This is a genomic window from Altererythrobacter sp. Z27, from assembly GCF_052683155.1.
In genome coordinates, this window is sequence record NZ_JBQYMC010000001.1 from 2507908 (window position 1) to 2565156 (window position 57249).

General features: G+C 63.5%; 49 protein-coding genes and 1 tRNA gene (2 of these 50 cut by a window edge). 29 read left to right on the forward strand and 21 right to left on the reverse strand.

The window, feature by feature from the left end:
- Positions 1-254, forward strand: partial view of a serine hydrolase domain-containing protein gene (locus ACUJ47_RS12190; RefSeq protein WP_445538658.1) — the final stretch only. It extends 991 nt beyond the left edge of the window; 254 of the gene's 1245 nt are visible here — the last part of the coding sequence; its start codon lies beyond the left edge, outside the window; it ends in the stop codon at positions 252-254.
- 16 nt (positions 255-270) lie between these two features.
- On the opposite strand, the gene ACUJ47_RS12195 is transcribed toward ACUJ47_RS12190, so the two are convergent.
- Complete coding sequence (locus tag ACUJ47_RS12195; RefSeq protein ID WP_445538659.1) at positions 271-1626, reverse strand: APC family permease; 1356 nt, start codon at positions 1624-1626, stop codon at positions 271-273.
- Positions 1627-1909: 283 nt separating this feature from the next.
- On the reverse strand, positions 1910-3994 hold the full coding sequence (locus tag ACUJ47_RS12200; protein WP_445538660.1) for a hypothetical protein: 2085 nt from the start codon (positions 3992-3994) through the stop codon (positions 1910-1912).
- A 294-nt stretch (positions 3995-4288) separates the two neighbouring features.
- Between ACUJ47_RS12200 and ACUJ47_RS12205 the strand changes: the two genes are divergently transcribed.
- The 4 genes from ACUJ47_RS12205 (at position 4289) to ACUJ47_RS12220 (ending at position 14856) form a co-directional block, all read left to right on the forward strand.
- A complete protein-coding gene (locus ACUJ47_RS12205; protein ID WP_445538661.1) occupies positions 4289-10711 on the forward strand; it encodes a putative Ig domain-containing protein in 6423 nt (2140 codons plus the stop codon).
- A 166-nt stretch (positions 10712-10877) separates the two neighbouring features.
- The gene (locus ACUJ47_RS12210) at positions 10878-12362 is read left to right on the forward strand and encodes a thymidine phosphorylase family protein (protein WP_445538662.1); all 1485 of its coding nucleotides are present in this window, start codon (positions 10878-10880) and stop codon (positions 12360-12362) included.
- On the forward strand, positions 12362-13255 hold the full coding sequence (locus ACUJ47_RS12215; protein ID WP_445538663.1) for a ribose-phosphate diphosphokinase: 894 nt from the start codon (positions 12362-12364) through the stop codon (positions 13253-13255). The genes ACUJ47_RS12210 and ACUJ47_RS12215 overlap by 1 nt, the downstream gene beginning before the upstream one ends.
- Positions 13237-14856 (forward strand): MBL fold metallo-hydrolase, encoded by a 1620-nt coding sequence (locus tag ACUJ47_RS12220; protein ID WP_445538664.1) that lies wholly within the window; start codon positions 13237-13239, stop codon positions 14854-14856. The genes ACUJ47_RS12215 and ACUJ47_RS12220 overlap by 19 nt, the downstream gene beginning before the upstream one ends.
- 7 nt (positions 14857-14863) lie before the next feature.
- Here the strand turns inward: ACUJ47_RS12220 and ACUJ47_RS12225 are convergent, their stop codons facing one another.
- The 4 genes from ACUJ47_RS12225 to ACUJ47_RS12240 form a co-directional block, all read right to left on the reverse strand.
- The gene (locus ACUJ47_RS12225) at positions 14864-15538 is read right to left on the reverse strand and encodes a phosphoribosyltransferase (protein ID WP_445538665.1); all 675 of its coding nucleotides are present in this window, start codon (positions 15536-15538) and stop codon (positions 14864-14866) included.
- On the reverse strand, positions 15535-16197 hold the full coding sequence (locus tag ACUJ47_RS12230; protein WP_445538666.1) for a dienelactone hydrolase family protein: 663 nt from the start codon (positions 16195-16197) through the stop codon (positions 15535-15537). Before ACUJ47_RS12230 ends, ACUJ47_RS12225 begins: the two co-directional genes overlap by 4 nt.
- The gene (locus tag ACUJ47_RS12235) at positions 16194-17519 is read right to left on the reverse strand and encodes an erythromycin esterase family protein (protein WP_445538667.1); all 1326 of its coding nucleotides are present in this window, start codon (positions 17517-17519) and stop codon (positions 16194-16196) included. Before ACUJ47_RS12235 ends, ACUJ47_RS12230 begins: the two co-directional genes overlap by 4 nt.
- A gap of 127 nt (positions 17520-17646) precedes the next feature.
- Entirely contained in the window at positions 17647-18285 is a 639-nt protein-coding gene (locus ACUJ47_RS12240) for a murein L,D-transpeptidase catalytic domain family protein (RefSeq protein ID WP_445538668.1), read from the reverse strand.
- Positions 18286-18363: 78 nt separating this feature from the next.
- On the opposite strand from ACUJ47_RS12240, the gene ACUJ47_RS12245 reads away from it, so the two are divergent.
- A complete protein-coding gene (locus ACUJ47_RS12245) occupies positions 18364-19491 on the forward strand; it encodes a L,D-transpeptidase family protein (protein WP_445538669.1) in 1128 nt (375 codons plus the stop codon).
- Between the two features lie 3 nt (positions 19492-19494).
- On the opposite strand, the gene ACUJ47_RS12250 is transcribed toward ACUJ47_RS12245, so the two are convergent.
- The gene (locus tag ACUJ47_RS12250) at positions 19495-20112 is read right to left on the reverse strand and encodes a response regulator transcription factor (protein WP_445538670.1); all 618 of its coding nucleotides are present in this window, start codon (positions 20110-20112) and stop codon (positions 19495-19497) included.
- Complete coding sequence (locus tag ACUJ47_RS12255; RefSeq protein WP_445538671.1) at positions 20102-21229, reverse strand: PAS domain-containing sensor histidine kinase; 1128 nt, start codon at positions 21227-21229, stop codon at positions 20102-20104. Before ACUJ47_RS12255 ends, ACUJ47_RS12250 begins: the two co-directional genes overlap by 11 nt.
- A 378-nt stretch (positions 21230-21607) precedes the next feature.
- Here ACUJ47_RS12255 and ACUJ47_RS12260 point away from each other — a divergent pair, with 378 nt between their 5' ends.
- Genes ACUJ47_RS12260 through ACUJ47_RS12275 form a run of 4 tightly spaced genes read left to right on the forward strand, consistent with a single transcriptional unit; the run spans position 21608 to position 23837 of the window.
- Positions 21608-21988, forward strand: a complete 381-nt coding sequence (locus tag ACUJ47_RS12260) for an ArsR/SmtB family transcription factor (RefSeq protein WP_445538672.1) — start codon at positions 21608-21610, stop codon at positions 21986-21988.
- A 22-nt stretch (positions 21989-22010) separates the two neighbouring features.
- Complete coding sequence (locus ACUJ47_RS12265) at positions 22011-22940, forward strand: MBL fold metallo-hydrolase (protein WP_445538673.1); 930 nt, start codon at positions 22011-22013, stop codon at positions 22938-22940.
- Positions 22941-22957: 17 nt separating this feature from the next.
- Complete coding sequence (locus ACUJ47_RS12270) at positions 22958-23395, forward strand: YeeE/YedE family protein (RefSeq protein WP_445538674.1); 438 nt, start codon at positions 22958-22960, stop codon at positions 23393-23395.
- Between the two features lie 4 nt (positions 23396-23399).
- Positions 23400-23837, forward strand: coding sequence for a DUF6691 family protein (locus tag ACUJ47_RS12275; RefSeq protein WP_445538675.1), 438 nt, complete (start codon positions 23400-23402; stop codon positions 23835-23837).
- A 6-nt stretch (positions 23838-23843) separates the two neighbouring features.
- On the opposite strand, the gene ACUJ47_RS12280 is transcribed toward ACUJ47_RS12275, so the two are convergent.
- The 3 genes from ACUJ47_RS12280 to ACUJ47_RS12290 are packed head-to-tail and all read right to left on the reverse strand — an operon-like array spanning position 23844 to position 28101.
- Entirely contained in the window at positions 23844-25001 is a 1158-nt protein-coding gene (locus tag ACUJ47_RS12280; protein ID WP_445538676.1) for an efflux RND transporter periplasmic adaptor subunit, read from the reverse strand.
- Complete coding sequence (locus tag ACUJ47_RS12285) at positions 25001-27364, reverse strand: ABC transporter permease (RefSeq protein ID WP_445538677.1); 2364 nt, start codon at positions 27362-27364, stop codon at positions 25001-25003. Before ACUJ47_RS12285 ends, ACUJ47_RS12280 begins: the two co-directional genes overlap by 1 nt.
- Complete coding sequence (locus ACUJ47_RS12290; RefSeq protein ID WP_445538678.1) at positions 27361-28101, reverse strand: ABC transporter ATP-binding protein; 741 nt, start codon at positions 28099-28101, stop codon at positions 27361-27363. Before ACUJ47_RS12290 ends, ACUJ47_RS12285 begins: the two co-directional genes overlap by 4 nt.
- Before the next feature lie 183 nt (positions 28102-28284).
- Between ACUJ47_RS12290 and ppsA the strand changes: the two genes are divergently transcribed.
- From ppsA to ACUJ47_RS12315, 5 genes are all read left to right on the forward strand, one after another.
- Positions 28285-30717 (forward strand): phosphoenolpyruvate synthase, encoded by a 2433-nt coding sequence (ppsA, locus tag ACUJ47_RS12295; protein ID WP_445538679.1) that lies wholly within the window; start codon positions 28285-28287, stop codon positions 30715-30717.
- Positions 30718-30830: 113 nt separating this feature from the next.
- Positions 30831-31760, forward strand: a complete 930-nt coding sequence (locus ACUJ47_RS12300) for a 1-phosphofructokinase family hexose kinase (protein WP_445538680.1) — start codon at positions 30831-30833, stop codon at positions 31758-31760.
- A gap of 97 nt (positions 31761-31857) precedes the next feature.
- The gene (locus ACUJ47_RS12305) at positions 31858-32271 is read left to right on the forward strand and encodes a TIGR01244 family sulfur transferase (RefSeq protein WP_445538681.1); all 414 of its coding nucleotides are present in this window, start codon (positions 31858-31860) and stop codon (positions 32269-32271) included.
- Positions 32272-32295: 24 nt separating this feature from the next.
- Positions 32296-33525 (forward strand): NAD(P)/FAD-dependent oxidoreductase, encoded by a 1230-nt coding sequence (locus ACUJ47_RS12310; RefSeq protein ID WP_445538682.1) that lies wholly within the window; start codon positions 32296-32298, stop codon positions 33523-33525.
- Positions 33526-33550: 25 nt separating this feature from the next.
- Entirely contained in the window at positions 33551-35308 is a 1758-nt protein-coding gene (locus ACUJ47_RS12315; RefSeq protein ID WP_445538683.1) for a SulP family inorganic anion transporter, read from the forward strand.
- A 15-nt stretch (positions 35309-35323) separates the two neighbouring features.
- Here ACUJ47_RS12315 and ACUJ47_RS12320 read toward each other — a convergent pair.
- Positions 35324-35414: transfer RNA gene (locus tag ACUJ47_RS12320), tRNA-Ser, on the reverse strand.
- Positions 35415-35622: 208 nt separating this feature from the next.
- On the opposite strand from ACUJ47_RS12320, the gene ACUJ47_RS12325 reads away from it, so the two are divergent.
- The 4 genes from ACUJ47_RS12325 to ACUJ47_RS12340 all read left to right on the forward strand — a co-directional run bounded on the left by ACUJ47_RS12325 (position 35623) and on the right by ACUJ47_RS12340 (position 41637).
- A complete protein-coding gene (locus ACUJ47_RS12325; protein ID WP_445538684.1) occupies positions 35623-36423 on the forward strand; it encodes a DUF1134 domain-containing protein in 801 nt (266 codons plus the stop codon).
- An 83-nt stretch (positions 36424-36506) separates the two neighbouring features.
- Entirely contained in the window at positions 36507-37682 is a 1176-nt protein-coding gene (locus ACUJ47_RS12330; protein WP_445538685.1) for an amino acid aminotransferase, read from the forward strand.
- 1 nt (position 37683) lies between these two features.
- Positions 37684-38223: a GNAT family N-acetyltransferase gene (locus ACUJ47_RS12335; protein ID WP_445538900.1), complete on the forward strand. Its 540-nt coding sequence runs from the start codon at positions 37684-37686 to the stop codon at positions 38221-38223.
- An 87-nt stretch (positions 38224-38310) separates the two neighbouring features.
- On the forward strand, positions 38311-41637 hold the full coding sequence (locus ACUJ47_RS12340) for a S41 family peptidase (protein WP_445538686.1): 3327 nt from the start codon (positions 38311-38313) through the stop codon (positions 41635-41637).
- A 15-nt stretch (positions 41638-41652) separates the two neighbouring features.
- Here ACUJ47_RS12340 and ACUJ47_RS12345 read toward each other — a convergent pair whose 3' ends face one another.
- The 6 genes from ACUJ47_RS12345 to ACUJ47_RS12370 all read right to left on the reverse strand — a co-directional run bounded on the left by ACUJ47_RS12345 (position 41653) and on the right by ACUJ47_RS12370 (position 45555).
- Positions 41653-42270 (reverse strand): riboflavin synthase, encoded by a 618-nt coding sequence (locus tag ACUJ47_RS12345; protein ID WP_445538687.1) that lies wholly within the window; start codon positions 42268-42270, stop codon positions 41653-41655.
- Between the two features lie 17 nt (positions 42271-42287).
- The gene (gene ribD / locus ACUJ47_RS12350) at positions 42288-43253 is read right to left on the reverse strand and encodes a bifunctional diaminohydroxyphosphoribosylaminopyrimidine deaminase/5-amino-6-(5-phosphoribosylamino)uracil reductase RibD (protein WP_445538688.1); all 966 of its coding nucleotides are present in this window, start codon (positions 43251-43253) and stop codon (positions 42288-42290) included.
- A 6-nt stretch (positions 43254-43259) separates the two neighbouring features.
- Positions 43260-43733 (reverse strand): hypothetical protein, encoded by a 474-nt coding sequence (locus ACUJ47_RS12355; protein ID WP_445538689.1) that lies wholly within the window; start codon positions 43731-43733, stop codon positions 43260-43262.
- Between the two features lie 66 nt (positions 43734-43799).
- Positions 43800-44522, reverse strand: a complete 723-nt coding sequence (locus ACUJ47_RS12360; protein ID WP_445538690.1) for a M48 family metallopeptidase — start codon at positions 44520-44522, stop codon at positions 43800-43802.
- Positions 44519-44962, reverse strand: coding sequence for a YcgN family cysteine cluster protein (locus ACUJ47_RS12365; RefSeq protein ID WP_445538691.1), 444 nt, complete (start codon positions 44960-44962; stop codon positions 44519-44521). Before ACUJ47_RS12365 ends, ACUJ47_RS12360 begins: the two co-directional genes overlap by 4 nt.
- Complete coding sequence (locus ACUJ47_RS12370; RefSeq protein ID WP_445538692.1) at positions 44950-45555, reverse strand: SCO family protein; 606 nt, start codon at positions 45553-45555, stop codon at positions 44950-44952. Before ACUJ47_RS12370 ends, ACUJ47_RS12365 begins: the two co-directional genes overlap by 13 nt.
- Before the next feature lie 85 nt (positions 45556-45640).
- Between ACUJ47_RS12370 and ACUJ47_RS12375 the strand changes: the two genes are divergently transcribed.
- Genes ACUJ47_RS12375 through ssb form a run of 5 tightly spaced genes read left to right on the forward strand, consistent with a single transcriptional unit; the run spans position 45641 to position 49626 of the window.
- Complete coding sequence (locus ACUJ47_RS12375; protein WP_445538693.1) at positions 45641-46261, forward strand: ankyrin repeat domain-containing protein; 621 nt, start codon at positions 45641-45643, stop codon at positions 46259-46261.
- Position 46262: 1 nt separating this feature from the next.
- The gene (locus ACUJ47_RS12380) at positions 46263-46940 is read left to right on the forward strand and encodes a COQ9 family protein (protein WP_445538694.1); all 678 of its coding nucleotides are present in this window, start codon (positions 46263-46265) and stop codon (positions 46938-46940) included.
- Between the two features lie 51 nt (positions 46941-46991).
- On the forward strand, positions 46992-47231 hold the full coding sequence (locus ACUJ47_RS12385) for a FeoA family protein (protein ID WP_445538695.1): 240 nt from the start codon (positions 46992-46994) through the stop codon (positions 47229-47231).
- An 8-nt stretch (positions 47232-47239) separates the two neighbouring features.
- A complete protein-coding gene (feoB, locus tag ACUJ47_RS12390; RefSeq protein WP_445538696.1) occupies positions 47240-49096 on the forward strand; it encodes a ferrous iron transporter B in 1857 nt (618 codons plus the stop codon).
- Positions 49097-49110: 14 nt separating this feature from the next.
- Entirely contained in the window at positions 49111-49626 is a 516-nt protein-coding gene (ssb, locus tag ACUJ47_RS12395; RefSeq protein ID WP_445538697.1) for a single-stranded DNA-binding protein, read from the forward strand.
- A 259-nt stretch (positions 49627-49885) separates the two neighbouring features.
- On the opposite strand, the gene ACUJ47_RS12400 is transcribed toward ssb, so the two are convergent.
- Together ACUJ47_RS12400 and ACUJ47_RS12405 are read right to left on the reverse strand one after the other, a co-directional pair.
- Positions 49886-50419 (reverse strand): YceD family protein, encoded by a 534-nt coding sequence (locus ACUJ47_RS12400; RefSeq protein ID WP_445538698.1) that lies wholly within the window; start codon positions 50417-50419, stop codon positions 49886-49888.
- Positions 50416-50946, reverse strand: coding sequence for a ubiquinol-cytochrome C chaperone family protein (locus ACUJ47_RS12405; protein WP_445538699.1), 531 nt, complete (start codon positions 50944-50946; stop codon positions 50416-50418). The genes ACUJ47_RS12400 and ACUJ47_RS12405 overlap by 4 nt, the downstream gene beginning before the upstream one ends.
- Positions 50947-51123: 177 nt before the next feature.
- Here ACUJ47_RS12405 and ACUJ47_RS12410 point away from each other — a divergent pair, with 177 nt between their 5' ends.
- The 5 genes from ACUJ47_RS12410 (at position 51124) to ACUJ47_RS12430 (ending at position 56927) form a co-directional block, all read left to right on the forward strand.
- Entirely contained in the window at positions 51124-51582 is a 459-nt protein-coding gene (locus ACUJ47_RS12410) for an outer membrane protein assembly factor BamE (protein WP_445538700.1), read from the forward strand.
- A 57-nt stretch (positions 51583-51639) separates the two neighbouring features.
- On the forward strand, positions 51640-52200 hold the full coding sequence (hslV, locus tag ACUJ47_RS12415; RefSeq protein ID WP_445538701.1) for an ATP-dependent protease subunit HslV: 561 nt from the start codon (positions 51640-51642) through the stop codon (positions 52198-52200).
- A 14-nt stretch (positions 52201-52214) separates the two neighbouring features.
- A complete protein-coding gene (gene hslU / locus ACUJ47_RS12420; RefSeq protein ID WP_445538702.1) occupies positions 52215-53516 on the forward strand; it encodes an ATP-dependent protease ATPase subunit HslU in 1302 nt (433 codons plus the stop codon).
- A complete protein-coding gene (locus ACUJ47_RS12425) occupies positions 53516-53923 on the forward strand; it encodes an ACT domain-containing protein (RefSeq protein WP_445538703.1) in 408 nt (135 codons plus the stop codon). The genes hslU and ACUJ47_RS12425 overlap by 1 nt, the downstream gene beginning before the upstream one ends.
- Before the next feature lie 154 nt (positions 53924-54077).
- Complete coding sequence (locus ACUJ47_RS12430; RefSeq protein ID WP_445538704.1) at positions 54078-56927, forward strand: M16 family metallopeptidase; 2850 nt, start codon at positions 54078-54080, stop codon at positions 56925-56927.
- Between the two features lie 12 nt (positions 56928-56939).
- On the opposite strand, the gene ACUJ47_RS12435 is transcribed toward ACUJ47_RS12430, so the two are convergent.
- On the reverse strand, positions 56940-57249 hold the 3' end of the coding sequence (locus tag ACUJ47_RS12435) for an ABCB family ABC transporter ATP-binding protein/permease (protein WP_445538705.1). 1508 nt of this gene lie beyond the right edge of the window; 310 of the gene's 1818 nt are visible here — the last part of the coding sequence; the start codon falls outside the window, past its right edge — the gene reads right to left on this strand; its stop codon occupies positions 56940-56942.

Below are 57249 nucleotides of genomic sequence, written 5' to 3' on the forward strand. Positions count from 1 at the left end.
TCTCCGAAAGCAACAATGCCGGGACCGGCTTCGGCCTGGGTTTCGCCATGGTGATCGATCCCGCCAAGACGCTTATGCCCTCGAGCCTCGGCGAATTTTATTGGGGCGGCGCCTATTCGACCGCTTTCTTCGTCGATCCGCTCGAAGGCATCACCTGCGTGTTCATGACGCAGGTCTACCCCTCCAGCACCTATCCGATCCGGCGCCAGCTCAAGACGCTGATCTATTCGGCGCTTGCCGACAGCCGGATATAGGCGAGAATTCCTGGCTTCAGGCGGTTCCGGTCGCCTTCGCGACGCGCCGCTTGTGCCCAAGATGCAGCCCCACGGGGATGCAGATCGCCATCAAGCCGCCGACCCACAATCCACTCTCCGGGTCTGCGACGATAACCGCCACCAGCAGGGCGAAGGTGATTGCGAGTATCATTCCGGGAAGTACCGGATGGCCCCAGGCGCGGAACGGGCGCGGCAGGTCGGGCCTGTTCCGTCGTAGCGTGAAATAGGCCGCATTATAGAGAACGGACGCAAGGATCGCTGCGGCGACCTGTATCTTGAACACGAACACATAGGCTCCGGTCAGGATCATCGGGATCGCTATTGCAGTGCCGACCAACATGGCCACCCAAGGGGTGCCGCCGCGGTTGACGTAGGTGGCGTGGTGAAGGAACAGCCCGTCGCGGGCCAGGCCGAACAAAATGCGCGGGTGCGTCATCACGAGGGCGTTCAGTGTGAACAGCGCCATGATCGCGGCGGCGAGGCCGGTCATTGTGTGTCCCGCAGGACCAAGCAGGCCTTCGACTACCATGGCGACCGGCAATTCCGATGACCGCAAAAGCTCAAGGTCGAGCACCGCGAATACGCACAGATTGATCACGAGGTAGACGACCATGATGATCGCAGCCGATCGAAAGAAAGCGCGAGGGATATTGTGCGCGGGATCCTTGTCTTCCTCGGCGAAGAATGCAGGCCCCTGCCATCCGTCATAAGCCCCCAGCACGATCTGGAACGCCGTGATAAGCGCGACCCATCCGAAAACGCTTCCCTGTCCGGTTAAGTCAGGCGCAGCATCACTGGCAGTAGGGCTTGCGGGACCGGCTATCATGGCCGCCACTACGACACAGGCCAGCAGGCTCAGTTTGATCGCGAGGCCTAGGATGTTCGATACGCACCCCTCTTCGACGCCGGGCAGGTTGAGCAAGGTCACCGCGAGCATCGCGATGATCGCCACGGTCGGCTTGTTGGCCGCGACCAGCGGCACGGACGTGCCGAGGAAGTCGGCAAAAGCCAGCGCTAGCGCCGCACCTCCGGCGGCATAGCCCGCCCATACAGCCCATCCCGCCAACAGGCCCATGCTGTCGCCAAAGGCTTCGCGGACCGGCACATAGATGCCTCCTGCCTTGGGAAGGGCCACGGTTAGTTCCGCTGCGACGTTGACCGAGAGAAACACATAGACGCCGCCTAGCACCCACAGCAGCATGGCGACCCAAAGCATCGGAACCTCGTTCGCGACCACGCCGGGAGTCCGCAGGATACCGGCCCCGATCACGGAACCGGCCATGATGGCGATGGCAAATGGCAGGCCGAGGCGTTTCTGTAGCTGGGATCTGCCGACTGCCGGTTCACTCATGCAGGTCGTTCCTGTGTAACGCGGATCCAGCAAGCTATCTCAAGTTCGGACCGGAGAAAATCCGGCGGATGACCGGGTCGCAGAAGTCATCCGCCGGAACCAGTAACTGGCCTAATCCAGACCCGCCCCTGATCTTGCGCCTCGCTGGGAGGCAAGGCTTTGCTCGCATTGGCAAAGCATGCTTCGCCAGCCAGCAACTACCTGAAATTTCGTGCGATCCCCGGGTGCGAGTGATGCCGCCGGAAAGTGCCGGAGGTCAATTGGCGCAGGCGTCAAAAAAGCGTCAATTCGTGCGCTGGGGGGCTACCTGCATCAGGTCGGGCCAGCCATGCTTGTCCCACGCCTCGACCAGACCCATGCTCTCGGCAAAGGGCATGAAGTCCGGGTGTTCGCGGGTTTGCCTGATCGGATCGACATCGGCCCAAAGGCTCATCAGCCCAAACATGTTGGCCGGGTGAATCCGTTCGCGATAGATTTTCATCGCAAGCGGCGCATGGCCCATCCAGATCGCGGGAAACGCGATTGACGGATCATAGGGGTCGGGCATGGTCGCATGGAGCCCGTCGAGCATTTGGCAGTAAAGCGCGCGGTCCTCCGCTTTGCCGCTGCACACTCCGTTGGCGGCAATCCGCCAATAGGCGTCGCGCGCTTCGTCGCTCATCGGCGCGGTCCCGGCAGGTGGCAGGATCACCGAATTCATCAGCAGGCGCGAACGATAGTAGGTTTCGACGCCGCGCTCGTGATCGCCCATCGCCGACTGCACCACGGCGAGCCACAGGCCCGGCATTCCGAGATCGACCATCCGCTGCGCCGCAGCGAGCGCTTCAACCATATTACCAAGGTTGAAATGCGCGGTGCACAGCATCGCAAAATTGCGTCCGTAGACGGGATCCTGCTGCACAGCCGCTTCAAGGAAGGGCAGGGCCTCTTGCGTCCGGCCAAGATAGAGCAGGAACGAACCAAGCCGCACCGTGACATCGGCATTGTTCGGTTCCAGCCGGTAGGCTTGGAGTGCGAAATCGAGCGCGCCTACCGGGTTGCCTCTGGTCCATTCGTGGATACCCCGCATGGCCAGCGCGTGTCCTTGCCCGGAGTCGAGCGCGATGGCCCGGTCGGCGCAATCGGCCGCCTGTTCTGAGCGAAGCACGCGTTCGAGGCACGGGGTATAGACTGCGGTGTGGACATGCGCCTCTGCCATGGAGGTCCAGCATTCGGCGAAGTCCGGATCGATCGCGAGGCTTTGCTCGAGCAGGCCGATAGCTGTCGCCACTGCGCCTTCGTTGAGTGGCCTCTGGATGAGCGCGCGGCCCTGCAGGTAAAGTGCATAGGCGTCGCGGCTTGCAGTCATCCGGCGATGCGGTGCCGGCGTCGCTTCGATCCCCAGCGACTTGCACAGGCTGGCGATCACATGGCTGCCGATGACCTGGCGCGAACCGAGGAAGCCGTCGACCGTGTCTTCAAACCGTTCGGACCAGACTTCCCTTCCGGTCTGGCCGTCGACCAGCCGGATCGACACGGTGACGATTTCGGGCGTGCGGCGCACGGTGCCTTCGATCAGATGCGACAGGTTTAGCCGAGCGGCGATCTCGGGAACGGCCAGCCCAGGCGCCATCATGGCGTAGAGCGAAGAGCGCCCGGCCAGGGAAATCCCGGCGATGGCACCGAGCAGCGAAGTCAATTCGTCGACCACCCCTTCGGCAAGGAAGAATTCCCCGCCAACCTCGTCGAATTGTTCGAACGGCAAGATTGCGATGCCGATCTTCCGATCGGAGCCTGTAGGGCCGCCGACCGCTTGCCAAGCCTTGCCAAGGCGATCGGCAGCTGCGTTGTTGCCGGCTGATTTCAGCGCACCCACCAAGCGGTCGACCGCGAGTTGCAGCCGGCTTTCGACATGCAGCCTCTTCGCGGCGAGCCACTCCTCCATCGGAGGTGTGATTCCGAGATGGTCGAGCAGTGGTTGGCCGGCAATCTCTGCCAGTAGCCTTGTGGCGTCTTCACAGGCTCCGCTCGCAAGCGTGGCTTCCAGTTCCTGCAAGTCTGACGTGACGGCCGCCGGTATGGTGGAAATGCGCGCGTTCTGGATGTCCAGCGCGTCGCAACCGGCTGCTTGCAGCTGGCGATTGAGATCATGCAGGCACTGGCGCAAGCTTGCGCGCGCCTGCGCTTTGAAACGGCCAGGCCAAAGCAGTTTGCTGACCTGTTCGCGATCGAGCGCTTCACCGGGGGCGACGCACAACATGGCAAGGATTGCGCGAGCCCTGCGGTTCGACAGGTGGATTTCCGAGCCATCCGGCGCAAACGCTCTGAACTCGCCAAACAGGGTCACGCGCAAAGCTGCACGGTTCCCCCTGTTTTCGCCTGAAGCCATGCCTTGCCCCACCTGCTCCATGCATGTCTTAGGGCGTCATGCCCGCCACTGCAATCGCGCGCGGTGCGCAGGTGCCGTCCGCGTGGATATCGTGAGCGCACGGAGCGAAACAGGAAGCGAATCAAAGATGTAGCAGTACGTCGGAGCGATAGCGCTCCGGCTCAGGCGCCCCCTATTACCTTCGCGTTTTTGATCTACTCGCACGCGCGATGGCGTGCCGAGGCGAAGGGGGTAATTATGGCGCTGCGTTCGGCAAATTCCGCATATCTGCGGCAGTTTCTTGCGCTCTTAGCAATGCTGGTTCTGCCGGCGCTGGCGGCTCCCGCTGCAGTTGCTCAGACTTCTGCCTACTGTCCGGCCCCGCTTACCATCAACGTTGCCAATGGTGGCTCGGGCTCGGTTGAAGTGAGCAATTGTGACGGGCCGTCCGACATTGGCGTAGGCGGCCCGTTTGCGCCATTTGCACAGCACGGCACCGTCACGATCGGCCCAAACAATTTCAATGTCCAGTTCGTTTCCTATGCGCACAACGGAAACAGCGCGACGAGCGACACGTTCTGGCTTGAAGACGAGGATGGCGGCACAATCCGGATCAATGTAACGATTGCGCCCTCGACTTCACCGATTACGGTTTCACCCGGATCGCTTCCAACCTTAACGGCCGGTACGGCATTCTCGCAGTCACTTTCATCGACTGGCGGCGTGGCCCCATACAGCTACGCCTTGCAGGCCGGGGCACTGCCTCCCGGAGTTTCCTTGTCAAACGGCGTCCTGAGCGGGGCGCCGACCCAGCGCGGGAATTACGCATTTACCCTGAGGGTAACCGACTCCACCTCACCCACGGCGCTGACCACTAGCAAATCCTACTCGGGAACTGTCCAGAACCCCACCCTGTCCCTCTCTCCATCGACCTACTCTGTTATTCAGGGTCAGGCCGCGAGCTTCAGCGTCGGCACTTTGGGGGGGGTGGCTCCTTACTCTTATCAGGTTGAGGCCTTTGCAGGCAATGCCATGCCGCCCGGGTTGTCGCTTTCCTCAGGCGGCGTCGTCACCGGAACTCCGAATGCGGCTGGAACCTACAGCACGACGATTAGAGTGACCGATTCCAGCACGGGCGCTGCCCCGTATTTCGAGCTCGAAACCTTGACGATCAATGTGGTCAGCACTCCGCCCTTGGTCTCCATTGCGGCATCGCCCGCAAGCGTGAACGAGGACGGAACCACTAACGCTACGTTCGTAGTGACTCGGAGCGTTGCGCTCTCGACGCCTACCACAGTGAACATTGCCACCGGCGGCACGGCCACAAGCGGCACTGACTATGTCGGCGCGGTGGCATCGGTAACGATCCCGGCCAATGCGGCCCAAACGACCATCACGATCAACCCGACAGCCGATAGCACGGTCGAACCGGACGAAACGGTCACTCTGTCGATTGCGGCGGGGACCGGCTATACGATCGGCTCCCCTTCGAGCGCTACGATCACGATCCTGAACGATGACGCGCCCAGCGCATCGATAACAGTATCACCCGCCGCGGTGGTTGAGGATGGTGCGGCCAATCTGGTTTATACGGTCACTCTTAGTTCCCCGGCAACCAGCCCAGTTTCGATCAATTACACGATCGGCGGCACCGCCACAAATGGCACCGACTTTGTCTCGATAGGTTCGCCATTGGTCATCAACACCGGCGGCACCACCGGGACGATCACGGTCAATCCCACTACCGATGTGACAATCGAAGCTGACGAGACGGTCATCCTGACACTGGCGGCCGGAACGGGCTACACCGTCGGAGCGCCTGGCGCAGCAACAGGCACGATCGTCAATGACGACACGCCGAACCTCACCATAAGCGACGTAACCGCCAATGAGGGCGCTTCCGGAACGGCCAATTTTACCTTTACGGTCAGTCTGTCGGCGCCTGCCGCAGTGGGCGGGGTGACTTTCGATATCGCGACGGCGAATGGCACGGCGACTGCGGGCGTGGACTATGTCGCGCAAAGCCTGACCGGGCAGACAATACCGGCAGGCAGCAGCACCTATAGTTTCACCGTGCAGATCAATGGCGACACGCTCAATGAGCCCACCGAGACCTTCTTCGTCAATATTGCCAACGTCACCGGTGCTGTCGTTGTAGATGCCCAGGGGTTGGGGACGATCGTCAATGACGATCCGCAGCCAAGCCTTTCGATCAATGACGTGATATTGCTTGAAGGTAATGTGGGTACAACCAATGCGGTCTTCACCGTATCCCTGAGCGCGGCGAGCGGCCAGACCGTGACCGTGAACTATGCCACGGCCGATGGCACGGCCACCCAACCTTCGGACTACACGAGCGCCACGGGCACCGTGACCTTTGCGCCCGGGCAGACGGTCCGGACCATCGGCGTGCCGGTCGTCGGCGAATCCGTGCCCGAAGCCAACGAAACCTTCTTCGTGAATTTGAGCGGGGCGACCAACGCTACGATTTCCGACAACCAGGGTGCTGGAACCATCACCAATGACGATGTGCCGGTCGCCGTCTCGCCCGGAGCCTTGCCCGGCGGGACTGTGGGTGCGGCCTATAGCCAGTCCGTTACCGCATCGGGCGGCACTGGCCCCTATACGTTTACGGTCACTGCGGGCGCGCTTCCGGCGGGAGTTGACTTGTCGTCAGGCGGGGTTCTGTCCGGCACGCCAACCGCTGGCGGCAGCTTCAACTTCACTGTGACCGCCACGGACAGCTCACCGTTCCCTGGGCCTTTCAGCGGCAGCCAGTCCTATTCGCTCACGATCGCTCCGGCGACTGTCGTGTTACCGGCTGCAACGCTACCGGGCGGCACCCTCGGGGTTGCCTATTCCGCCCCTATCAATGCGGCGAGTGGAGGTACTTCGCCCTATAGCTATGCAGTAACAGCGGGTGCATTGCCCAGCGGACTAGCACTCAATTTTACGACGGGTGCCGTCACCGGCACGCCAAGTGCGCTGGGTGCTTTCAATTTCAGCATTACAGCGAGCGACAGCAGCACTGGCAGCGGCCCTTATACAGCGACTCGAGGCTATGCGATTACCGTGGTTGACGTTGCGCCGGTTGCCAACGCATCGTCGCTGACGGTGGCCTATAATTCCAGTGCGGCCAACGTTCCCCTGTCAATCTCGGGCGGTACGCCAACCAGCCTCGCAGAAGTTTCTCCGCCCAGCAATGGCACGGCGCTCGTCACTGGCACTTCGATCACGTACCAGCCGAACCCGGGCTTCGCGGGCTCAGACAGCTTTACCTATAGTGCCACCAACAGCGGTGGCACGTCGGCGCCGGCTACTGTCAGCGTGACCGTGACGGATCCAGCGATCGCGATCGCCCCAAGCGGCAGCCTGTCGGCCACGGTCGCCGCGCCTTACAGTGTAGCATTCAGCTTCTCGGGTGGGGCGACACCGTGGAGCGGGTTTCAGGTGACCAACTTGCCTGCCGGGCTCGCGATTACGGGGACAACGGCAAGCAGCGTCACCGTTTCGGGTGCGCCGACGCAGGCTGGATCGTTCAACATCAACGTCAGCGCGGCCGACAGCAGCACAGGCAACGGTCCCTACAGCGTGGGCCAGGTCTTCAACCTGACCGTGGCCGCCCCGACGCTGGCCTTGTCGCCCGGCTCGACAAACTTCACCACACCATATGCAGTGGCTTATAATCAAAGCTTTGGAGCCAGCGGCGGCACCGGATCCTACAGTTATGCCGTGTCTGGCACGCTTCCTCCGGGGATAGGCTTCAACGGGGGCACCCTATCGGGCGGTGGCAACACGCCGGGCACTTATACCTTCAGCATCACGGCAACCGATACCGGCGCGACCGGAGCTGGCGCGCCGTTTACCGTGACCGAAAATTACACGATCGAGGTCCTGCCGGCAAACATCGTCGTAGGACCGACAAGCCTGCCCGATCCGATTCTCGGTAGCAGTTATAGCCAAATGATCTCCGCATCAGGTGGTGCGCTGTCATACGACTATGCGGTGACCGCAGGACGTTTGCCTGACGGTATTGAGCTGATCGGGCAGATGCTTTCCGGTACGTCGTTTGAAGTGGGGAATTTCAGCTTTACAATCACTGCAACCGACGGGAACGGCCAGAGCGGTAGCCGTGCCTACAGCTTCTCTATTGCGCCGCCGACCTATTCCATGCTTCCAGGCACCGGAGCACTGGCTGCACCTTACGCCACACCGTTCAGCCAAAGCTTCATTGCCAGCGGGGGTAGCGGCACTTTCAGCTATGCTTTGAATGGAGCGTTGCCTGCCGGACTCAGCTTTAGCAACGGCACACTATCCGGTACTCCGACTGTGCCGGGCACATATTCGATCACGGTTACTGCCACCGATTTGACGGTGACCGGCGCAGGCGCTCCTTTCACGGTGACCGAAAGCTATACCGTGAACGTTTCGGCGCCGAATATCGCGATTTCGCCTGGCTCGTTCCAGTCGGGACGAGTAGGCAGCGCCTATTCACAGTCTCTAAGTGCGAGCGGAGGTGTAGGTACGCATTCCGTCGCGATCACTTCAGGTGCCTTGCCAGCTGGTCTCACCTACTCTGGTGGCACCATCACCGGCACGCCGACCGAGGCGGGAACGTATAACTTCGCCTTCACAGCCACGGATATTCACGGACAGACCGGGACGCAGGCCTATACGTTGGCGATTGCCGCGCCAACATTGACGCTTTCGCCCGGTGCGGGGACTTTGAACGTGCCCTATGCGCAAGCGTTCAGCCAGATATTCAGTGCTGGTGGAGGCACAGGTTCCTACAGCTATGCCGTCACCGGCGCATTGCCTGCCGGGTTGAGCTTCGCCAATGGCACTCTTTCGGGCACGCCGACCGTTCCGGGCAGCTACCCGATCAGCGTGACGGCGACCGATACAGTTGCGACCGGATCAGGCGCACCCTTCACGGTGTCGCAGGCCTATACGCTGGAGGTTGTAGCCCCCACGATCGTGATGGCGCCGGCCAGCCTGTCAATCGCGACGGCGGCAAGCGCATACTCGGTGAACTTGGCCGCAAGCGGAGCTGTTGCACCCTATACGTTCCGGATAACGGCGGGCGTCCTTCCCACAGGTATGACGCTGGCGGAAAACGGGTTGCTGTCAGGAACGCCGGTGGCAGCGGGTATTTTCCCGCTGACTCTGGAGATCTCCGACGCGAATGGCCAGACGGTTAGTGTGGACACGTCGCTGACGGTCGCCAATGCCGAGCTGACCATCACGCCGACGGAACTGCCTGCCGGCATCCAGGGCGTGGCCTATAGCCAGCAGCTCACCGCGGCGGGCGGTGTCGCGCCCTACAGCTATGCGGTGACCGAAGGGAACCTCCCGGCGGGGCTTACCTTGAGTGCCGCAGGGTTGCTGAGCGGCACGCCGACCGGTTCGGGCGAAGCCAGCTTCACGCTGACCGTCACCGACAGCACCGAAGGCACGGCATCGACCCTTGTGGTCGCCTATACGCTGGACATCGCGGCGCGGCCCAACCCGGCCGACGATCCGGAAGTACGCGCGCTTGCACAGGCGCAGGTGAATTCGGCACGCCGCTTCGTCGAAAGCCAGGCGGCCAATTTCGGCAGGCGGCTTGAGGGGATGCGTCGTGGTGGCGGATCGGGAGGATTCAACAACGGGATCCGCCTGAGCGGCGACGATCGTTGCCTCGAAGCGATCCAGTCATGGACCTTCAACGACTGCGGCATGGGAGGAAGTTCGATCAATGCGCTCTCCAACGGTCAGATCGTTGGCGGGGGCGAAAGCGGCGGGTTGCGCTGGCTCGATGGCAGCGGTGCGGCATCCGCGCGCCTCGGTGGCGGGCCGATCGGACCGGCCCCGGCAGGCAATTCCGCAAACCAAAACGCTGCGGGCGCTGAAGGATCCGATGCTGCGCAATGGGCCCTGTGGGCCGCAGGAACGATCCGCTATGGCGATCGGGAGTCGTCCGACGGCATGAGTGCTCAGCGCTTTGAGTCCGAAGGTGTCACGGTTGGTGCCGACTACCGCTTCAGCCCGTCCTTTGCAGCAGGCATCGGCATCGGTCTCGGTCGCGATACCACTGACGTGGGCGAGGAGACTTCGCGCAGCCGTGGCGAAGCCAAGACCGTTGCGATCTATGGCAGCCATTTGCTCGGCGGCGGTTTCTATGTCGACTGGCTTGCGGGCTACCAATGGCTCGACTTCGACTTGCGCCGATTTGTCACGATGACTGGTGCAACGGTGAGTTCGTCGCGTAGCGGGCATCAATGGTTCGGTGCGATCTCGGCAGGGGCCGACATTGAGAGCGGGGATCTGCGGCTCACGCCCTATGCCCGGATCGATGCGCAGCGCGGCCAGCTCGATGGCTATAGCGAAGACAGCGGCTCGGCATTCGACCTGCGGTATCTCGACCAGGATCTGGCGTTCACGGCGATCGGGCTCGGAGCCAAGGCGGACTACAAATTGGCGCTGGACGGAGCGACGATCCTGCCCCGCCTGCGGGTCGAGTACCAGCATGACATCGAGCGCAATGGCGAAGCGCTGGTGGGCTATCACGACCAACTGGACGGCGCCTTCAACGCCATCCCCTTTGTCGGCTACTCGCGCAGCCGCCTGCTGCTGGGGGTCGGGTCGGAATTCCTCATCGGAAACCACACGGCGCTCGATCTGGAGTATAACAATCGCCGCAACAGCGGGTCCGGCAATGACAACGGACTCGAGGTAAGCCTGACGCAGGAGTTCTAGTCGACAAGCGTTCATCGCAAGCTCCCGTCGGCGTCCGATTTACGCAAATTGGGCGCCAACGGGATGCTTCGCGGGTTAAATTTGACATGCAACAAGACTAGCCACAGCATGTGGGGGTATCTGGACCAAGGCCGCATCGTCGCGGGCCTGAAACCGAGAGGATTCCTTGCCCCGCATCCGGCGCCTTCCGATCGACACCCACCCCGAGAACACCGCCTTCCTTCTGCGGCATGGCAATGGCTATTCGGCGGAGCAGTTCCAGGCCCTGCGCAAGATACGGGTCACTGGCGGGGGTAGCGAGATCCTCGCCACATTGGCGCTGGTCGATGACGAGAGCATCATCGGCCATGGCGAAATCGGCCTTGGCGAGCAGGCATTCCGTAGGCTCAACCTGCCGGAAGGGACCGAAGTCGAAATCGCGCAGGCCCGCCCGCCTGCCAGCCTCGATTACGTCAGGCGCAAGATCGATGGCGACACACTGGGCGAGGCCGAAGTCAGTGCGATTATCGGTGACATCGCCGCGCACCGTTACTCCCCGATGGAGATCGGCGCCTTCCTGGTCGCTTGCGCCGGATTCATGAGCACGCCCGAAACGCTCGCGCTGACGCGGGCGATGGTCAATGTCGGAAACCATCTCAAGTGGAACGCGCCGCTGGTGGTCGACAAGCATTGCATCGGCGGCATTCCCAATAATCGCACTTCGATGATCGTTGTGCCGATTGTTGCCGCGCATGGCCTGATCTGCCCGAAGACTTCCTCGCGCGCGATCACTTCGCCTTGCGGCACGGCAGATGTGATGGAAGTGCTGGCCGAAGTGAACCTCAGTGCTGAAAAGATGGCCGAGATCGTCGCGAAGGAGCACGCGGTCCTGGCATGGGGTGGGCGGGTCAACCTCTCACCCGCGGACGACGTGCTGATCTCTGTCGAGCGCCCGCTCAGGCTCGACACGTTCGAGCAGATGGTCGCTTCGATCATTTCGAAGAAAGTGGCGGCGGGTTCTACCCATCTGGTGATCGATATCCCTGTAGGGCCGACCGCCAAGGTTCGCAGCCAGGGCGATGCGGTTCGCCTGCGCAAGCTGTTCGAATATGTTGCGCGGCATATGGGGCTCGTAACCAATATCGTGTTCACCGACGGCAGCCAGCCGGTCGGGCGCGGGGTGGGGCCGGTGCTTGAGGCGCGAGACGTTTTGGCGGTCTTGCGCAACGAGCCGGACGCGCCCGAGGACCTGCGCGACCATGCAGTGGCTCTCGCCGGGCATGTGCTCGATTTCGATCCGGCGATCGAAGGCGGAAAGGGCTATTCGCGCGCGCTTGAACTGCTCGCTTCGGGCGAGGCGCTGGCCGCGATGGAGCGGATCATCGATGCGCAGGGGCGCAAGCCAGCGATGCCCGACCTTGGGGGGTTCCAGCACGAAGTGAAGGCTCACCGCTCGGGCCGGATCGTCGCGATCGATTGTGAGCGGATCGCCAAGATTGCGCGGCAGGCCGGCGCGCCGATGGATCAAGGTGCGGGGCTATATTTGATGCACAAGATCGGTGAGCAGGTCAGCAAGGGCGATACGCTCTACCGCATCTACGCGGGTTCAGAGGCGGGGCTTGGTTTCGGCTGCGACTGCGCCGACGAGAATTCAGGCTACGAGATCGGCTGATGCGCGTCGCAGTGTTCGCCTTTGCGGAAGAACACGCTCCTGCCACTAGCCTCGCCGAGGCTCTCGGCTGCGAAATGAGCCCGATCGGGCTACACCACTTCCCCGATGGCGAAAGCCTTGTGCAAGTGACTCCTTCGCCGCCGGTCGCGCTGCTCTATCGCTCGCTCGACGATCCCAATGCAAAGCTGGTGGAGATCTTGCTGGCCGCATCCGCCCTGCGCGACAATGGCGCAGCGCGGGTGATGCTGGTGGCGCCCTATCTGGCCTACATGCGGCAGGACATGGCCTTCGCGCCGGGGCAGGCGGTTAGCCAGCGGGTCATCGGCGCGATGCTGGCACAGCATTTCGATGGGGTGCTGACGGTTGACCCCCATTTGCACCGCATCGCCTCGCTCGATGCAGTCATGCCGCAGACGCGAGCGGTGAGCCTTTCGGCCGCGCCGGTCCTGTCGCAGGCCATCGACCGTTCCGACAATCCCGTGCTGGTCGGCCCCGATGCGGAATCGCGCCAGTGGGTCGAGGCGATTGCGCAGCCGCTGGGCCTCGACGTCCTGCTGGGCGAAAAGCAGCGCCATGGCGATCGCGACGTATCGATCGATTTCAAAGGCTTGGGCGCCGTCGCCGGACGTCGCGCCATACTGGTCGACGATGTCATCTCCAGCGGGCGAACGCTGCAATGCGCGGCGAAGCTTTTACGCGAAGCGGGCGCTTCGGGAGTCGAAGCGATAGCCACGCACTGCCTGTCGAATGATGCGGAGTGGGCGGAACTCGCCGCCTCAGGGATCGACCGCATCCGTTCGACTGACTCGGTGCCGGGGCCGACCGCTACGATCCCGCTTGCCGGGCTGCTTGCTGGGGCAATTCTCGATCAGGGATGGCTGGAGGACGAATGATGGCCGAAGGCGCACTCTCGCTTGCTTTCCACGGTGCGGCGCGGACCGTGACGGGTTCCTGCATGGAATTCACCCATGGCGGCAGCACCATCCTGGTCGATTGCGGGATGTTCCAGGGATCGCGCACGCTCGAACGCCTCAACTTCGCAGAATTCGCATTCGATCCGCGCAAGATCGATGCCGTGGTGCTCACCCATGCGCATATCGACCACAGCGGATTGCTGCCCAAGCTGGTAAAACAGGGCTTCAAGGGCCCTATCTGGTCCACCCAGCCCACTACCGACCTGCTCGAATACATGTTGGCGGACTCAGGCCGGATCCAGGAAAACGAAGCCGAGCGGCGCAATCGCCGGCGCGACCGCGCGGGAGATGAACCGTTCGAGCCGGTCTATGACAGCGACGATGCGATGGCGGCCTGGCGCAGGTGTCGCCCGGTCGAGCTGGAGCACTATTTCGAGCCTGCACCCGGATTTCGCGCGCGGCTGTGGAATGCCGGCCATATCCTGGGCTCGGCATCGGTCGAGCTCCATGCGGGCGGCGTGCATGTCATGTGCTCGGGCGATGTGGGGCCGGAGAACAAGGCGTTCCAGCTCGATCCGGCAGGGCCATCGGGCTTCGATCACGTGATTTGCGAATCCACCTATGGCGACCGCGCGCGCGAGCCGGTGACGATCGAACAGCGGCGCAAGCTGCTGCAGGCCGAAGTCGAGGCCGCGCTGGTGCGTGGCGGGAACCTCGTAATCCCGGCTTTCGCGCTGGAGCGCACACAGGAACTCCTGCTGGACCTGCACGACCTGCTGAGATCGGGAGCGATCCCCAATGTGCATGTCTTCGTGGATTCGCCGCTCGCCAATCGCGTAACCGAAGTGTTCACGCGTTATGCCAGCGAGCTGGAAGATACCGGCCAGCACAACATCTTCAACGATCCTTCATTCCATTTCGTGACCGACGTCGCGGAATCGATGAAGCTCAATTCCATGTCGGGCGCGATCATCATGGCTGCGTCAGGCATGTGCGAAGGCGGGCGGATCAGGCACCATCTTGCGCACAACCTTCACCGGCGCGATTCAACGATCCTGTTCGTCGGCTACCAGGCCGAAGGGACGCTTGGCCGCGTGATCCTGGAGGGCGCGAAAGCGGTGCGGATCAGCGGCACGGATGTGCGCGTGCGGGCGCAGATCCGGCGGATCGACAGCTATTCCGCCCATGCCGACCAGCACGAACTGCTCGATTGGATCGAAGAGCGCTCGCCGATTGCAGGCACGCTGTTCCTCGATCACGGCGAGGCTTCCTCGATGGAAGGCATGCGCCGCGAACTTCAACGCCGCAGTCCGGGGCTGAACGTGCGATTGCCGCAGATCGGAGAGCGCTACGAATTGGCAATTGGCAAGGCCGCCCGACGTACCGAAACCGGGCGAGCCGATCTTGAGCAGGCCATCGGGCGCGACTGGCAGAATGCCTATGCCGATTTCGCCACTTCGCTGAAGCGGCAGCTGGGCGAGTTGCGCAGCGACCGCGATCGCCGCGAGGCCATTGCGCAGATGAAGGAAGTGCTGCGGAGCTACGCCGCGCACCGGGCCAAGCGCAAAACCGGCAAGTAGCGACCGGCTATTCGGCCCCGGCCCCGCTCCATTCCTGCGCCTTTGCCAGCAGATCGACCACTTCTGCATCGCTCGTCTGGCCGAAATCGGCGTAGTGCGCTCCCACCGCATAGAAGGGTTCTGGCGAGGACAGGCAGATGATGCGGTCGCACCATGGCTCAAGGTCGATCAGGGCGGAGCGCGGTGCCACCGGCACTGCCAGTACGATCCGTTCTGCGCCCGATTTGCGCAGCGCCTTGAGCGCCGCCTTGACCGTGCCGCCGGTGGCAATCCCGTCATCCACCACCACAACTGTGCGCCCCGTGTAGGGGATCGCGAGGCCCGAGCCGTATGTCGCTCTGCGGCGCTCGATTTCGGCCAACTGCCGCGAGACTTCGTCTTGTATGTACTCCGGTGTCGCGCCCACCATTCGGGCGGTTGCTTCGTCGATCACCACTTGTGGCGAAGCGCCATCAACCAGCGCTCCGATGCCGTATTCTTCGTGGCCGGGCGCGCCGATCTTGCGCACCATCAATATGTCGAGCGGGGCCTTGAGCCGCTTCGCCACTTCATATCCCACAGGAACGCCTCCGCGCGGCAGCGCCAGGATGATCGGATCGGCCAGCGCGAGCACGGCAAGCGCGTCGGCCAGTTTTCGCCCAGCCACCCGCCGGTCGCTGAAATAGCCCTGGCTTGTAGTCATGAAGCCTTCTCCCGCACATGGTCGAGGAACCAGGCGCTGGCGAGCTCGACGACCTGATCGAGCGTTCCCGGCTCCTCGAACAGATGGCCAGCGCCCGGCACGATCGCGAGATGGTGCTCGCAGCGCATCACAGCCGCTGCCGCCTGGTTGAGGTCGATCACTATCCCGTCGAGGCTGCCGACCACCAGCAGGGTGGGTGCACGCAGATGCATGAGCGCATCCGCGCCGGCGAGGTCCGGCCTGCCTCCACGCGAAACGACGGCTGCGATGCGCGGATCGCCCGCCGCAGCGCGAATGGCCGCTCCTCCGCCAGTGCTCGCTCCGAAATAGGCCGGGCTCAGCCCTGATGTCGCCGGATTGGCGGCGGCCCAGTCGACCGCGAGCCGCAGGCGCGACGCGAGCAGGCCGATATCGAATACATTGCGCCGGTCGGCTTCTTCAAACGGCGAAAGCAGGTCGAGCAGCAGCGTGGCGAGACCTGCGTGGCGCAGGCGCTGCGCGACGTAATTGTTGCGCGGGCTCATCCGCCCGCTGCCGCTGCCATGCGCGAAAATCACCAGCCCTTTCGCACCGGCAGGCACGCCCAGGAAGGCTTTGAGGCCCAGCGCGCCTCCCAGCGTCACTTCGCTGCAATCGGGGGGAGGAATCGCCGGGTTCATAGCCCGAACGGCCATGTTTCGGGGGCACCGTGCGGATGCTCGGGGCCCAGCGGCGTGACGGCGCGGCTTTCCTCGAACCAGATCCAGGCATCGAACTGTTCGGCCAGTACCGCTTCGAAATAATGGCTCATGCGCTCGGTCTGGGGCCGGTAGACAACCCCGATCGCGCGTTCGAGCAACACGTTGGAAAGCGCGTCGACCAGCTCCCTATTCTTGCCTCCGCGCCAATCGGTGAGGCTGCGGGCGATGCCGGTGCTTCGAAAGGCGGCTTCCCAGCTGTCATCGCGCGCCGGGAGCACATTCATCACATGCATGTTCGCGCCCCAGTCCGATGCGGCGGCAACAGTGCCGCGATCGGTGCCGAATCCGACCAGCACCGCCTGATCGCCATAGGACTTGCGCACCAGCTCGCCGATGTTGAACTCGCCTTGCCAGCCCATGGCGGTCGCGGCGGCATTCCCGACATGCGAATTGTGCGCCCACACGACTGCGCGTGCGTCCTTGCGATGTGCCATCAGCGTCTGCAACGTGTCGAACATGTGCCGGTCGCGCAGGTTCCAGCTTTCGACCGCGCCATTGTACATCGCGCGATAATATCGCTCGGCGGCACGCACGATCCGGGCGTTCTGTTCGGCATCGAGGTAATTCTCGCCATCGCGCGCGATCAGTTCCATGCGCTTTTCCAGCAAGGCATTGAGCTGGGCCACCATCGCATCTTCGCATTTGGCCATCCCGCCATATTTCACCGCCTGGCCATAGTGCTGCGGTTCGTCCTGCCATGGGGTCAGGCAGCCATAGCGCCGCCGGGCCTCATCGGCATCTTCGGGGCAATGCCGATCGAGATAGGCGATCACGGCATGGATCGACTCACGCAGGCTGTAGACGTCGAGGCCCCACATTCCCGCGCGGTCGGTTTCGGGCAGCTTGCTGTTGTGGCCGCGCAGCCAGTCGGCAAAGGCGAGCACTTCCTGGTTGCGCCACATCCAGGTGGGGAAGCGGGTGAACGGCTCTCCGCTGCGCGGACGCGGTGCATTGTGCCGGACGTAATCGTCGATCCGGGCGACATCGGGCCAGTCGCCTTCGACCGCGACGATGTTGAATCCGTGGCGTTCGATCAGCCGACGGGTGATCTGCGCGCGGGCGGTGTAGAATTCGTGCGTTCCGTGCGTGGCTTCGCCCAGCAGCACGATCCGGGCATCGCCGAATCGGTCGAATGCCTCCGCAAATTCTTGCGAGTCAGGCGCAGGCAATTGCTCGGCATTGGCCCGCAAGATCGCCGGCAAATCGGCTGAAACCTGCCTGATAGGGTTGTGCGCTGTCACCTCTCATCTCCGTGCGGCGACCCATCACATTTGATGTTTTATCGCCCAAATGAGGCGAAAATGCATTGATCGAGGTCAATCGCGCGCATCGCCCCTACCGGCGACGAAGAGGTGTGTGGCGCTGGCTTCAGCCCGCCGCGAACAGCAAGCGGCCCGGGCCAAGCAATTCGAGCACTTCGTCGATTTCGCTCTGCTCGAAGGCGAAACAGCCGAGGCTGCGCCCGATCCGCCCCTGGTCGATCGCCATGTCGCGATCGACATAGTTTGCGCCATGGATCACGATTGCGCGGGCAAAGGCATGGTCGTTCTGCTCTTCGAGCCCGTGAAGGCGGCGCGAACGCCCGTGCTTCCCGTAATAGGCGTCGCCAGTGAGGAAACTGCCCTTAGAGGACGCATTCGAACCGGGCCGGTTGGAGAAGCGCTGGACGAACCCGGTGTTGCCCGGGTCCGAACCCCTGCCGTGCGAAACCAGGTACGACCGATCGATCTTTCCGGCCTCAATGTCGACCATGTGGAAACGCATTTCCTTCGAATGCTCGGAGAAATCCGCGATGCCCAAACGGTCGCGCAGCGCGATGTCTGCGCCGTGCCTGTCGAGTGCGGCCAGTGCCTGCTGGAGCAAGGCAGGCGGCTCGGCCAGCATGGGCTGGGCAGGCACCGGAGGCAGTGCTGGCGGGGTGTTCGGCGCGGCCCGCGTTAGCGGCGCGGCCAATCCTGCCGTCGTGGCGATCGAGGCGCCAATGAAGTGGCGTCGGTTGAGTTTCATGGTGCGATCCCGTGTCTCATTTTGCGTTAATGTGGGTGCGGACATATGCTCCGGCAAGCCAAAGGGACGGATTCACGGATGAAGCGAAGCCTTATTGCGACGACTGCGCTGCTGATCTCGACTGCCGCCGCATCGGCGCAGGCGAACGACAGCACATGGTCATCCAGCGACGTCGCCACGCTCAAGCGCTGGGTCGATTCGGCGCCGCTCGATGCCTTGCCGAAGTTGCCTTCGGCCTCGCTCGATCGCGCCGTGGCTGCGGCCGACCAGCAGCAGATCGATGACGAAGCGACGATGCTGGCGCTGCGGCTGGCGCGTGCGCACCTGCTGGGATCGGCTTCCCAGGCCGAGCGGGCAGGATGGAATATCATCGACAGCGACCGCGAGATCGCGCTCGAACCTATGCTCGAACAGGCGGTCGAGGACGACACGCTCGACACGTACTTCGCCCTGCTGCGCCCGGCGCATGTCGAGTATTCCGCGCTCAAGACAGCGCTTGCGAACGAGACCGATGCGGATCGGCGCAAGGCGATCGCGCGCAATATGGAGCGCTGGCGTTGGATGCCGCGATCGCTGGGCAGCGACTATGTGCTGGTCAATGCTGCGCGGTTCGAAGCGGGCCTGTGGCGCGACGGGACGCAGGCAGGAACATGGCGAGTGATCGTAGGGAAAAAGTCGACCCCGACCCCGGTGTTCAACGCCACGATCGAAGGGGTGATCCTCAATCCCTGGTGGGAAATCCCCGCCAGCATCGTTCGCGAGAGCGTGGGGGCGCTTGTCCGGCGAAATCCCGCGCTCGCGCGAGAGCGGGGCTATGTCTGGAGCAATGGCCAGTATCGCCAGCGGCCCGGGCCGAACAATGCGCTCGGCCAGATGAAGCTGGTGATGCCCAACCGTTTCTCCGTCTATATGCATGACACGCCGAACAAGAATTTGTTCGAGGAGGAAGTGCGTGCCTTCAGCCATGGTTGCATCCGCACAGGCGATGCCATCGGTTATGCGGCGACCCTGCTTGAAGGCGTGAAGACGAGGGAGGAAGTGGACAGTATCGTCGCCTCGGGCAAGACGACCACAGTCAGCCTCGCCAGGCCCGTGCCAGTCTACATCACCTATTTCACGGCAGTGCGCGACAGTGCCGGCGGGGTCGAGGTTCTGCCCGACATCTACAACCGCGATGGAGCGATCAGGGCCAATTTGCCCGATTGAGGATCAATCGCCGACCCCGGCCGCAAAGGCGATGCGCAGCAGGTCCGAAAGATTGGTCACATCGAGCTTGCGCATCAGATTGGCGCGGTGGATCTCGACGGTCCGCGAGCTGATTCCGAGATCGTAGCCGATCGTCTTGTTCGGATGCCCGGCCACCAGCCCTTCCAGCACGTCGCGTTCGCGCGCGGTAAGGCCGTTGAGCCGCAATCGGGCTTCCTCGCGCCGGGTGGTCCTGAGATCGCTGCGCTCGAGCCGCTCGAAGCCTTCGCTCAGGGCGTCCAGAAGCGCCTCCTTGGCGAAGGGCTTCTCGATGAAATCGACCGCACCGGCCTTCATAGCCTGCACTGCGATGTTCACGTCGCCATGCCCGGTCATGACGATTACGGGGAAGGCGAGGCCGTGCTCCTGCAGCTGTTGCTGTACTTCGAGGCCGCCAACCTCTGGCATCTGGATGTCGAGCAGTACGCAGCCCGGTTCAAGCTGGCGCGCATCGTACAGGAACTCGGACCCGCCGACATAGGATTCGACCTTGAAGCCGGAGGTCTTGAGCATGAAGCCGACCGACCGGCGGACCGACTCGTCGTCGTCGACCAGATATATCGGATGTTCACTATTCTCCATCGTCGGCCTCCGCGAGCGGCAAGGTGAAATGGAAGGCTGCCCCGCCAAGATCCGAAGGCTCGGCCCAGATCTTTCCGCCATGCGCCGCGATGATTGTATGGCAGATCGACAATCCTAACCCCATGCCCTGCGCCTTGGTGCTGTTGAATGGGCTGAACAGGCGCTCGGCAACGCTTCTTGAGAGGCCGGGGCCGCTGTCGGCGATAACGACCTCGACAAAGCCCGATGGCGCATCGCGCACGATGATGCGCAGCTGCTTGCGGGTGGCGTCGGACATTGCCTCGAGCGCATTGCGCAGCAGGTTGACGACGACTTGTTGCAACTGGACCGAGTCCGCCAGGACCTTGTCGAACCTGGCGCCGAATTCGGTCTCGAAGTCGACACCCCTGCCGTCGCCGTTGATCAGCGCGAGCGCCGCGCCTTCCTGGATGATGCGCCGAAGGCTGGCGATCTGGCGCTCGGTTTCGCCGCTCGCGATGAAGTCGCGCAAGCGGTGGACGATCTGGCCAGCCCTGATCGCCTCGCGGGCGCATTCTTCCATTGCCTCACGCGCCAGATCCAGATTGGCAGGTGTTGGATCGTCCAACAGGTCGCGTGCAGAATTGGAGTAATTGACCACCGCCGTGAGCGGCTGGTTGAGTTCATGCGCGAGCGAAGTCGCTAGCGAACCCATCGACGAGATGCGTGAAACATGCGCCAGTTCGGCCTGCAGCGTATGAAGCTCACGCTCGGTTTGGCGGCTCTCCGTCAGGTCGCGCATGAAGCCGACGAAGCCGCGTTGGCTTCCTCGTTTGAGCTCTCCCACTGCCAAATTGATCGGAAAGCTGTGCCCGTCGCGGTGGCGAGCCGTAGTGACCCTGCTTGTGCCGATTATCTGCGCCCGGCCAGTGACGAGATATTGCTCGATATAGCCAGTGTGCTGGTCGCGATCGGGTTGCGCCATCAGCAGGCTGACGTTCTGGCCGACCACTTCGGCTTCCGCATAGCCGAACATGCGTTCCGCGCCGGTGCTGAATGAAAGGATGGAGCCCTCCTCGTCGATGACCACCATAGCGTCGGGCACCGTATCGATGAGCGCGTGGAGGTTGCCTTCGCTTTCCGCGATCATGCCGGGCATGCTGGCTTTCCTGCGGTCATGTTCGTGTGCGGCATCGCGCATCCCACAATAGTCGGGCCAAAGCGCAAGTCACTTAGCACATTAGGACGCGCGCCGCATGCGCGGCACAGGGTGACCCGGATTCTGCCACGCTCGAAGATAAGGAAGTTTCCGTATCGGGCCGAGCGCGGACCGACGGTAGATTTGAAGATACAGGGCGAGTCGGTGCGAAAGCGATCCCGCGCCGCATTCTCCTGCAAGGCTGACCTTGCGACCCGGTTGGCCGCAACGCCGCCCCGGCCTATTGCCCCCAAAGGTAGGCCGGGGCGGCCTATCCATTCCTGCATCCGCCAATATATTAGCACTTGCTAAATTAGTGAAGGCTTATATATAGAGCGCATGGAGTCGAGCAACCTCACCAGTTTTGATGCGATGCGCGCCAATGCGGGCAAGGCCGCCGAGTATCTGGCCATGCTCTCGAGCCGCCCGCGCTTGCTGATCCTTTGCCATCTGGCAGAGGCCGGCGAATTGCCGGTTGGCGAACTGGCACTGCGTATCGGGCTGAGCCAATCCGCCCTCTCGCAGCATTTGGCGAAGCTGCGAGCCGAAGGCCTAGTGGCGTATCGGCGCGAAGCGCAGACGCTGCTCTACCGGGTTGCAGACCCGAGGGCAGGGCGCCTGCTCGACACTCTGCATGACATTTTTTGCGACGCCGCAGGGGCCACGAGCGAGCGGGGCGCCGCCCTTACGCAATTAGGCTCAGCCCCGACCAATTTCTGACCAAGGAACAGGAACGAGAACGATGAGCAAGGATTCCCACCTCAACCAGGCAATCGAGCAGGTTCGCACCGTCCTCGGCGGTGAAAGTGCGGCCCCGATCGTGAAGGGCTTCTTCCACGAGCCGACCTTTACCGCGAGCTATGTGGTGCATGACCCTGCGACCAAGGTGGCGGCCATCGTCGATTCGGTGCTCGATTTCGACCAGCCTTCCGGACGCACTTCGACAGAGTCCGCTGATGAGATGATCGAATACGTCCGCTCCCACGGACTATCGATCAAATATTTGCTGGAAACGCATGCCCATGCGGATCACCTGTCGGCTGCGCCCTATCTGCAGGAAAAGCTAGGCGGCGAGATCGTGATCGGCCGCGAAATCCTGACCGTGCAGAACGTGTTCGGGAAGGTATTCAACGAAGGCAGCGATTTCGCGCGTGACGGTTCGCAGTTCGACCTGCTGGTCGATGACGGCCAGACGCTCGAACTGGGCGAGATCTCCATCATCGCGCTGCATGTGCCCGGGCACACGCCGGCCGATCTCGCCTTCCTGATCGGCAATGCCGCATTCGTCGGCGATACGATGTTCATGCCCGACTATGGCACGGCTCGGGCCGATTTCCCGGGTGGAGATGCGCGCACCCTGTTCCGTTCGATCCGGCGGTTGATGGAACTCCCTGCCGAGACGCGCGTGTTCCTGTGCCACGATTACAAGGCGCCGGGGCGTAACGTTTTCGCTTGGGAAACCACCATCGGAGCCGAACGTGAAGGCAATATCCACGTTCATGACGGGGTAGCAGAAGAGGACTTCGTCGCCATGCGGACTGCGCGCGATGCGACGCTCGACATGCCGCGCCTGATCCTGCCTTCGATCCAGATCAACATGCGCGCGGGCCACATGCCCGAGCCTGAGAGCAATGGCACACGCTACCTCAAGCTGCCGCTCAACACTCTGTAAGAAAGGAGCCAGGCCAGATGTCTACATTAGCTCCCCTCGATCCGTTGACCGCCCTTGCGGGCGGCTTGCTGATCGGACTTGCCGCTGCGGTTCTGCTGCTCTTTTCAGGTCGTATCGCCGGGATCAGCGGCATGATCGCGCGCGCGGTCGGCATTGCTGACAGCGGCACGCCGCGCCTGCAGGCGCTTGCCTTCGTCGTCGGGCTTCCGATCGGCGCCTGGCTGGTCAGCGCCTCGCTGCGCCAGCCCGAAGTGATCGTCACTTCGTCGATCCCGATCCTTGTGACCGCCGGTGTACTGGTCGGTTTCGGAACGCGGATGGGCAATGGCTGTACCAGCGGCCATGGCGTCTGCGGCGTATCGCGCCTCTCGCCGCGTTCGCTTGCGGCAACCGTAACCTTCATGCTTGCCGGGTTTGCCATTGTGGCACTGGCGCGCTTCATGGTGGGAGGCTGACGCCATGCGACAGACAATCATCGCCCTTGTAACCGGCATCCTGTTCGGGGCCGGCCTTGCCCTGTCCGACATGATCAATCCCGCCCGCGTGATCGGTTTTCTCGACCTGTTCGGGAACTGGGACCCTGCGCTCGCCTTCGTCATGGGCGGCGCGATGATTCCGGCGGCGATTGCCTATGTGCTCTCGCGCCGTTTGCGCAGCCCCATCATGCACACAAAGTTCCACATTCCCGAGAACCGGATTGTCGACCGGCAGCTGATCACCGGGGCGGCGATCTTCGGCGCGGGCTGGGGGTTGGCGGGCTATTGCCCCGGACCGGCGATTGCCGGGCTGGTCTATGGAAATTGGCAACCTGTGGTGTTCGTGGCGGCGATGCTCGCGGGCATGTGGCTGCACCGGCTGACGTCCGACTTGCAGCACCGCGGCCAGCCGGCAATCTGATCGGGCCTATTCGCGCGGGGCGACGCGGCTGCCGTCCTCCGCGGTATTGCCGGGGTTGAGCACAACCTGGTCGCCTTGCGCGAGCCCGCCCAGGACCTGAGCGTACTCGTCATTGATCTGGCCCAGTTCGACCGTCCTAACGCGGGACCGGCCATCTTCGATGGCGAAAACCTGCCATTCGCCCTTGGGGCCGCGGAATAGGGCACCGATGGGGACCCGCAATGCATTCTCGTCGCGCCACAATTCGATGGTAGCGTCGATCTGATAGCCATGGCCAAGCCGCGCAGCCTGCGCCACCGACAGGTCTATCAGGTCGATGATCACATTGACCCGCTGTTCCTCGATGCCGAGTGCCGAAATCTTGAGCCGTCCAAAGGGTTCGACCCTTTGCACCCGGCCTGCCAGCGGCTCGGGTCCGCCCCATTGCGTCACGGAAACACGGTCGCCCGGCTTGACCTTCACCGCTTCGCGCGAAAGCAGGTCCACCACCAGTTCGATCGCGTCGGGGTTGCCGATTGTGACGAGCGGAGTGCCTTCCGCGATCACGCCTTCGCTCTCGTTGATGACCGACAGGATCTTCCCTCCGGCCGGGGCGCGTACCGGCACCGGCGCTCCGGATCCGCGCCCGTCGGGATTGGCGATCATCGCCCGCAGTCGCGCGATTTCGCCCCGCGCCTGTGCCACTGCCGATTTGTCGGTGGCGACCCGCGTGCGCGCGGCTTCGAGCTGGGCTTTCGAAACGAACCCGCTTTCCGCCAGCGCTTCGGCCCGTTCGAGGTCGCGGGTCGACTGCGCCATGGATGCACTCGCACCCGCTTCTGCGGCCACTGCTGCTGCCAGAGCGCCGCGCGCTTCGTCGCGGCTGCGTTCGTCGAGCGGCGAGGAGGGGCGGCCGGTCATCCTTGTGATCAGCGCGCCGCGCGCAACGCTGTCGCCCGGTTCCAGTTCGATCCGTTCCAGATAGCCCGTGACAGGCGCCGACACGACGTAGAACTCCTCGGCACGGGTCACGCCATCATCGGTGATGCCGACCGACATTTCGCCGCGAGACACTTCGCCCGCATCGACCGGCGTTGATTCCGGCCATAGGCCATAGAGCAGCCCGATGCCCAGAAGCGCCGCTATCAGGATCGCCCAGCGCCATTTCATGATCAGCTCGCGCATCAGTCGCGCGCCTTCAGGACGCGGACCATGTCGAGCCGCATCACGCGCCGTGCCACCACCACGGCGGTGACTCCGGCAGCAATCAGCACGACGATCGCCGAATAGGCATAGGTCGCGCTGGTCGGCGCAAAGGGCAGGCGGAAGAGATCGGAACTGAACATCATCATCATCAGCTGCGCCATCCAGTAACCTATGAGTAGCCCGAAGGGTACCGACACGACCACCAGCAGGGCGATCTCGCCGACCAGCACCAGGGCAACCTCGCTGCGGTGATAGCCCAGCACGCGCAATGTCGCCAATTCATGCGCCCGTTCGGAGAACAGGATCCGCGCGCTGTTGTACACCACCCCCACCGCGATTGCCGATGCGAAGGCAATGTAGAACAGGACCATGGTGTTGATATTGTCGTCGATCATTGTGGTGAAGCGTTCCATCTCCATGTCGCGGTCACCAATACTGAGCGTGGCGGGCATCGCCTTGAGCTCGGTCAACAGCGCCTCGCGTTGCAATGGATCGATCAGCAGGAGCGCAGCGCCAACCGGTGCACCGTCTCGGGCCAGTTCGCCGATGGTCTTGTCGGTGGCATAGGCGCGTGTGCCGATGAATTCGTCCACCACCGCACCGACTGGCAGAACGGCTTCGGTTCGTCGCCCGCCGAGCATTTTGACCCGCACCACATCTCCCGCCTGCACATCCAGCTGGCGAGCGAGCTGGCGGCTCAGCATCAGGCCACCGGGCGGCATGTCGATCAACGCGCCGTCCTGGTCGATCCGCGAGGTCAGGATCGAGCCCGGCGTCGTCGCTTCCAGCGCGGTCCGTTCCCGAAGATTGCCGTTGCGCATTTCCACGCTGAGCCCGCGGATCGGTTCGACCCGCAAGACGCCTGGCATCTGGCGCAATTCGTAGAGCACGTCTTCGTTGCGCGGTTCGGTGAAGGTCACGGAGATGTCCTGCCGCTGCGAACGGAAGAAGTAGCTCTCGAGCATGTATTGGCTCGAATCGATGAATTGCAGTGTCGAGAAGAGCAGCCCCATCGATATCGCCACGCCGCTCACCGTCAGCGCGGAGCGGGCGGGCCAGCGTGCGATATGCCGCGCGATCATATGGCCGATGGCGGAGAAACCGGCCTTTTGCCCAAGCCGCTCGACTGCCCCGGCGCGATAGATCGGCGGCGGCGGCGGCGACATCGCGACCGCCGGGCTGAGCCGCGCCGCGTTCCACACCCCGCTCAGCGCGCCGAGCGACGCCGAGCCGATTGCCAGCCCGGCGGCCCCGACGAAGACCAGGGGGTCGAAGCTGAAACGCAGGAAGGGGAAGTGGTAATATTCGGCATAGAGCGCCGTCATCGCGCGCCCCATCCATATGCCAGCCCCGCTGCCGATCAGCGTGGCCAGCGCGGCGATGGCGAGCGCGAATTTGAGGTAATGCCAGCCGATTGCCGCTCCGGAATAGCCGAACGCCTTGAGCAGCCCGATTTGCGACCGCTGGGTGCGGATCATGCGCCCCAGCACGATGTAGACGAGGAAGGTCGACACCAGCAGGAAGACCGGCGGAATGACTTTCACCATGGCTTCCAGCTGGTCGAGCTCGCTCTGCAGAAACTGGTGGCTCAAATGGTCTTCGCGGCCATAGGCGCCCGTGCCGCCATAGGGTTCGAGCAGGCGATCGATGCCACGGATCACATCGGCTTCCGACGCGCCGTGCTGCAACGATACCGATAGCGAGTTGATTGCTTCGGTCCGGTCGGTCGCAGCTTCGAGCGCCTTCTGGCCCATCCAGAATATCCCGAAACGCGTGTCATCGGGAATGATGTCACCCGGGGCGAGCGCATTGATGTAATTGGGGGCCAAGCCAACGCCCACGATCTTGAGCCGCTGCTTGTTGCCATAGATGATCGCGTCGATCTCGCTGCCGGGGCCGATGTCATTGGCCTGAGCGAAAGCCTCATCCACCACCACTTCGCCCGGCTGGTCGGGCGAAGGCATGCGGCCCGACTTGAGCGTAACGCGGTTAAGCTGGTCCTGCCCGCGATCGTCAACCGATTGCATCAGCGCGCGCACGGCATCGACCCGTCCCGGCATATCGAGGATCGCATATTGGATGATCGAGCCCTGCGCCTGTTGCACACCATCGATCTGCGCGACGCGGTCGACCACGCTTCGCGGTGCGCGCGTCATCTGCGCGAACACATCGGCAAAATGATTGCGCGCGTAATAGGCGTCGCGCGTCATCATGAGCGAACCGTGGACACCCATCGACAGGATGAAGGTGGCCGAGGCCGCAGCCAGCACGACGGCAATGGCCAGCGCCTGCCCGCGCATGTGCCACAGGTCGCGCAGTAGCATGAGGTCGAGCGCCTTCACCAGCTGATCTCCGAGGGTGCGATGCGGCGGCTATTCTCCTCGATCCGGGCGATCTGCCCGTCGAGGAAATGGAACACCCTGTCGGCCATGGCGGCGATGCCGGCATTGTGCGTGATCAGGATCAATGTCGTTCCAAGCTCGCGATTGGCGCGATCGAGCGTTTCGAGCACGCGCACGCCGGTTTCGCTGTCGAGCGCGCCGGTTGGCTCGTCGCACAGCAGCACGCCCGGTTGCTTGGCGATTGCGCGCGCCACCGCAACCCTTTGCTGTTCGCCGCCGGAAAGCTGCGCGGGGAAATGCGCCCGCCGTTCTGCCAACCCCACCAGTTCAAGCGCCTGTGCCGGGTCCATGGGTTGTTCGGCGATGTCGGTGACCAGCCGGACATTCTCCTCCGCAGTCAGGCTGGGGATGAGGTTGTAGAACTGGAAAATGAAACCGATCTGCCGCCGCCGGAACTGGGTGAGATCGGCATCGTCGAGTGCGGTCAGTTCGACGCCTTCGTAATGGAGCGTGCCTTCGGTTGGCCGGTCGAGCCCGCCGACGATGTTCAGAAGAGTCGATTTGCCGCTGCCCGATGGGCCAAGCAACACCAGCACTTCGCCTTTGTGAATCTCGAAATCCACCCCGCGCAGTGCATGCACCTGCGTTTCGCCAGTGATGTAGGTCTTGCGCAGCCCCCTGCCCGTGAAGGCAGGCGGATGTCCTCCTGTCAGGTCGGCTTGTGGCGGGCCCTGCATTTGCTTGCATTAGCAGCCCGATCGATGCCCGCGCTACGGAAATCCCCACATTGGCCAAATCGTTACCGGTGCGCGCGCCTGCATTCTGCCTCCGCCTCGGGAGGATTGCGTAGTGACCGGCAGGGCTTCGCGCATCTAGCTTCGCTTCCGCCGGGTGCGCGGAGAATTTCCATTGGAGGGGCGATGGGTGGCGATCAGACAATAAGGTGGTTCGAAACGCTGACGCGGGATGACGTCCCGATTGTCGGCGGCAAGAACGCTTCGCTCGGCGAAATGATCGGATCGCTGGTCGGCAAGGGCATCAATGTCCCGCCGGGCTTTGCCACCACTGCAGCGGCATATCGCCGCTTCCTTGCCGCAAACCTGCTCGACAAGCTGATTTCGGAAAAGATGCAGGAATTCCACGCTCGCAAAGCGAGCCTGAGCGACGCCGGGGCTGCCATCCGCCATGCGATATTGGCTGCCGAATGGCCTGACGATATCTCGCATGCCATCACCTCGGCCTATCGCGAGCTTGCGGCGCGCGACAGCCGGGAAGCGGCGGGCGTGGCTGTGCGGTCGAGCGCGACAGCGGAGGATTTGCCCGATGCAAGCTTTGCGGGGCAGCAGGAAAGCTTCCTCAACGTCCGCGGCGAAGCCGAGCTGCTCGATGCCTGCAGGCGCTGCTTCGCTTCGCTCTTCACCGATCGCGCGATCGCCTATCGCGAGCTGAAGGGCTTCGGCCATGATGCGATTGCGCTGTCGATCGGGGTGCAGCGCATGGTCCGTTCGGACAGCGCCGGGTCAGGCGTGATGTTCACCATCGATACCGAGACCGGCTTCGACAAGGTCGTGCTCATCAGCGCCGCCTGGGGGTTGGGGGAATATGTGGTGCAGGGAACCGTCGAGCCTGACGAATACCATGTGTTCAAGCCCTTGTTGGCCAATCCGGCGCTCGTTCCGATCATAAAGAAGCAATGCGGCGCCAAGCAGCGGATGCTCGTCTACGCCGACAATGGCAAAGGCACGCAGTCGCGAGCTACCCCGGATCATGATCGCGAGCGGCTGGTGCTGGGCGACCGAGAGATACTGCAGCTGGCAGGATGGGCGGTGACGATCGAGCGGCATTATGGCTGCCCGATGGATATGGAATGGGCCAAGGACGGGCCCGATGGAGAGCTCTTCATAGTCCAGGCGCGCCCGGAAACGGTGCGCGTGCATGAGCGGAGCGACCTGCTGCGCGAAGTGGAGGTCAGGAACGCGGGGCGCGTGCTCGCGCGCGGGCAGGCGATCGGTTCGCTTGCGGCAAGCGGGACTGTGTGCCGGATCGAGGATGCCAGCAAGATCGACAACTTCGTCGATGGGGCGGTGCTGGTTACCGGGTTCACTGACCCGGACTGGGTGCCGATCATGCAGCGCGCAGCAGCGATCGTCACCGACCATGGTGGGCGCACATCGCATGCCGCCATCGTCAGCCGTGAGCTGGGCGTTCCGGCGATAGTCGGTTGCGGGGATGCGACCACGAGCCTTGCTGATGGCCAGGTAGTGACGGTGAATTGCGCCGTGGGCGAAACCGGGCTTGTCCATGATGGCCGCGCCGAGATCCGCGAGAAGGAAATCGACCTCGCCGATCTTCCCGAAACCCATACGCATGTGATGCTAAACCTGGCGGATCCCGCTGCGGTTTATCGCTGGTGGAAGCTTCCGGCGGATGGCGTTGGCCTGACGCGGATGGAGTTCGTCATTGCCAACCATGTCAAAGTGCATCCGATGGCCCTTCTGGAGCCCGACCGTGTGAAGGATCGCGGCGAACGCGACCAGATCGCGCGTTTGACGCGCGGATATGCCGAACCTGCGGAATATTACGTCGAACAGCTGGCCTTGGGCTTGGCGCGCATCGCGGCGCTGATGCACCCAAAGCGGGTGATCATCCGCTTCAGCGATTTCAAGACAAACGAATATGCCGATCTGGTTGGGGGCCGCTTCTTCGAGCCGGTCGAGGAAAACCCAATGATCGGCTTTCGCGGGGCTTCGCGCTATGCCTCGCCTCTGTTCCGTGCTGCCTTTGCGCTCGAGTGCCGGGCCATTGGCAAGCTGCGGCAGGAAACGGGATTTTCCAATGTCGCGGTCATGGTGCCGTTCTGCCGCACGACTGGCGAGGCTGACCAGGTGCTGTCCGAAATGGAGAAGAACGGACTCGCCAGGGGCGAAGGCGGGCTTGAGGTGCTGATGATGTGCGAAGTGCCCAGCAATGTGATCCTTGCTCGCGAATTTGCAAAAAAATTCGACGGGTTCTCGATCGGCAGCAACGATCTGACTCAGCTGGTGCTCGGCATCGATCGCGATTCAGATTTGCTTGCCGATGAATTCGACGCGGGCGATCCGGCAGTGCGCTGGATGATCCGCCGCGTGATCGCCGAAGCGCATGATTGCGGCATCCCTGTGGGTCTCTGCGGCCAGGCACCGAGCGACGATCCGGAATTCGCGGAATTCCTGGTCGAATGCGGCATCGATTCGATCTCGGTTACGCCGGACAGTTTCGTGGCGGTGAAGAAGCATGTCGCCCATGCCGAAGAGGCACTCCACAAGGCAAACCGGGAAAACAGGCAGATTGTCGGCACCAAGGTTATTAACTGATCGGGTTCGGGGGTGGCAACAGCCTGTCAAATGGCTAAGCTTCGGAAAAATCACACTGCGCTGCCGATATTCCGTGCGCGGCAGAGTGCAAGCTTTCGAGGTGCCGCCGCGCCATGCTGAATATCGCCACGCTGACGCTCAATCCCACTATCGACCTGGCCTATGTCGTCGACCGGCTTGAGCCGACCGACAAGCTGCGCGCGCCGCCACAACAGGCCGATCCCGGCGGCGGGGGGATCAATGTCGCGCGGGTCTTCGTGCGCATGGGCGGCAATGCGCGCTGTCTTTACCTGTCGGGCGGGCCCACCGGGATTGCGCTCGACGCGCTGCTGGACCTGCACCAGCTGGTGCGCGAACGTGTGGCGATCGCCGGGCACACGCGGGTCAGCACCACGATCCTCGAAAATGGCAGCGGAAAGGAGTTTCGCGTCGTCCCGGCTGGCCCGGAAGTCAGCGAAAGCGAGTGGCAGGCCTGCCTCGAAAAGATCGACGCGCTGGAATGCGACTATCTGGTCATGAGCGGGTCGCTACCGCTTGGCGCGCCGAGCGATTTCTACGCACAGGCTGCGACTGTCGTCCAACGGCGGGGAATTCGCACAGTGCTCGACACTTCGGGGGCAGCACTAACCGAAGGGCTGGGCGCCGGAGGACATGAGCTGATCAAGCCCAACCTCAAGGAGTTCCAGCACTTGGTTGGCAAGGAACTTTCCAATCCCGAAGCGATCGGCGAGGCCGCGCAATCCATTGCAAGTCAGGGCAGCGCGCGGCTCGTGGCGGTGACGATGGGCGCGGATGGTGGCGTTCTCGCCAGTGCCGACGGAATATGGCGCTGCGAGGCGCCAAAAGTCGAAACCGCCAGCGCGGTGGGTGCGGGCGACAGCTTCGTAGCTGCCATGGTGTATGGCCTTGCAAGCGGACGAAGCGACTTCGACGCTTTCCGGCTCGGCATAGCCGGCGGCACCGCCGCCCTGATCACTGCCGGAACGGGCCTGGCCCACGCGGAAGACACAAGAAGGATCTTTGCGCAGATCGAAACGGGCTAGGTGATTGCATCGCTGAGTGACGCCGCCTCAGCAAGCTTGCGCTCCGGTCTTGTGCAGATATGCTCGGCTCAACAATGCTTAGGTAAGGAAAGCTGCAATGGACATACGCCAGGTCGAACCCGGATTTGCGGTGGCTCCGCAATTGCAGCCAAGCGATATGACGGAGCTGGCCCGACAAGGTTTCGTCGCCGTCATCTGCAACAGGCCGGACGGCGAAGACGACGGACAGCCGGGCGTCGATGCAATGCGCGCCGCGGCGGAAAGCGCGGGCCTTGCCTTCCATCACATTCCCGTCAGCGGCGGGCAGTTCCCTGATGCCGCGATCGATGCCTTTCGTGCCGTTCGCCAAGCGGCAGACGGCCCGGTCATGGCCTATTGCCGCACCGGGACGCGCTCGATCACTCTGGAAACGCTTGCCAATCCCGAAGGGCGCAGCGCATCCGACCGGCTGGGCCTTGCGAGTGCTGCCGGATATGACCTGTCTGGCCTGGCCGGCAGGCTGGGCGATTGAGCGTCCCAAGTCAGGAGAATTCCCATGCCCACTTCGCAATCCCATGAAGTCGTGATTGTCGGCGGCGGCGCCGCGGGGATCGCCACTGCCGCATCGATGCTCAAGCGTCGCCCCTCGCTCGACATAGCGATTATCGAGCCGTCCGAAGTCCATGCCTACCAGCCGGGCTGGACCATGGTTGGCGGAGGCGTTTTCGAACCCGAAGTCACGGTGCGCCCGATGAGCAGGGTCATGCCGAAGGGCGTGGATTGGATCAAGGCCGCCGCCGCCAGTTTCCAGCCCGAGAACAATCAGGTCACGCTGCAGGACGGTTCAACGATCCGCTACGAGCTGCTGATCGTGGCTCCGGGCATCCGGCTGGCGTGGGAGAAGATTGCCGGGCTGGAAGAAACGCTGGGCAAGAATGGCGTTACGTCCAACTATCGTTACGACCTGGCACCCTATACTTGGCAGCTGGTCCAGCAATTGCGGAAGGGCCGCGCGATCTTCACGCAGCCGCCGATGCCGATCAAATGTGCCGGCGCGCCGCAAAAGGCGATGTACCTTTCGTGCGATCACTGGCTGCAGCGCGGCGTTCTGGGGGATATCGAGGTTGAATTCCGCAATGCCGGTGGCGTGCTGTTCGGCGTCGCCGACTATGTCCCCGCGCTGATGGAATATGTCGAAAAGTATCACATCGGCTTGAAACTCGGCAGCAATCTCGTTGCTGTCGATGGCCCGGCGCAGAAGGCGACATTCAAGACCGAAGCAGGCGAAGTGATGTGCGATTTCGACATGTTGCATGTCGTGCCGCCGCAGGTCGCACCGCAATTCCTTGCCGACAGCCCGCTGGCGGCCGAAAGCGGCTTCGTCGATGTCGACCAGCACACGCTGCAGCATGTGCGCTATCCGAACGTATTCGGATTGGGCGATGCCGGATCGATGCCCAATGCCAAGACCGCCGCGGCGGCGCGCAAGCAGGCTCCCGTGGTTGCCGTGAATGCATTGCGCCAGCTTGACTGCAAGGGGCCGACTGCCGGCTATGACGGCTATGGTTCGTGCCCGCTAACCGTCGAACGCGGCAAGATCGTGCTGGCGGAGTTCGGTTATGGCGGCAAGTTGATGCCCAGCTTCCCGACCTGGCTGATCGACGGCACCAAGGCCCAGCGCCTGTCATGGATGCTCAAGGCGGATGCCTTGCCTTGGATATACTGGAACGGGATGTTGAAGGGCCGCGAGTGGCTCGCCGGGCCCGGAAACATGATCGCTCACTGACTCGCAATCACCGAAAGGCCTCGCGATGCTCGCACGCTATTTCCCGATCCTCGAATGGGGCCGGACATATAATCGGGGGGTGCTAACCAATGATTTGATGGCGGCGGTGATCGTCACCATCATGCTGATCCCGCAAAGCCTTGCCTATGCGCTGCTGGCGGGGTTGCCGCCGGTGGTGGGGCTCTATGCCTCGATCCTGCCGCTCGTCGCCTACGCCATTTTCGGCACCAGCCGCACGCTGGCCGTGGGGCCGGTTGCGGTGGTTTCGCTGATGACGGCATCTGCCGCTGGCGCAGTGGCCGCGCAGGGCACCGCGGAATATCTCGAAGCGGCGATCACGCTGGCGGCATTGTCAGGCATCATGCTGGCCATTCTGGGCATTTTGCGCGCCGGTTTCCTTGCGAACCTGCTGTCGCACCCGGTTATCAGCGGCTTCATCACCGCTTCCGGTATCCTTATCGCGACCAGCCAGCTCAAGCATATCCTTGGCGTGAAGGCGGGCGGCGACAATTGGCCCGACATGTTAGGAGGGCTCGCTTCGACGATTGGCGATACCAATATGTGGACGCTGGCGATCGGTGTCCCGGCGACATTGTTCCTGTTCTGGGTCCGCAAGGGCGCGAAGCCGGCGTTGCAAGCCGTGGGAATGTCCGCGCGCGGTGCGGATATCGCGGCCAAGGCCGGCCCGGTCGTCGCCGTGGTGCTGACGATCCTTGCGGTGGTCAGCCTCGGCCTTGCGGACAAGGGCGTGAAGCTGGTGGGTGCGGTGCCGCAAGGGCTGCCGCCATTTGCCGTGCCGTCGACCGATCTGTCGCTGATCCAGCAATTGTGGGTGCCCGCGCTCCTCATCTCGATCATCGGTTTCGTCGAAAGCGTGTCCGTGGCGCAGACGCTCGCCGCCAAGCGCCGCCAGCGCATCTCGCCTGACCAGGAACTGATCGGGCTGGGCGCTTCGAACATCGCCAGCGCCTTTTCGGGCGGTTATCCGGTGACAGGCGGTTTCGCCCGCTCGGTGGTCAATTTCGATGCGGGTGCAGAAACGCCTGCGGCGGGGGCATACACCGCGGTCGGCATTGCGCTGGCTTCGCTGTTCCTTACCCCGCTGCTGTTCAACCTGCCGGTCGCCACGCTGGCGGCGACGATCATCGTTGCAGTGCTGAGCCTGGTCGACCTCAAGACCCCGGGCCAGCTGTGGCGCTATTCCAAGGCCGATTTCGCGGCGCATATCGCCACGATCGGAATCACCCTGCTCGCTGGGGTCGAACTCGGTGTGATCGCGGGCGTGGCGGTAGGCCTGCTGCTTTACCTGTGGCGCGCCAGCCGCCCGCATGCTGCGATTGTGGGGCGGGTGCCGGAAACCGAGCATTTCCGCAATGTCGAGCGGCACAAGGTGTTCACCGTGCCGCATGTGCTTTCGATCCGGATCGACGAGAGCCTGACCTATCTCAACGCCCGCTGGCTTGAGGAATATGTGCTTGAGCAAGTCGCCGAAAGGCCGGCGGTACGCCACGTGATCCTGATGTGCAGCGCAGTGAACGAGATCGACGCTTCCGGGCTCGAAAGCCTTGAGGCGATCAATCATCGCCTGGGCGATGCCGGAATCGGGCTGCACCTTTCCGAAGTGAAAGGCCCGGTGACCGATCGGCTCGGGCGCACCCATTTCCTCGACGAACTCAACGGTCGGCTATTCCTGTCGCAGAACCGCGCCTTTGCCGAGCTATCGCAGGACACCGGGGAGCCGCCGCCGCCCAACGATCATTACCTTGCCCGCGGCATGATCTGATCGTTTGAAAGTCGGTGGCGGAGACGGAGGGATTCGAACCCTCGGTACCCTGATAGAGTACGGTTCCTTAGCAGGGAACTGGTTTCAGCCACTCACCCACGTCTCCGCAAGACGCATGCATTTCCGGCTGCGAGGGGCGCGCTATAAAGCTGCGAAGTTGAAGCGGCAAGTATCTCGCGCAAAAAAGCGCATGCCGCCCTTTGGACTCGCTTCGCCGCATTTTCGATTCGGTTCACCGCCGCGCAATTGTCGAGCCGCCAGCATAGGATTCTGATGCAAATTGGAAGGGCCCAACCATGGGCCGGGCAGAGACAATGAAGAACACACTCACCGGGTATTTCAAACATATCGGCATCGCGCTGGCGGCAGGATTCGCGCTGGCCGCGGCTCCTTCGGTTGCGCAAGAGCTCCAGTCGATCGATCCCGACAGCGCCTATGACGCTCCGATCGATGGCGATCTGGCCGCGCCGCAAGCGCAAACACCGCCAGCACCTGCCGACCAGACCGGAAACGATCTGGTCGCCTTCGGTGCGGAAGGGGCACAGGAAGCGCAGCAACTTCCTCCGGCAGAGGGAACGGCCGATGCAGCCGCGCCTGCCGTGGAGACTGCCACTGCGACGCAGGGCAGCGAAACCACCTATGGCGAGGACGATTTGATCGGCGCGGCCGAAGGCGTCTTCGGCAAGGGCGCGGAAGGGCTGGCCAAGGTGATCGAAGACCTGCTGAGCAAGCAGGGCGAGCCCAATGCCTATATCGTCGGGCGCGAAGCGGGCGGCGCTTTCGCAATCGGCGTGCGCTATGGCTCGGGCACGCTGCACCACAAGGTCGAAGGCAACCGTCCGGTCTATTGGACTGGCCCGTCGATCGGTTTCGATGCCGGAGCCAATGCCGCGAACACATTCGTGCTGGTCTACAACCTCTACGATTCCGAGGAGCTTTACGAGCGTTTCCCGGCGGGCGAGGGCCAGGCCTATCTCGTCGGCGGGCTGCACGTCAGCTACATGCGCAAGGGCGACATCGTGCTGATCCCGATCCGGGTCGGCGCCGGGCTGCGGCTGGGCATCAACGCCGGCTACATGAAATTTTCGAAGAAGCAGCGCTGGTTGCCTTTCTGACTTGATCCCACCTGTGGGTCGCACTGGGCCGCAACAGGGATTCCCTGTTGCGGCCCTTCGCGTCTCGTTGCATGGCGCACCCCATGCTCGAACGACTCACACCGCAAGCCCCTGACGCGCTGCTCGCGCTCATCAAGCTCCACGCCGCCGACCCGCGCACTGACAAGATCGACCTTGGCGTCGGCGTCTATCGCACCGGGCAAGGCGATACGCCGGTGTTCGCGGCGGTGAAGAAGGCCGAGCAGATCCTGGTCGATCAGCAGGACAGCAAGTCCTATCTCGGCCCCGAAGGCGACATGGGCTTCGTCAACGCGCTGATGCCGCATATCTTCGGCTCGGATGCAACCATGGGCGGCCGTATCACCGGCATGCAGACCCCCGGCGGCACCGGCGCGGTGCGGCTGGCGGTGGCGCTGGCGCAGAAGGCCGGTGTGAAGCAGCTCCACCTTGGCAAGCCCAGCTGGCCCAACCACGCGCAGATCCTCAACGACATTTCGCTGGACGTGGTGTGGTTCAACCATGCCCGCGAAGACGGCACTGCCGATCTCGATGCCGTGCTCGATGCGATTCGCAGCGCCGGTTCCGATGCGGCAGTCCTGCTCCACGGCGCGTGCCACAATCCCACCGGGATCGACTACACGGCAGAGCAGTGGAACGCGATTGCGGACGCTTTTACCGAAAGCGGCGCATTCCCGATCATCGACCTCGCCTATCAGGGGCTTGGCCACGGGATGGAGGAAGACGCCTATGGCCTGCGCCGCGTGCTCGCCGCCGTGCCCGAAGCATTCATCGCCTATAGTTGCGACAAGAATTTCGGCGTTTATCGTGACCGCGTGGGCGCATTTTACGCCATGACGCGCGAGCCGGAGGATCTCGACACCGTATTCTCCAACGCCAATGCGCTGGCCCGTGCAGCATGGTCGATGCCGCCCGATCATGGCGGTGCCGCAGCGCGCATCATCCTGCGCGATCCGGCGCTGACCGAGCTATGGCTCGACGAGCTGACCCAGATGCGCCAGCGCATGCGGCAGGTTCGCGAGCGGCTGGGCCAGGCCGGAATGGCAGGCAGCGTGGATCTTGCGCCGCTCGCTCACCAGAACGGCCTGTTCTCCATGCTTCCGGTCACGCCCGAACAGGTGAAGCAGCTGCGCGAAGAACACGCGATCTACATGGCCGGTTCGGGCCGCATCAACATAGCCGGCTTGACGATGGGCAATATCGACAAGTTTATCGCCGCGATTGCTGCGGTCACCGGCTGAGATGGACCGGCAGCCGGTCCTTGAAGGGGAGCGGTTGCTGCTGCGGCCGCTGGCAAGCGATGATCGCGACGCGCTTTTCCGCGTGGCATCGGATCCGCTGCTGTGGGAGCAGCATCCGATCGGCGATCGCTGGCAGCCCGACGTGTTTCGTTCCTTTTTCGACGAAGGCCTGAACAGTGGTGGTGCACTGGTCGTAACCGACCGGGCGAGCGGGCGGATCATCGGCAGCTCGCAGTTCCGGCCCGATTCCATCGATCCCGACGCGGTCGAGATCGGCTGGACCTATCTTGCGCGCGAATATTGGGGCGGCGCCTTCAACCGCGAGTTGAAGCGGCTGATGCTGGCGCATGCGCTCGCAAGTGTGCCGCGCGTGCTGTTTCGCGTTGGCTCGGCTAATTGGCGCAGCCGCAAGGCGATGGAAAAGATCGGCGGGATGCTCACCGACAGGGTCGAGCATGTCGAGTACAAAGGCCGCCCGGTGCAGCATGTCGTCTACGAGATCACCCGCGAGAGCTTCGCCAGGGGGCCGCTGGCCGGGTGATTGGCCTTTGGATAGGCCGTTGAAGGCCTTGCCAGCCTAAAAGCAGTTCCCCATGCTGATGCCAATTGAATCAGGGGTATCAGCCGCATGAATTGCTTCCGTACGATCGCCGTCAGCCTTGTCGCGCTCGCCGCATCTTCCGCCGCAGCGGAGGAAGGGTTCTACCAATATCCCAGCGCAAGAGGCGACGTGCTGGTATTCGCCAGCGAAGGCGATCTGTGGCGCAGTTCGCGCATCGGCGGCAGCGCCGTGCGCCTGACCAACCATGAAGCGGAAGAAACCGACCCCGCACTTTCGCCCGACGGCACGATGGTGGCCTTCAACGCCAGCTATGACAGCGGGCAGGACGTTTATGTAATGCCGGTGGCAGGCGGCGCGCCGCGCAGGCTGACATTCGAAGGTAGCGGCCTTCGGACCGTCGGCTGGACGCCCGACGGCAAGGTCATCTTTTCATCGCGCATGGCAGGCGGCGGGCAGGGCGAAGTCCTTTACACCGTCGACCCGCGCGGCGGCGCGGCCGATCCCATCCCGCTCTGGCGGGCGAACGATGCGACATTCGGGCAGGACGGCCGCACGATCTTCTTCTCGCGCCGCGGATTGACCGCTCGCGCGCGCGACAATGCCGTGCTGTATCGCGGCGGCGGCATGGCGCAGCTGTGGAAGTGGGATAGCGGTGCCCGCGAAGAAGCGACCCAGCTGCTCGCCGATTTCGGCGCACCGATCCGCCAGCCCATGGCCTATGGCGGCCGCATCTATTTCGTCTCGGACAAGAGCGGGGCTGATGCAATCTGGTCGGTCGCGGAAGACGGAACCGGCGTGGTCCAGCACTCGCCGGAAATGCCTTTCCCGGTGCTGCAGGCGAGCATCGATGCAGGGGAGATCTTCCTGCAGAACGGCGCTGACCTGCATGTCTATTCGATTGCGGCGGGCACGCTCAGGAAACTCGCGCTCGACATAATCACCGATCGCGAACAGACGCGGATCCGCTCGATCGAGGATCCGCTGGGCCTGTTGGAAGCGGCGCGGATTTCACCATCAGGCGAAAGCGTTGCGGTTGTGGCGCGCGGGCGCGTCGCGCTCGGTGCTCCGAAGCAGTTGCGGCGCGTCGAATTCGCGACACCGATGGACGCCCGCGCGCGCGAAGCGGTGGCCGGACCCAAGGGCGATCAGCTCTTCCTGATCCTCGACCAGGGCGAACGCGGCGATCTCTATCGCATGCCCGCGGACGGATCGGGCCAGCCGATCGCCGTCACCAAGGGATATGACGCGCATATCTGGTCGTTCGCAGTGGCGCCCGATGCCAAGACGATCATCGTCTGGGACATCCAGTCGCGCCTGCAGAAAGTCGATGTCGCAACCGGGCAAGCCACCCTGCTTGCGAAAAACGACACTGGCGATGACACGCCCTTTTCGGGCGTCGTGTTTTCACCCGATGGCTCGCACATCGCCTATGCCGAAACTTCGCGCGAGAATGGCGGCAACACAGCCGATATCTATGTCCAGAACCTCGCCACTGGCGCGCGGGTCAAGGCGACGTCGGGCAAATATAACGACTATGCACCCGCCTTTGCGCATGACGGGGCATGGCTCTATTTCATCTCGGATCGCAACTTCGCTCCCACGCCCGGCCACCCGTGGGGCGATCGCAACATGGGCGTGTCCTTTCCCGATCGCGGCGAGATCTACGCGCTCCAGCTCGATCCTTCCGCTGAATTCCGCTTCCGCGAAGACAATGAGCTGACGCGTTCGACCGACAAGGAGGAAGGCGACAAGGACGCGGCGCCGAAGGGCGGCAAGGAAGCCGAAGGCAAAGATGCCAAGGAAGAGAGTAAGGCGGCGAAGATCGTGATGAATGGCCTTGCCGAGCGGCTCTACAAGGTCCCGGCCAAGCCGGGCGCGGGGCGCACGCTGCTGGCAGCCAAGGACTTCCTCTTCACCTATATGGACGAGGATGTGGCCTCCATCGCGATCGACAAGAGCGATCCAAAAGTTGAAACCTTCGCCAAGGGCGCGCGCGGGATAGAGCTTTCCGCCGACCGCAAGACGGCGCTGGTCGTCACCGGAGCGCCGGGCAAGCCAGTGCTGTCGCTGGTGCCTGCAGCGGCCAAGATGCCCGAGAAGCTGGAGCCCAATCTTGTGCGGCTCAAGGACTGGCGCCTGTCGGTCGATCCGGTTGCAGAATGGCACCAGATGTTCGTCGACGCATGGCGGCTCCACCGCGACCTCGCCTATGATCCGGCGATGCGTGGCGTCGACTGGAATGCGGTGCGCGCGCGGCACGAGCCGCTGCTGGGCAGGATCGGCCACCGCGCCGAACTCAACACGATCCTGGGGCAGATGGCTTCGCAACTCGGCATCCTGCACAGCCAGGTTCGCCCGGGCGATTTGCCGGAGGATTCCGAAAACGGCGAGATGGCCTATCTCGGCGCGCAATATAAGCCGGTGGCCGGCGGCTTGCGGATTGACAGCATCTATCAAGCCGAGGCCGATCTCGTGGCGCAACGTCCGCCGCTCAGCAGGCCGGGAATCGATGCAAGGGTTGGTGACGTGATCCAGCGTGTCGACGGCCGGCCGGTCTCCTCTCTGGCCGAGCTGCGCCTCGCTCTGGGATCGAAGGCCGGCCAGCAGGTCCGGCTCGATCTCGCGCGGGGAACCGGCACGGTGAGCACGATCGTGGAACCGATGAACATGCGCGGCGAGGTTACCGCCAGCTACAATGATTTCGTCGAAACCAAGCGTGCGGCCACGAACCGGATGTCGGGTGGCAAGATCGGCTACCTGCACCTTCAGGCGATGGGGGCGGGCGATGTGGCAAGCTTTGCGCGCGACTATTTCCCGCAGCTCAACAAGGACGGGCTTATCATCGACGTCCGCAACAATGGCGGCGGCAATGTCGACAGCATCCTCATCTCGATGCTGCTGCGGCGCGCATGGGCGTTCTGGGCCGATCCCAGCGGCACCGGCGTCGCCACAACCAATATGCAGAACGCCTATCGCGGGCATGTGGTGGTGCTGATCGACGAGCGGACCTATTCCGATGGCGAGACCTTCGCCGCCGGAGTCAAGTCGCTCGGCATCGGGCCGCTGGTCGGAACGCGGACCGCAGGCGCGGGCATCTGGCTGTCCGACCGCAACCGCCTGACTGACAATGGCGCAGTCCGCATCGCCGAAAACGCGCAATATTCGATCGACGGGAAATGGATCATCGAAGGTTACGGGGTTGGGCCGGACTATGAGGTCGAGAACGGCCCCTATGCGACCTTCCAGGGCCAGGACGCGCAATTGCAGGCCGCGGTTTCGATCCTTCAGGAGAAGATCAGGCAGGAACCGGTCCGCCCGCTTGTCCCGCGCGGTTTGCCGACGCTTGGCACGCCCGCATCGGATGTGCGGCCATTGGGGGATGGAGCCCGCTGAGCGGGCCGGGCAGGCCTATCCGGCCAGCGCCTGCATCCGCTTGAGGTAGCGCGCCAGCACGTCGATCTCGAGGTTGACCTTGTCGCCGGTGCGCAGCGCGCCCAGCGTGGTCACTTCGCCGGTGTGCGGGATGATGTTGAGCATGAAGGTGCAGGCACCGTCATTCTCGTCGCGCAGATCGTTGACCGTCAGTGACACGCCCTGCACCGTGATCGAGCCCTTGGGTGCGATGAAGGGGGCCAGGCTTGCTGGTGCGCGGATATCGACCCGCCAGCTGTCTCCATCGGGCTCGGCGCGGGACACCTCGCCCACGGCATCGACATGGCCGGTCACGATATGCCCGCCGATCTCGTCGCCTACGCGCAGCGAGGGTTCGAGGTTGAGCCGCGCACCTTCGGCCCACATGCCGGGTACAGTGCACGAGACCGTCTCGCCCGACACGTCGACGTCGAACCAGGCTTCGCCCGCGGCCCCGCCGCGGTCGACCACTGTCAGGCACACGCCCGAACAGGCGATCGACGCGCCAATGTCGATCCGCGCGGGATCGAGCGGCCCCGCGATGCGCAGGCGCAAATCGCCGCGTTGCTCTGCCTTCGCGATAGTGCCGATGGCGGTGACGATCCCGGTGAACATGGCTGCTGGCCCCTTTCTCAGACGCGCTGATAGGCGGCGAAGTGGTCGCTGCCAAGCTGGCGCTGTTCGACCATGCGCCAGCGGCCATGCGCATGGTCTAGCCGGTCGAGCCCGATATCGTCGAGCGCGCGCAGCCCGTCTCCGATCAGGATCGGTGCGCGATAGATTTCGAGCCGGTCGACCAGGTCAGCCTCGATGAAGGCAGAGGCGGCCTGCGATCCGCCTTCGACATAGAGATATTGCACATCCGCCAAATCCTGAATCTCATTGGGCGAGGCTATGGCGCGGACGCCATCGGGGGCGGGCCCGCGGGTCATCACGATCCGCTCCGGGCTGCGCTCCTCTAGCCCCGGCAGCCGCACGTCGAGCCGCGGAGCATCGGCGCGCCAGGTGCCGCCGCCGACCAGTATCGCATCATGCATCGCCCGCCGCGCATGGACATGACCGCGCGCGATCTCGCTGGTGATCCAGCGGCTTTCGCCGTCCTTGCGCGCGATGCAGCCATCGAGCGACATGGCGAGCTTGAGCGTTACATGCGGGCGGCCCTGCTCCTCGCGAACCAGGAAGCCGGCAAGGCTTTCGCGCGCCTCGGCATCGTCGAGCACGGTCACTTCGATCCCGGCATCGGCGAGCCGCGTGATGCCCTTGCCGCTGGTGCGCGGATCGGGATCGCCAATGCCGATCACCACCCGTGCCGGCGACGCTTCGGCCAGCACATCGGCGCAGGCCGGGCCGCGCTCGCTGCGATGGGCGCAGGGCTCGAGCGTGACGTAGACGGTCGCGCCTGCCGCACCGCCGGAGCCAAGCTGTGCCAGCGCATGCGCTTCGGCATGCGGGCGACCACCGGGCTGGGTCCAGCCGCGTGCGATCACGATCCCGTCGCGTACGATCACGCATCCGACGGCGGGGTTGGGGCGAGACAGTGGACGAGCGCGAGCGCCAAGTCGGGCTGCGGCCCCCATCCAGCGCGCGTCGTCAATCAAGGCGAATCAGTCCTCGTCCCGTTCCGCCGCATCGGCGGCGCCCGGCTTGACCCGGTTGGCAAGAATCTCCTCGCGCCGGGCGGCTTTGGCAGCTTCTTCGCGGGCGCGCTCTGCCACCGCTTCGCGCTCCATCGTCTCGACGTCGATGCCGGTCGCCGAACCCAACGTGCGATAGAGCTCGCGCTTGCGCGCCTCGATCACCGCGCGTTCGTCGCGCAATTTGTCCTGCTTTTCCTGGTTGGCGAGGTTCTCGGCCATGATCTCCTCGTCGCTGCGATCCGCCGCGAGCGTCGAGATATAGGTGACCTTGGGCCGCTCGGGCTCCTTGGTGCGCGCTTCGCTGCCTGCCCACAACAGTATGGCCAGAGCCGGAAGGGTCGAGGCCATCAGTATCGGCCAGCGATAGGGCTGGGGACGCCGGAGGTAGTCCCAGAAATCGGCCACGCCGGGGCCGGGATTGTAACGTTGGAGCGATCGCATGGGGTGAACATAGGGCCGCAGCGCGCGCGATGCCAGAGATTCGCGCCGAACCGCGGAATGAACGGCTCAACCGAACCTGGCGTAGAGCGTTCGCCCGTGCTGCTTCAACCAGCGATCTGCCACGGCGATCTCGCCTTCGTAAATATCGCCTAGCAAAGCGTGGAAGGCGGGGCTGTGGTCGAAATGGACGAGGTGCGTCACTTCATGCGCCACGACTGAGCGGCGCACGAAATCGGGCGCCTGCACCAATCGCCAGTTGAGCCGGATTCGCTGCCGGTCGGAGCAACTGCCCCAGCGGCGATGCGCCCGCGAAAGCGCCACCGGCACCTGCTCCAGCCCGGCGGCGGCGCAATAATCCGCGCTGTCGGCTTCGAACAGAGCCAAAGCCTCGCGCTCCAGCCAGCGTGCCAGTCGCCTTTCCAGCGCATCGAGCTGGCCGCCCAGCACTATGCTCTCGCCCTTTAACGCCGGTCGGCGCGAAGCGGCGGCATGCCATTCGATCCGCAGGCTTTCGCCACGATAGGCGATGGTCCCGCCAGGTTCAGGGGCGCGTCGCTCGGGCAGCTTCGCCAGTTGCGCGGCAAGCCAGTCGCGCCGCGCATGCGCAAAAGCGATCGCTTCGCGGCTGCGCGCCCAGCCGGGCAGGGTGATCTGCACTGCGCTGGCATCGGCGGCGAGCCGCAAAGTGAGCCGGCGTGCGCGGGAATGACGCTTGAGCACGATCGGCAGCACGCGCCCACCGATCTCGATTTCGGGCTCGATCATTTCGCGGCGCAGCCAGTCGATCACTCGCTCCCCCATTCGACGATATGGTGCTCGAGCGGCCCGGCATCGACTTCGCTCACCACGCGGCCCGCCACCGATACGCCTTCATGCTTCACCGCTTCGCGATCGCCAGAGATCAGATAGTGCCAGCCGGGCAGGGGGCGGTCGTCCGCGCGAAGGCGATAGGCGCAGGTGCGCGGCAACCATGGCACATCCTGCACGATCTTCAACGTCAGCCGCAGGCAATCGGGCACGAAGGCCTTGCGGTTGCGATAGTCGGTGCATTGCGCCGTGCGCGTATCGAGGAGCTTGCACGCGACATTGGTGTCGCTGATTTCGCCGGTATCCTCGTCCTCGATCTTGTGCAGGCAGCAGCGGCCGCAGCCGTCGCACAGCGCTTCCCATTCCGCCCGGCTCAACTCGCCGAGCGGCAATTCCCAGAAGCGGTCCCTCAGCTCACCCATTTCGCCAATTCGGCTGCAACGGCTTCGGCGCCCTGGTCGGTCGGCAGCGTGGCGAGCGGCTCGCCCTTGGGCCCGAACAAATAGACGATGTTCGAATGATCGACGAGGTAGCCGCCGCCCGGCGTCGTCTCGCCGCGCGAATAGAATACGCGGAAATTGTTGGCGGCCTGCTTGACCTGTTCGGGAGTGCCGGTGAGGCCGATCAGATCGGGCGAGAAGGCGGCGGCGAATTCGCCCACCACTTGCGGCGTGTCGCGTTCAGGGTCGACCGAGATGAAGATCGGGGCGATTTTCGCCGCGAGTTCGGGCGACTTTTCCGCGAAAATCCGGTGGCCCTGCATCATGCGTTGCGTATCGGTGGGGCAGATGTCCGGGCAGAAAGTGAAGCCGAAATAGACCATGCGATAGCGCCCGTCGAAGTCGCTCCAGCGGACAGTTTCACCGTCCTTGTTGACCAGTTCGAACGGGCCGCCGATATCGGCCCCGGCCAGCGGCGGCTCGGCAGCGGGTGCCTGTGCGGCGTCGCAGCCTGCCAGCGCCAAAGCGGCGGCTGCGATCGGAACCCAACGGAATTTGCGGTTTTGGTGAGGCATGGTGTCTCGGTTCATGGTCTGCTAACCGGCTATCGTGAACAGCCGTTGATATGGGTTGTGACAGGGTTTTTGAAAGGATGACAGCGTGACGCGTCCCGTTTTGCGCAGGATAGCAATGATCGGCGCCTTGCTGGGTGCAATTGCTGCAACACCGGTTGCGGCACAGATGTTTTCGGAAGGCTACGAGTTCCTCAAGGCGGTGAAGGACCGCGACGGCGACGCCGCGACCGAAGCGCTCAACCAGCCCGGCACCACTATTGTCAATACGCGTGACCTGACCACGGGCGAAACCGCGCTGCATATCGTGACCGCGCGGCGCGACGTCTTGTGGATCCGCTTCCTGACCCAGCGCGGCGCCAATCCCAACATCCGCGACAAGAAGGGCGTCAGCCCGCTGCAGATGGCGGTGACATTGGGCTTCACCGAAGGGGTCGAGGCGCTGATCAAGGCAGGCGCGGAAGTCGAAGTGACCGACGGCGCGGGCGAAACCCCGCTGATCGCGGCAGTGCACCGGCGTGACGCCGGGCTGGTGCGATTGCTGCTGGAAAAGGGCGCCAACCCCGATCGTGCGGACAATTCGGGCCGCACGGCGCGCGACTATGCCAGGCTGATGAGCGGCGCGAACACCATCCAGGCCGAATTCGACCGGGCCGATGCCGCGCGCGAAGCCAAGGGCGCGTCGGGCGATTACGGCCCCCGAATCTGACATGAGCCAGGCTGCCAAAGTGACCGATCCGGCCGAGATGACGCTCGACGAGTTGCGGCTTGCGCTCGCGCCCGAAATCGCCGCCGCGGCGATCTTCGACGGCTGGAGCGATGCGGCGCTGCTGCATGCCGCCGAATTGGCAGGGGTCGATATGGATGTCGCGCGGCTCGCCTTTCCGGGCGGCGCGATGGACATGATCGAAGCGTGGATCGACACGATCGACGTGGCGATGGCTGAAGCGCTTCCCGCATCGAAGCTGGCCGAAATGAAGATCCGCGAGCGGATTCGTTCGCTTGTCCAGTTCCGGCTCGATGCGGTTGCCGGGCTTGAAGAGGCTTTGCGTCGCTCGCTGGCGGTGATGGCGCAGCCGCAGAACGCCGCCCGCGCGCTCAAGACCGGCTGGCGCAGCGCGGACCGGATGTGGCGGCTCGCCGGCGATACCGCCACCGATTACAACCACTATACCAAGCGCGCGATCCTCGCTTCGATTTATGCCGCGACGCTCGCGGTCTTTGTCGATGACGAAAGCGAGGGCAAGCAGGCGACCCGCGATTTCCTCGACCGGCGGATCGAAGGCGTGATGCGCTTCGAAAAGGCCAAGGCGCGCTTCACCAGCGGAGAGCGGGACTATTTCAGCGTCACGCGCTTTCTTGGCCGGTTGCGCTACCCCTCTCGCTGACGCAATTGAGAATCGGTTGCAATTAGCCGCGCTCTCTGGCAGCGCGGCAACATGACTCTCGATCAACTTCCGCGCGGAGCCAGCGCCACAATCACGTCGGTCGACTGGGATGCGTTGGCACCTGAAGAAGCGCTGCGCCTGCGCGCGCTGGGCATCGACGATGGGGCCGAAATCACCATTGCGCATCGCGGTGTGTTCGGCGGGCGCGATCCGATCGCGGTTACGCTGGGTCGCATGACCATTGCGCTGCGCCGCGTCCATGCCGCCGCGATGCAAGTCGCAAAGGCATAGGTGCGCAGATGGGTCCAATTCGCACCATTGCGCTGGTCGGCAATCCCAATGCCGGGAAAAGTGCGCTGTTCAACGCGCTCACCGGCGCGCGCCAGAAGATCGCCAACTATCCGGGCGTCACGGTCGAGCGCAAGGCGGGGCGGCTGCAACTCCCCTCGGGCGAACCGGTCGAACTGATCGACCTGCCCGGCAGTTATAGCCTGGCAGATACCACCAGCCCCGATGAGGAAGTGACCCGCAAGGTCGTGCTGGGCGAGTTTGAGGGGCAGGCGAAGCCCGACGTTATCGTGGTGGTGCTCGATGCCGCCAATCTCGAACAGCACCTCGTGTTCGCGCAGGAAGTGATCGCGCTGGGGCGGCCGACCGTGGTCGCACTCAACATGGTCGATCTTGCCGAGCGTGACGGGCTGGTGCTCGATCCGGAAGCTCTGGGTCATGCGCTGGGCGTGCCGGTGGTGCCGACCGTGGCTGTGCGGCGCCGCGGGCTTGTCGAACTCGCAGCCGCTCTGGGCGAAGTGCGGGTTGACGATCCCGGCCATGCGGACGAGCGCCGCATCGGCCATCTTACCTTGCCTGAGCGGCGGCTGGCGGCACAGAATATCGCCAAGGCAGCGATTCTTTCGGAGAGCGACGCGCATCGGCTCAACAGCCGGCTCGACCGGGTGCTTCTCAACCCCTGGCTGGGGCCCTTGATCCTGTTTGCACTGCTGTTTGTGATCTTCCAGGCGGTATTTGCATGGGCAACCCCTTTCGCAGACGCGCTCGATGGCGGTGCGGGCGCGCTGTCCGACTTGGCACGGGCGAGCATGCCTGAAGGTATCGTGCGCGATTTCATTACCGAGGGCGTGATCGCTGGTGTCGGCTCGGTGGTGGTGTTCCTGCCGCAGATCGTGATCCTGTTCTTCTTCATCCTGGTGATGGAAGCCTCAGGCTATATGGCGCGGGCTGCTTTCCTGATGGACCGGCTGATGGCGGGCGTGGGCCTGTCGGGGCGCAGCTTCATCCCGCTGCTGTCGAGCTTTGCTTGCGCCATTCCCGGTATCATGGCCACGCGCAGCATTGCCGACCCGAAGGACCGGCTCACGACGATCCTGATCGCACCGCTGATGACCTGCTCGGCTCGACTGCCGGTCTACCTTGTGATCATCGGTGCGGTGATCCCGAACACTCGCGTTGCGCCCTTCATAGGGCTTCAGGGGTTAGTGCTGTTCGGACTTTACGTTGCCGGTATCGTCGGGGCGATGGTTGCCGCGTTGTTGCTGCGGCGGACGGTGACCAAGGGCAAGGCTAGCGGTTTCATCATGGAACTGCCACGCTATCAGTGGCCGATCCTGAAGGATCTGATGATCGGCCTGTGGCAGCGCGCCTGGGTGTTTCTGCGCCGCGCAGGCACGATCATTTTTGCTGCGACTATCGTGCTGTGGCTGCTCCTCACTTTCCCGCGTGCGGACGAAGGCGAAAGCCAGGTCGACGCCTCCTTCGCCGGCCAGATCGCGGGCGCGATGCATCCGGCGTTCGAGCCGATCGGCTTCAATCGCGAGATGACGCTGGCGCTGGTTCCGGCAATGGCGGCGCGCGAAGTCGCGGTATCTTCGCTAGCGACGACCTATGCGGTCGATTCCGAAGACGAGAACCGCACGCTTGAGGCGCTGCGTGGCAAGATCGCCGATCTGTGGGGCCTCCCGACGGCCCTCGCTTTCCTCGCATGGTTCGTATTTGCGCCGCAGTGCATCTCAACCATCGCGGTCGCCCGGCGTGAGACGAATGGGTGGAAATGGCCCGCCTTCATGGTTGGGTATTTGTTCGCGCTTGCCTATGTGTTTGCTGGAATCACTTACTGGAGCGCCTTGGCGCTGGGACTGTAGCGAAGGAAAATTGAATGGCCGGGTCACTCAACAAGGTAATGCTCATCGGTAACCTGGGGGCCGATCCGGAAATCCGCAGTTTCCAGAATGGCGGCAAGGTTGCGAACCTGCGCATTGCGACCAGCGAAACCTGGAAGGATCGCAACACCGGTGAGCGCCAGGAGCGCACCGAGTGGCACAACGTCGCCATCTTCTCGGAAGGTCTGGTCGGCGTGGTCGAACGCTTCCTCAAGAAGGGCAGCAAGGTTTACATCGAGGGCCAGTTGCAGACCCGCAAATGGCAGGACCAGTCGGGGCAGGATCGCTATACGACCGAAGTGGTGATCCGCGGCATGAACGGGACGCTGACCATGCTTGACGGCGCCAGCGGCGGCGGCGGGCAGGGCGGGGGCTTCGGTGGAGGCCAGCGTTCGGGCGGCAGCTACGGTGGCGGCGGCAACCAGGGCGGCGGCTTCGGCGGCGGCGGGCAGGGCGGTTCCTCCAGCGGCGGTTCCAATTACGACGACCTCGACGACGACATTCCATTCTGATCGGGGCTGGCGCGCGAGTTGATCGCTCAGCTACGGATAATTGCGTATTCCGATTCGGGCCCGGTGGCGGTTATTCGATAGCCGTCGGTCACAGAGTAAACGTCGTTTTGAACCAATGCTCACGCAACGGTTTTGGTCCGAGGTTTACCAAGAAGTGACAGACCGGGCTTGCGGTGTTTCCCAAGACATTGTGCCGAGGCACAACGGACCGGGGAAACGCCGCAAGTTTCCTTTGGGCCGATGAAACGGCCTCTTTTCCCTACTCGCCCTTCAATGCTTTCAAGGCTTCGGCCAGCGGCCCCGATGGTGCGTCGTCGCTGGTGATGCCGGCCTTTTTGCGTGCGGCATCGGCATTGGGCCCTTCCGCATAAGGATCGATTGCGAGTCCGAGCGACTGGGCCACGGCCTCGCCCAGGTCAAAGCTCTCCCCCGCAAATTCGATCTCGTCGAGCTCGTCGCCGCTGAGTTCGATCTCGATCTCCTCATCTTCCGACAGGGCGGGATCGATCCGCCCTTCTTCGACAAAACGCAGCGCAAGCGGTTCCTCTATCGCAGTCTCGAACTCCTCGCCTGAGATCGCACAGGCCTGCACGATTCGTGCGGAGAGCGTGCCCTTTGCGAGCACTGCCTTTGCTTCGCGGTCGAGTTCGACTTCAGCGCGCAGCGAAAGGATTTCGGGCAGGCCGAATCTGCGGGCCAGCGCGGCCCGCTCGGCTTCGGTCGCTTCGATCACGACCGCATCGGCGGGCAGGTAGCGGGCCTTGATCGGCCGCGAAACTTCGCTTGCGCTCATGCCGCAGCTTCCCCGAACACGATGTCCCCTGCGACCAGCGCATCACCCTCGATCGTTCCGAGAAGATCGTGCAGCGCCTGGAGCTTCGCTGCAACGCAAGTGGGTGATCCGCCTTCCGCGAAGCTGACATTGCGCTCTATCGCGGCTCGAAGCTTGGCTGCATCGGCACGGGCGAGCGCCGGGCGATAAGCACCCAGCCTGCCGCCAAGCACGCTCATCAGCCTGCCCATGTGCTTGCCCACGACCACGTCATTGATACCGAATTCGCGCAATTGCCCGTCCATGTCCTCGACGAAGAACTCGCACAGCAGCGCGCTTTCCGCATGCTTGCCAGTGGCCTCGAGCCGAACCACGACTGCACTCAGCACTGCGGTGATCATGTCGAACCGGCCATCCACCTCGTCCGCCACCCGGCATTCGGCATACCAGGCCGGATCGCGCGCGATTGCGACGACCTTGTGCCACAGCGGCCGCACCTGTTCGCGCGGATCGGGAGCGGTGCCGAAAAGCCGGGAAAGAAAAGACATGTCTTGCAGCTCCGTGGCGGCGTTCAGCCGCAATTCAATTCACTATGCCCAGTGGCAGCAATACGCGGCGTTGCATGCCGCGCGCCATCGCCCTAAGGCACGTGGCCGACATATAGGAAGGGTTGCGGTGCGGGCAATGCGCCAGAGACCCGGAAGCCAAGAAGGTTATCGTTTCGGATGTACAGGGCGAACGCGTTCAAGATCGGACTGGTTGCGGCAATGGGGATCGGCCTTGCCGGTTGTTCATCGATCCGCGAATCGCGCGGCTATGTGGTCGATGCGATGCTGATCGATGCAGTCCAGCCGGGGCTCGATAACCAGCGTTCGGTCGAGATGACGCTGGGGCGGCCCAGCTTCACCAGCGATTATGGCCAGCCTACCTGGTATTATGTGTCCAGCGTGACCGCGCGTCGCCCCTTTGGAGGGACGCGGATCGCTTCGCATTCGGTGCTGGCAGTGAAGTTCGACAATGCTGGCAATGTGGTTTCCGCCGACCGCAGCGGGATCGACCGAGTGGTCCGTCTCAGCCCCGATGGCGACAAGACGCCCACTCTGGGCCGCGAACGCGGCTTCCTGGAAGACCTGTTCGGCAATATCGGCCAGGTTGGCGCGCCGGGCGCAGGCGCGGGGCAATAAGCGCGCTTTTCGCGCAGCTTGCTTGACCGCCCATCCCGGCTCCCCATATGCCGGGTCATGGACAGCGAAAAGATCAGCCACGGCCTCGTCCAGTGGCACGGTACCACCATCGTCGGCGTAAAGCGCGGTGACGTCACCGTGATTGCGGGCGATGGGCAAGTCTCGATGGGCAACACGGTGATGAAGCCCAACGCACGCAAGGTGCGCCGCATCGGCGAAGGGGGCAAGGTAATCGCCGGTTTCGCCGGTGCCACAGCCGATGCTTTCACCCTGTTCGAACGGCTCGAGAAGAAGCTCGAACAATATTCGGGGCAATTGCTGCGCTCTGCGGTGGAACTCGCCAAGGACTGGCGCACCGACAAGTACCTGCGCAATCTCGAAGCGCTGATGATCGTGGCCGACAAGGACACGCTGCTGGTGCTGACCGGCAATGGTGACGTGCTTGAACCGGAAGGCGGGATCACCGCGATCGGTTCAGGCGGGAACTATGCGCTCGCCGCCGCCCGCGCGCTGGCCGACTATGAAGAGGACGCCGAAGTGATCGCGCGCAAGGCGATGCAGGTCGCAGCCGACATCTGCGTATTCACCAACGGCAATGTGACCGTCGAGAAAATCTGAGATTGCCACTAAACATGACTGAAGCACTCACCCCCAAGGCGATCGTCGCCGCTCTCGATGAGCACATCATCGGCCAGAAGGATGCAAAGCGCGCGGTTGCCGTTGCGTTGCGCAATCGCTGGCGACGCCAGCGGCTCGGCCCCGAGCTGCGCGACGAAGTGACGCCCAAGAACATCCTGATGATCGGCCCGACGGGCTGCGGCAAAACCGAGATCAGCCGCCGCCTGGCCAAGCTGGCCGAAGCGCCATTCGTGAAGGTCGAAGCGACCAAGTTCACTGAGGTGGGCTATGTCGGGCGCGATGTCGAACAGATCGCACGCGACCTCGTCGAAGAAGCGATCCGGCTCGAGAAGGAGCGCCGCCGCGAAGCGGTGCGCGAGGCCGCGAGCAAGGCGGCGATGGACCGGCTGCTCAACGCGCTGGTGGGCGAAAATGCTTCCGAAGCGACGCGCGAGGCGTTCCGCCAGCGGATCGTCGAGAATGCGATGAACGAAACTGAAGTCGAGATCGACGTAACCGAAGCGCCGCAGATGCCGTTCGATATGGGCGGAATGGGCGGCAATGTCGGGATGATCGATCTGTCGGAAATGTTCGGCAAGGCGATGGGGCGCAAGCCGACCAAGCGGCGCAAGCTCAAGGTGCCCGATGCCTGGGACAAGCTGGTCGATGAAGAGGCCGAAAAAAGAATGGACCAGGACGATGTCGCACGTGTCGCATTGCAGAATGCCGAGACCAACGGGATCGTCTTCCTTGACGAGATCGACAAGATCGCGGTTTCCGATGTGCGCGGGGGCAGCGTCAGCCGCGAAGGCGTGCAGCGTGACCTGCTGCCGCTGATCGAAGGAACCACCGTCAGCACCAAATACGGCCCGATGAAGACCGATCACGTGCTCTTCATCGCTTCGGGCGCGTTCCATATCGCCAAGCCTTCGGACATGCTGCCCGAACTACAGGGCCGTTTGCCGATCCGGGTTGAGCTGCGCGCGCTGACCGAGGAGGACTTCGTGCGGATCCTGAAGGAAACGCGCGCGAACCTTGTCGAGCAGTACAAGGCGCTGCTGGGCACCGAGAAGGTGACGCTCGATATAACCGACGATGCTATCGCCGAAGTCGCGCGGATTGCCGCTCAGGTGAACGAAAGCGTCGAGAATATCGGCGCGCGCCGCCTGCAGACGGTGATGGAACGACTGCTGGAGGATATCAGCTTCGAAGCCGAGGAGCATAGCGGCGAGCGCGTGACGATCGACGCCGGATATGTCCGCGAACGGCTGGCCGACCTCGCTGGTAACAGCGACCTTTCGAAGTATATATTGTGATGTCGGGCGGAGCAGTCTCGGGCCGCGAGGACATGCTGGCGCAGATGGCGCCGCGTCTCGATCCGGTCCGCTATTGCTTCATGGTAGTCACGCCTTCCACCGCGCCGCAGGCGCTGGGCGCGGCGATCGGCACATTCCGCGAGGACGAGGGCGTGACTGCGATCGTGCCCGAGGACGTCGCGCGCGAATTGGGAGAGGAAGGCCCGGCCTTCGCGCGAATCACGCTGATGGTGCATTCCTCGCTGACCGGCTTCGGCCTCACCGCCGCGGTGGCAAGCACACTGGCGGAGCACGGCATCGCCTGCAACATGATTGCGGCCTATCACCATGACCACCTCTTCTTGCCTGTCGCCGAAGCGAAGCGCGCGCTCGCCCTGTTGAGCGACCTGTCCGCGTCCTATCGGTAATTGGTGGCGGCTTCGAAATAGTGAGCAACCGCGCCATGTCCTGCGTCGATGAATATCGGCGGTTCGCAGGAAGCAATGCTTCTTGCGGTTGATCCGGAACCGCTGAAGGCGGCAAGCCGTTGGAGTGGCAGTTTAGTTAAACGGGGACAGATTCATGATCGTGAAGGGATTGCTTTCGGGCGTGGCCGTGGCCGCGATTGCGCTGGCCGGGCCGGCGCTGGCGGATGACCATGGAGAGGGCGCTGCTCCCACTCTGAGTGCACCGAAGATCGAGTATACCCGCTGGGTGCTCGGCAACGGGCTGCAGGTCATCGCAATTCCCGACAGCTCAACCGCCAATGTCACCACGTCGTTGTGGTACGAGGTGGGCGCAAAGCACGATCCCGAAGGCCGTTCGGGTTTCTCGCATCTGTTTGAGCATATCCTCAGCCGCCAGACGGTGAACATGCCTTACAACATGATCAACAAGCTGACCGAGGATGTCGGCGGGGTGCGCAACGCGTCCAACTGGGTCGATCGCACCAATTACTACGAGACTGTCCCGGCCGAATACCTCGAGACTATGCTGTGGACCCATCGTGAGCGTATGGCGTTTCCGGTGGTCGACAGCCTTGTGTTCGAACGCGAACGTTCGGTTGTGAAGGAAGAACTGCGCCAGCGCGTGCTCGCGCCGCCATATGGTCGGCTGCAGCGTTTCGTTACGGCGGAAAACTCCTTTGACGTCCTGCCGATGCGCAGGCCGGGAATCGGCAGCATCGAAGATCTGGATTCGGCCACGCTCGACGATGCTCGCGCCTTCCATCAAGCTTACTATGGGCCGGACACGGCGACCTTGATCGTTGCGGGCAATTTCGAGCTCGAAAATCTGCGCACGCTCGTCGATCGCTATTTCTCCGATATCCCGCGCCGGGCCAATCCGGTGAGCCTTGAGATCGAGGGAGAGGAGCCGGTTCGGACCGTACCACGCACGGTCAACGCCACGGCGCCCAACGTTCCGCTTCCCGTCGTGGGCAGCCTGTGGAAGGCGCCTGCGGTTACACATCCCGATGCGGCAGCGATCGAAGTATTGGGTACCATCCTCTCGCGCGGCGACAACAGTCGCATGCACGAAGCGCTGGTGCGCAGCGGCATGGCGGTCAACGCGTCGCATGGCGAACAGATGTCCGAAGACGGCGGCTTCATCAGTTCATCCGTAGTGCTCAGCCCCACGGCGTCGCTCACCGATGCACAGGCAGCTCTCGACCGCGTCATCGACCGGGTCCGCAGCGAACCTGTAAGCGCGGCCGAACTGCGCGAAGCCAAGAACGAGATTTTCGCTTCCGCCCTGTCGTCGCGCCAGACCGCGCAAGGCCGCGCCTTTGAACTGGGCGAGGCGCTGGTCTCGACCGGCGATCCCGATGCGGCGGACAAAAGGCTTGAGGCAATCGCCGCAGTGACGGTGGCCGACGTGCAGCGCGTAGCACAAACATGGCTGCGGCCCGAAGGCAAGGTGACGATCACTTACACGTCCGGGGAGGATGATCCCTCCACCTATGCCAACCCGGCGCCGATGCCCACTTTCTCCAGCGTCCCTCCGGCAAGTGGCGAACCGCTGGCCGTGCGTCCCGAAGGCGAACGCGATGCTCCGCCGCCGCCAACCGCAGCACCCAAGGTTGAGCGTGCGCAATTCGTCGAATCGACGCTGGCAAACGGCATCCCTCTGGTGAGCGCGCAAACGAGCAATGTGCCGATCGCAACGATCACGCTGGTGTTTCCTGGCGGCAGCGCGACCGATCCCGCCGGAAAGGCCGGGCTGGCGGATATGGCAGCCACGGTAGCGGACAAGGGTACCGCCACTCGCAGTGCGACCGAAATCGCCGCCACGCTTGAATCGCTCGGTGCCCGCCTCGGCTTCAGTGCCAGCGAGGATGGCAGCTTTGTCAGCCTGACTGCGCCGACGGCAAATCTGAAGCAGGCCGGGGCGGTGCTGGTCGACATCTTGCAGAACGCGAGCTTTCCCGATGAGGAGTTCGAACGCGAACGCAAGCGCGTGCTCGATGGACTTTCCGCTACGCTGAAGAACCCCGGCGCGCTGGCCGATCTGGTCGCGGCCAGAGTGATGTATGCCGACGCTCCATATGGCCGCGTTGCAAGTCCTGCGAGCATTCCAGCCATTACGCGCGACGATCTGGTCGCCCATCGGGAAGCCTATTGGCATCCCGGCACGGCACGGATCGTTGTTAGCGGAGGGCTTTCGGCGGAAGACGCCAAGTCGCTTGCCGATGGTCTTTTCGGAAGCTGGACCTCGAGCCGCCCCTTGCCGGTTGCGATTGCCGATCCTGCAGGCGCAGCTCCGGCGCCGCGTACCGTGGTGATCGACATGCCTAATGCGGGCCAGGCCGCAGTGGTAGCGGGGGTTCGCGCCCTTTCACGCAACAATCCCGACTTCTACAAACTGTGGCTGGCCAACACGGTGCTCGGATCGGGCAGCAATGGCCGGTTGTTCGAGGAAGTTCGAACTAAGCGCGCGCTCAGCTATGGCGCATACAGTGCGCTCGGCACACGCGCCGATGACGCCACGCTGACCGCACAGGCGCAAACTAAGAATGAAACCGCCGATGAAGTGGCGGCCGTGTTCTTCGAACAGTTTGCGCGACTGGGTGCGGAATCGCTCGATGAAGACACGTTGCAGAAGCGCCGGCTGTTCCTTGGCGGAGCGCTCGCGCGAAGCCTTGAAACCAGCAACGGCTTCAACGGCCAGGTGGCAAGCTTGCTGCTCCGCGGACTGGCTCCGCAAGAGGCCTTCGGCGTAGCTGAGCGGCTGGCGCAGGTCAGCCCGGCGGATGTTGCGCAGATGGCGCAGGCCTACCTTGCGCCCGAGAATGCCTCGCTGGTGATCGTGGGCGATGCGCAATACTTCATCGATGACCTCAAGGCGCTGCGCGGCGATGTGGAAGTCATTCCCTTCGACCAGCTCGACCTCGCGAGTGTGGACCTGCACAAGGCAGCAAGCGACGGGGAGTAATCTCGCAGCCGGTTATTCGGCCGCATCGGCCTCTTGCTCGCGTTCGGCCGCCTGGCGCGTCCACATCTCGGCATAGAGGCCGCCCCGCGCCAGCAACTCGCTATGTCGCCCGGCTTCGGCCAGCTTGCCCTGGTCGAGCACGAGGATCCGGTCGGCATCGGCGATGGTGGAGAGCCTGTGCGCGATCGCGATGGTGGTGCGGTTGCGCGATACGCGGCGCAGGGTGGCGAGAATGTCCTGCTCGGTGCGCGAATCGAGCGCGCTGGTGGCTTCGTCGAGCAGCAGGATCGGCGGGTTCTTGACCAGCGTTCGCGCAATCGCG

What these genes read in the sequence shown, in the direction of transcription:
- ACUJ47_RS12260 (WP_445538672.1), top strand. Translation starts at nt 21,608, where the DNA reads ATGGAGTCGAGCAACCTCACCAGTTTTGATGCGATGCGCGCCAATGCG.
- ACUJ47_RS12205 (WP_445538661.1), top strand. Translation starts at nt 4,289, where the DNA reads ATGCTGGTTCTGCCGGCGCTGGCGGCTCCCGCTGCAGTTGCTCAGACT.
- ACUJ47_RS12340 (WP_445538686.1), top strand. Translation starts at nt 38,311, where the DNA reads ATGAATTGCTTCCGTACGATCGCCGTCAGCCTTGTCGCGCTCGCCGCA.
- ACUJ47_RS12230 (WP_445538666.1), bottom strand. Translation starts at nt 16,197, where the DNA reads ATGAACCCGGCGATTCCTCCCCCCGATTGCAGCGAAGTGACGCTGGGA.
- ACUJ47_RS12310 (WP_445538682.1), top strand. Translation starts at nt 32,296, where the DNA reads ATGCCCACTTCGCAATCCCATGAAGTCGTGATTGTCGGCGGCGGCGCC.
- ACUJ47_RS12335 (WP_445538900.1), top strand. Translation starts at nt 37,684, where the DNA reads ATGGACCGGCAGCCGGTCCTTGAAGGGGAGCGGTTGCTGCTGCGGCCG.
- ACUJ47_RS12300 (WP_445538680.1), top strand. Translation starts at nt 30,831, where the DNA reads ATGCTGAATATCGCCACGCTGACGCTCAATCCCACTATCGACCTGGCC.
- ACUJ47_RS12345 (WP_445538687.1), bottom strand. Translation starts at nt 42,270, where the DNA reads ATGTTCACCGGGATCGTCACCGCCATCGGCACTATCGCGAAGGCAGAG.
- ACUJ47_RS12355 (WP_445538689.1), bottom strand. Translation starts at nt 43,733, where the DNA reads ATGCGATCGCTCCAACGTTACAATCCCGGCCCCGGCGTGGCCGATTTC.
- ACUJ47_RS12410 (WP_445538700.1), top strand. Translation starts at nt 51,124, where the DNA reads ATGTACAGGGCGAACGCGTTCAAGATCGGACTGGTTGCGGCAATGGGG.
- ACUJ47_RS12370 (WP_445538692.1), bottom strand. Translation starts at nt 45,555, where the DNA reads ATGCCTCACCAAAACCGCAAATTCCGTTGGGTTCCGATCGCAGCCGCC.
- ACUJ47_RS12240 (WP_445538668.1), bottom strand. Translation starts at nt 18,285, where the DNA reads ATGAAACTCAACCGACGCCACTTCATTGGCGCCTCGATCGCCACGACG.
- ssb (WP_445538697.1), top strand. Translation starts at nt 49,111, where the DNA reads ATGGCCGGGTCACTCAACAAGGTAATGCTCATCGGTAACCTGGGGGCC.
- hslU (WP_445538702.1), top strand. Translation starts at nt 52,215, where the DNA reads ATGACTGAAGCACTCACCCCCAAGGCGATCGTCGCCGCTCTCGATGAG.
- ACUJ47_RS12220 (WP_445538664.1), top strand. Translation starts at nt 13,237, where the DNA reads ATGGCTGGAGGACGAATGATGGCCGAAGGCGCACTCTCGCTTGCTTTC.
- ACUJ47_RS12245 (WP_445538669.1), top strand. Translation starts at nt 18,364, where the DNA reads ATGAAGCGAAGCCTTATTGCGACGACTGCGCTGCTGATCTCGACTGCC.
- ACUJ47_RS12280 (WP_445538676.1), bottom strand. Translation starts at nt 25,001, where the DNA reads ATGCGCGAGCTGATCATGAAATGGCGCTGGGCGATCCTGATAGCGGCG.
- ppsA (WP_445538679.1), top strand. Translation starts at nt 28,285, where the DNA reads ATGGGTGGCGATCAGACAATAAGGTGGTTCGAAACGCTGACGCGGGAT.
- ACUJ47_RS12380 (WP_445538694.1), top strand. Translation starts at nt 46,263, where the DNA reads ATGAGCCAGGCTGCCAAAGTGACCGATCCGGCCGAGATGACGCTCGAC.
- ACUJ47_RS12250 (WP_445538670.1), bottom strand. Translation starts at nt 20,112, where the DNA reads ATGGAGAATAGTGAACATCCGATATATCTGGTCGACGACGACGAGTCG.
- hslV (WP_445538701.1), top strand. Translation starts at nt 51,640, where the DNA reads ATGGACAGCGAAAAGATCAGCCACGGCCTCGTCCAGTGGCACGGTACC.
- ACUJ47_RS12195 (WP_445538659.1), bottom strand. Translation starts at nt 1,626, where the DNA reads ATGAGTGAACCGGCAGTCGGCAGATCCCAGCTACAGAAACGCCTCGGC.
- ACUJ47_RS12305 (WP_445538681.1), top strand. Translation starts at nt 31,858, where the DNA reads ATGGACATACGCCAGGTCGAACCCGGATTTGCGGTGGCTCCGCAATTG.
- ACUJ47_RS12275 (WP_445538675.1), top strand. Translation starts at nt 23,400, where the DNA reads ATGCGACAGACAATCATCGCCCTTGTAACCGGCATCCTGTTCGGGGCC.
- ACUJ47_RS12290 (WP_445538678.1), bottom strand. Translation starts at nt 28,101, where the DNA reads ATGCAGGGCCCGCCACAAGCCGACCTGACAGGAGGACATCCGCCTGCC.
- ACUJ47_RS12255 (WP_445538671.1), bottom strand. Translation starts at nt 21,229, where the DNA reads ATGCCCGGCATGATCGCGGAAAGCGAAGGCAACCTCCACGCGCTCATC.
- ACUJ47_RS12425 (WP_445538703.1), top strand. Translation starts at nt 53,516, where the DNA reads ATGTCGGGCGGAGCAGTCTCGGGCCGCGAGGACATGCTGGCGCAGATG.
- ACUJ47_RS12385 (WP_445538695.1), top strand. Translation starts at nt 46,992, where the DNA reads ATGACTCTCGATCAACTTCCGCGCGGAGCCAGCGCCACAATCACGTCG.
- ACUJ47_RS12330 (WP_445538685.1), top strand. Translation starts at nt 36,507, where the DNA reads ATGCTCGAACGACTCACACCGCAAGCCCCTGACGCGCTGCTCGCGCTC.
- ACUJ47_RS12225 (WP_445538665.1), bottom strand. Translation starts at nt 15,538, where the DNA reads ATGACTACAAGCCAGGGCTATTTCAGCGACCGGCGGGTGGCTGGGCGA.
- feoB (WP_445538696.1), top strand. Translation starts at nt 47,240, where the DNA reads ATGGGTCCAATTCGCACCATTGCGCTGGTCGGCAATCCCAATGCCGGG.
- ACUJ47_RS12400 (WP_445538698.1), bottom strand. Translation starts at nt 50,419, where the DNA reads ATGAGCGCAAGCGAAGTTTCGCGGCCGATCAAGGCCCGCTACCTGCCC.
- ACUJ47_RS12325 (WP_445538684.1), top strand. Translation starts at nt 35,623, where the DNA reads ATGAAGAACACACTCACCGGGTATTTCAAACATATCGGCATCGCGCTG.
- ACUJ47_RS12365 (WP_445538691.1), bottom strand. Translation starts at nt 44,962, where the DNA reads ATGGGTGAGCTGAGGGACCGCTTCTGGGAATTGCCGCTCGGCGAGTTG.
- ACUJ47_RS12315 (WP_445538683.1), top strand. Translation starts at nt 33,551, where the DNA reads ATGCTCGCACGCTATTTCCCGATCCTCGAATGGGGCCGGACATATAAT.
- ACUJ47_RS12215 (WP_445538663.1), top strand. Translation starts at nt 12,362, where the DNA reads ATGCGCGTCGCAGTGTTCGCCTTTGCGGAAGAACACGCTCCTGCCACT.
- ACUJ47_RS12270 (WP_445538674.1), top strand. Translation starts at nt 22,958, where the DNA reads ATGTCTACATTAGCTCCCCTCGATCCGTTGACCGCCCTTGCGGGCGGC.
- ACUJ47_RS12265 (WP_445538673.1), top strand. Translation starts at nt 22,011, where the DNA reads ATGAGCAAGGATTCCCACCTCAACCAGGCAATCGAGCAGGTTCGCACC.
- ACUJ47_RS12405 (WP_445538699.1), bottom strand. Translation starts at nt 50,946, where the DNA reads ATGTCTTTTCTTTCCCGGCTTTTCGGCACCGCTCCCGATCCGCGCGAA.
- ACUJ47_RS12200 (WP_445538660.1), bottom strand. Translation starts at nt 3,994, where the DNA reads ATGGCTTCAGGCGAAAACAGGGGGAACCGTGCAGCTTTGCGCGTGACC.
- ACUJ47_RS12430 (WP_445538704.1), top strand. Translation starts at nt 54,078, where the DNA reads ATGATCGTGAAGGGATTGCTTTCGGGCGTGGCCGTGGCCGCGATTGCG.